Annotated in this window: 47 protein-coding genes and 1 pseudogene; 38 read left to right on the plus strand and 10 right to left on the minus strand. The window is 63.8% G+C overall.

Annotated features, from left to right (window positions below; all coding sequences use genetic code 11):
- Positions 1-499 precede the first annotated feature (499 nt).
- The 6 genes from ACX4ZE_RS18945 (at position 500) to recN (ending at position 6,252) form a co-directional block, all read left to right on the plus strand.
- Positions 500-1,318: a hypothetical protein gene (locus ACX4ZE_RS18945; RefSeq protein ID WP_480274795.1), complete on the plus strand. Its 819-nt coding sequence runs from the start codon at positions 500-502 to the stop codon at positions 1,316-1,318.
- Positions 1,319-1,507: 189 nt separating this feature from the next.
- The gene (locus ACX4ZE_RS18950) at positions 1,508-2,404 is read left to right on the plus strand and encodes an HAD-IIA family hydrolase (protein WP_480274796.1); all 897 of its coding nucleotides are present in this window, start codon (positions 1,508-1,510) and stop codon (positions 2,402-2,404) included.
- Between the two features lie 13 nt (positions 2,405-2,417).
- Complete coding sequence (locus tag ACX4ZE_RS18955) at positions 2,418-2,711, plus strand: hypothetical protein (RefSeq protein ID WP_480274797.1); 294 nt, start codon at positions 2,418-2,420, stop codon at positions 2,709-2,711.
- 1 nt (position 2,712) lies between these two features.
- A complete protein-coding gene (locus tag ACX4ZE_RS18960; protein WP_480274798.1) occupies positions 2,713-3,534 on the plus strand; it encodes a TlyA family RNA methyltransferase in 822 nt (273 codons plus the stop codon).
- Positions 3,531-4,490, plus strand: coding sequence for an NAD kinase (locus ACX4ZE_RS18965; RefSeq protein ID WP_480274799.1), 960 nt, complete (start codon positions 3,531-3,533; stop codon positions 4,488-4,490). Before ACX4ZE_RS18960 ends, ACX4ZE_RS18965 begins: the two co-directional genes overlap by 4 nt.
- Positions 4,468-6,252 (plus strand): DNA repair protein RecN, encoded by a 1,785-nt coding sequence (recN, locus tag ACX4ZE_RS18970; protein WP_480274800.1) that lies wholly within the window; start codon positions 4,468-4,470, stop codon positions 6,250-6,252. The genes ACX4ZE_RS18965 and recN overlap by 23 nt, the downstream gene beginning before the upstream one ends.
- 9 nt (positions 6,253-6,261) lie before the next feature.
- Here the strand turns inward: recN and ACX4ZE_RS18975 are convergent, their stop codons facing one another.
- Positions 6,262-6,681, minus strand: coding sequence for an SRPBCC family protein (locus tag ACX4ZE_RS18975; protein ID WP_480274801.1), 420 nt, complete (start codon positions 6,679-6,681; stop codon positions 6,262-6,264).
- A 135-nt stretch (positions 6,682-6,816) separates the two neighbouring features.
- On the minus strand, positions 6,817-7,227 hold the full coding sequence (locus ACX4ZE_RS18980; protein WP_480274802.1) for a DUF302 domain-containing protein: 411 nt from the start codon (positions 7,225-7,227) through the stop codon (positions 6,817-6,819).
- A 311-nt stretch (positions 7,228-7,538) separates the two neighbouring features.
- Between ACX4ZE_RS18980 and steA the strand changes: the two genes are divergently transcribed.
- The 14 genes from steA to ACX4ZE_RS19050 all read left to right on the plus strand — a co-directional run bounded on the left by steA (position 7,539) and on the right by ACX4ZE_RS19050 (position 21,688).
- Positions 7,539-8,732: a putative cytokinetic ring protein SteA gene (gene steA / locus ACX4ZE_RS18985; protein ID WP_480274803.1), complete on the plus strand. Its 1,194-nt coding sequence runs from the start codon at positions 7,539-7,541 to the stop codon at positions 8,730-8,732.
- Positions 8,729-9,673: a copper transporter gene (locus tag ACX4ZE_RS18990; protein WP_480274804.1), complete on the plus strand. Its 945-nt coding sequence runs from the start codon at positions 8,729-8,731 to the stop codon at positions 9,671-9,673. The genes steA and ACX4ZE_RS18990 overlap by 4 nt, the downstream gene beginning before the upstream one ends.
- A gap of 199 nt (positions 9,674-9,872) precedes the next feature.
- A complete protein-coding gene (locus tag ACX4ZE_RS18995) occupies positions 9,873-11,594 on the plus strand; it encodes a CTP synthase (RefSeq protein ID WP_480274805.1) in 1,722 nt (573 codons plus the stop codon).
- A gap of 84 nt (positions 11,595-11,678) precedes the next feature.
- The gene (locus ACX4ZE_RS19000; protein WP_480274806.1) at positions 11,679-12,338 is read left to right on the plus strand and encodes an NUDIX domain-containing protein; all 660 of its coding nucleotides are present in this window, start codon (positions 11,679-11,681) and stop codon (positions 12,336-12,338) included.
- Positions 12,339-12,344: 6 nt separating this feature from the next.
- On the plus strand, positions 12,345-13,295 hold the full coding sequence (locus ACX4ZE_RS19005) for a site-specific tyrosine recombinase XerD (protein WP_480274807.1): 951 nt from the start codon (positions 12,345-12,347) through the stop codon (positions 13,293-13,295).
- 663 nt (positions 13,296-13,958) lie between these two features.
- The gene (locus ACX4ZE_RS19010) at positions 13,959-14,819 is read left to right on the plus strand and encodes a ParA family protein (protein ID WP_480274839.1); all 861 of its coding nucleotides are present in this window, start codon (positions 13,959-13,961) and stop codon (positions 14,817-14,819) included.
- A gap of 392 nt (positions 14,820-15,211) precedes the next feature.
- Positions 15,212-16,018 (plus strand): segregation and condensation protein A, encoded by an 807-nt coding sequence (locus ACX4ZE_RS19015; RefSeq protein ID WP_480274840.1) that lies wholly within the window; start codon positions 15,212-15,214, stop codon positions 16,016-16,018.
- Positions 16,019-16,094: 76 nt separating this feature from the next.
- Positions 16,095-16,751: an SMC-Scp complex subunit ScpB gene (gene scpB, locus ACX4ZE_RS19020; protein ID WP_480274808.1), complete on the plus strand. Its 657-nt coding sequence runs from the start codon at positions 16,095-16,097 to the stop codon at positions 16,749-16,751.
- Between the two features lie 9 nt (positions 16,752-16,760).
- Positions 16,761-17,828 (plus strand): pseudouridine synthase, encoded by a 1,068-nt coding sequence (locus ACX4ZE_RS19025; protein WP_480274809.1) that lies wholly within the window; start codon positions 16,761-16,763, stop codon positions 17,826-17,828.
- A 65-nt stretch (positions 17,829-17,893) separates the two neighbouring features.
- Positions 17,894-18,571: a (d)CMP kinase gene (gene cmk / locus ACX4ZE_RS19030; protein ID WP_480274841.1), complete on the plus strand. Its 678-nt coding sequence runs from the start codon at positions 17,894-17,896 to the stop codon at positions 18,569-18,571.
- Positions 18,568-19,986 carry a ribosome biogenesis GTPase Der gene (gene der, locus ACX4ZE_RS19035; protein WP_480274810.1) on the plus strand — a complete coding sequence of 473 codons (1,419 nt, stop codon included), beginning with the start codon at positions 18,568-18,570 and terminating at the stop codon, positions 19,984-19,986. Before cmk ends, der begins: the two co-directional genes overlap by 4 nt.
- Before the next feature lie 42 nt (positions 19,987-20,028).
- Positions 20,029-20,865 (plus strand): acyl-[acyl-carrier-protein] thioesterase, encoded by an 837-nt coding sequence (locus ACX4ZE_RS19040; RefSeq protein ID WP_480274811.1) that lies wholly within the window; start codon positions 20,029-20,031, stop codon positions 20,863-20,865.
- Between the two features lie 188 nt (positions 20,866-21,053).
- The gene (locus ACX4ZE_RS19045; protein ID WP_480274812.1) at positions 21,054-21,206 is read left to right on the plus strand and encodes a hypothetical protein; all 153 of its coding nucleotides are present in this window, start codon (positions 21,054-21,056) and stop codon (positions 21,204-21,206) included.
- On the plus strand, positions 21,197-21,688 hold the full coding sequence (locus tag ACX4ZE_RS19050; protein WP_480274813.1) for a hypothetical protein: 492 nt from the start codon (positions 21,197-21,199) through the stop codon (positions 21,686-21,688). Before ACX4ZE_RS19045 ends, ACX4ZE_RS19050 begins: the two co-directional genes overlap by 10 nt.
- 55 nt (positions 21,689-21,743) lie before the next feature.
- On the opposite strand, the gene ACX4ZE_RS19055 is transcribed toward ACX4ZE_RS19050, so the two are convergent.
- On the minus strand, positions 21,744-22,394 hold the full coding sequence (locus ACX4ZE_RS19055) for a DUF6968 family protein (RefSeq protein WP_480274814.1): 651 nt from the start codon (positions 22,392-22,394) through the stop codon (positions 21,744-21,746).
- A 207-nt stretch (positions 22,395-22,601) separates the two neighbouring features.
- On the opposite strand from ACX4ZE_RS19055, the gene ACX4ZE_RS19060 reads away from it, so the two are divergent.
- A complete protein-coding gene (locus ACX4ZE_RS19060) occupies positions 22,602-23,114 on the plus strand; it encodes a hypothetical protein (RefSeq protein ID WP_480274815.1) in 513 nt (170 codons plus the stop codon).
- Positions 23,115-23,175: 61 nt separating this feature from the next.
- On the opposite strand, the gene ACX4ZE_RS19065 is transcribed toward ACX4ZE_RS19060, so the two are convergent.
- Entirely contained in the window at positions 23,176-23,940 is a 765-nt protein-coding gene (locus tag ACX4ZE_RS19065) for a DUF8020 domain-containing protein (protein WP_480274816.1), read from the minus strand.
- 641 nt (positions 23,941-24,581) lie between these two features.
- On the opposite strand from ACX4ZE_RS19065, the gene ACX4ZE_RS19070 reads away from it, so the two are divergent.
- A complete protein-coding gene (locus tag ACX4ZE_RS19070; protein ID WP_480274817.1) occupies positions 24,582-26,237 on the plus strand; it encodes a sigma-54-dependent Fis family transcriptional regulator in 1,656 nt (551 codons plus the stop codon).
- A 410-nt stretch (positions 26,238-26,647) separates the two neighbouring features.
- Positions 26,648-26,857 (plus strand): hypothetical protein, encoded by a 210-nt coding sequence (locus tag ACX4ZE_RS19075; RefSeq protein WP_480274818.1) that lies wholly within the window; start codon positions 26,648-26,650, stop codon positions 26,855-26,857.
- A gap of 142 nt (positions 26,858-26,999) precedes the next feature.
- Here ACX4ZE_RS19075 and fabG read toward each other — a convergent pair whose 3' ends face one another.
- Positions 27,000-27,752 (minus strand): 3-oxoacyl-ACP reductase FabG, encoded by a 753-nt coding sequence (gene fabG, locus ACX4ZE_RS19080; protein ID WP_480274819.1) that lies wholly within the window; start codon positions 27,750-27,752, stop codon positions 27,000-27,002.
- Between the two features lie 406 nt (positions 27,753-28,158).
- Here fabG and ACX4ZE_RS19085 point away from each other — a divergent pair, with 406 nt between their 5' ends.
- The 3 genes and pseudogenes from ACX4ZE_RS19085 to ACX4ZE_RS19095 all read left to right on the plus strand — a co-directional run.
- Positions 28,159-29,247, plus strand: coding sequence for an alpha/beta hydrolase (locus ACX4ZE_RS19085; protein ID WP_480274820.1), 1,089 nt, complete (start codon positions 28,159-28,161; stop codon positions 29,245-29,247).
- 259 nt (positions 29,248-29,506) lie between these two features.
- Complete coding sequence (gene msrA / locus ACX4ZE_RS19090) at positions 29,507-30,004, plus strand: peptide-methionine (S)-S-oxide reductase MsrA (protein WP_480274821.1); 498 nt, start codon at positions 29,507-29,509, stop codon at positions 30,002-30,004.
- A gap of 169 nt (positions 30,005-30,173) precedes the next feature.
- Positions 30,174-31,393, plus strand: a pseudogene (locus ACX4ZE_RS19095) (UPF0182 family protein); the annotation flags it as partial.
- Between the two features lie 114 nt (positions 31,394-31,507).
- Here the strand turns inward: ACX4ZE_RS19095 and ACX4ZE_RS19100 are convergent.
- Positions 31,508-32,320: an IclR family transcriptional regulator gene (locus ACX4ZE_RS19100; RefSeq protein WP_480274822.1), complete on the minus strand. Its 813-nt coding sequence runs from the start codon at positions 32,318-32,320 to the stop codon at positions 31,508-31,510.
- 89 nt (positions 32,321-32,409) lie between these two features.
- On the opposite strand from ACX4ZE_RS19100, the gene hutH reads away from it, so the two are divergent.
- The 5 genes from hutH (at position 32,410) to hutI (ending at position 39,615) form a co-directional block, all read left to right on the plus strand.
- Positions 32,410-34,035: a histidine ammonia-lyase gene (gene hutH, locus ACX4ZE_RS19105; protein ID WP_480274823.1), complete on the plus strand. Its 1,626-nt coding sequence runs from the start codon at positions 32,410-32,412 to the stop codon at positions 34,033-34,035.
- Positions 34,032-35,684: a urocanate hydratase gene (gene hutU, locus ACX4ZE_RS19110; protein ID WP_480274824.1), complete on the plus strand. Its 1,653-nt coding sequence runs from the start codon at positions 34,032-34,034 to the stop codon at positions 35,682-35,684. The genes hutH and hutU overlap by 4 nt, the downstream gene beginning before the upstream one ends.
- A complete protein-coding gene (locus ACX4ZE_RS19115) occupies positions 35,677-36,879 on the plus strand; it encodes an allantoate amidohydrolase (RefSeq protein WP_480274825.1) in 1,203 nt (400 codons plus the stop codon). The genes hutU and ACX4ZE_RS19115 overlap by 8 nt, the downstream gene beginning before the upstream one ends.
- Positions 36,880-36,944: 65 nt before the next feature.
- Positions 36,945-38,291, plus strand: coding sequence for a formimidoylglutamate deiminase (locus ACX4ZE_RS19120; protein ID WP_480274826.1), 1,347 nt, complete (start codon positions 36,945-36,947; stop codon positions 38,289-38,291).
- A gap of 124 nt (positions 38,292-38,415) precedes the next feature.
- Positions 38,416-39,615 (plus strand): imidazolonepropionase, encoded by a 1,200-nt coding sequence (gene hutI / locus ACX4ZE_RS19125; RefSeq protein ID WP_480274827.1) that lies wholly within the window; start codon positions 38,416-38,418, stop codon positions 39,613-39,615.
- A 41-nt stretch (positions 39,616-39,656) separates the two neighbouring features.
- Here hutI and ACX4ZE_RS19130 read toward each other — a convergent pair whose 3' ends face one another.
- On the minus strand, positions 39,657-40,301 hold the full coding sequence (locus ACX4ZE_RS19130; protein ID WP_480274828.1) for a response regulator: 645 nt from the start codon (positions 40,299-40,301) through the stop codon (positions 39,657-39,659).
- A 551-nt stretch (positions 40,302-40,852) separates the two neighbouring features.
- Here ACX4ZE_RS19130 and ACX4ZE_RS19135 point away from each other — a divergent pair.
- Complete coding sequence (locus tag ACX4ZE_RS19135; RefSeq protein WP_480274829.1) at positions 40,853-41,353, plus strand: hypothetical protein; 501 nt, start codon at positions 40,853-40,855, stop codon at positions 41,351-41,353.
- 17 nt (positions 41,354-41,370) lie between these two features.
- Here ACX4ZE_RS19135 and ACX4ZE_RS19140 read toward each other — a convergent pair whose 3' ends face one another.
- Together ACX4ZE_RS19140 and ACX4ZE_RS19145 are read right to left on the minus strand one after the other, a co-directional pair.
- Positions 41,371-41,982: an alpha/beta hydrolase family protein gene (locus tag ACX4ZE_RS19140; RefSeq protein ID WP_480274830.1), complete on the minus strand. Its 612-nt coding sequence runs from the start codon at positions 41,980-41,982 to the stop codon at positions 41,371-41,373.
- 342 nt (positions 41,983-42,324) lie between these two features.
- Positions 42,325-42,597: a hypothetical protein gene (locus tag ACX4ZE_RS19145; protein ID WP_480274831.1), complete on the minus strand. Its 273-nt coding sequence runs from the start codon at positions 42,595-42,597 to the stop codon at positions 42,325-42,327.
- 488 nt (positions 42,598-43,085) lie between these two features.
- Here ACX4ZE_RS19145 and ACX4ZE_RS19150 point away from each other — a divergent pair, with 488 nt between their 5' ends.
- The gene (locus ACX4ZE_RS19150; protein ID WP_480274832.1) at positions 43,086-43,691 is read left to right on the plus strand and encodes a TetR/AcrR family transcriptional regulator; all 606 of its coding nucleotides are present in this window, start codon (positions 43,086-43,088) and stop codon (positions 43,689-43,691) included.
- Entirely contained in the window at positions 43,688-44,125 is a 438-nt protein-coding gene (locus ACX4ZE_RS19155) for a PaaI family thioesterase (RefSeq protein WP_480274833.1), read from the plus strand. Before ACX4ZE_RS19150 ends, ACX4ZE_RS19155 begins: the two co-directional genes overlap by 4 nt.
- 371 nt (positions 44,126-44,496) lie before the next feature.
- On the opposite strand, the gene ACX4ZE_RS19160 is transcribed toward ACX4ZE_RS19155, so the two are convergent.
- A complete protein-coding gene (locus tag ACX4ZE_RS19160; protein WP_480274834.1) occupies positions 44,497-45,156 on the minus strand; it encodes a hypothetical protein in 660 nt (219 codons plus the stop codon).
- 18 nt (positions 45,157-45,174) lie between these two features.
- Between ACX4ZE_RS19160 and ACX4ZE_RS19165 the strand changes: the two genes are divergently transcribed.
- From ACX4ZE_RS19165 to ACX4ZE_RS19180, 4 genes are all read left to right on the plus strand, one after another.
- Complete coding sequence (locus tag ACX4ZE_RS19165) at positions 45,175-45,441, plus strand: hypothetical protein (RefSeq protein WP_480274835.1); 267 nt, start codon at positions 45,175-45,177, stop codon at positions 45,439-45,441.
- A gap of 316 nt (positions 45,442-45,757) precedes the next feature.
- On the plus strand, positions 45,758-48,580 hold the full coding sequence (locus ACX4ZE_RS19170; RefSeq protein WP_480274836.1) for an aminotransferase class I/II-fold pyridoxal phosphate-dependent enzyme: 2,823 nt from the start codon (positions 45,758-45,760) through the stop codon (positions 48,578-48,580).
- Positions 48,581-48,806: 226 nt separating this feature from the next.
- Positions 48,807-49,388: a hypothetical protein gene (locus ACX4ZE_RS19175; RefSeq protein ID WP_480274837.1), complete on the plus strand. Its 582-nt coding sequence runs from the start codon at positions 48,807-48,809 to the stop codon at positions 49,386-49,388.
- A gap of 301 nt (positions 49,389-49,689) precedes the next feature.
- Positions 49,690-50,574 (plus strand): PfkB family carbohydrate kinase, encoded by an 885-nt coding sequence (locus ACX4ZE_RS19180; RefSeq protein ID WP_480274838.1) that lies wholly within the window; start codon positions 49,690-49,692, stop codon positions 50,572-50,574.
- Positions 50,575-50,704: the final 130 nt, after the last annotated feature.

Here is a 50,704-nt window from a genome sequence, read left to right on the forward strand (position 1 = left end):
TCCACGCCCCAACGCCGGTGCATGATCGAACGTACAGATCTCTTGTGAAATCCAGAAAGGGAACACCGTGCCGGAACAGAACGACGATCGGAAACCCTTCCGGCGTGGCACTCCCGACTCTGAGTCTGGTCGGAGTGGTGGCAATCGAGATACGAGTCGTCGAGGTAGTGGGTTCGGCCGCAGACGCGATGCTCTAGCCGATTCCCAGGAGCGCGGAGGTTTCGTTCATCGTGGTGAATCAGATGACTACGAGCGACGTCGCAACTCCCCTGGGCGCGGAGGATTCAGACGTCAGGGGTCTCGGGACCGTAGCAGCAGCGTCGACCCTGGTAGCGGCGCGCGCAGTGATGCACCTCAGCGCGGTGGTTTCGAGCGCCGTGGTGATTCCACCGGTCGAGACGCGGGTGATCGTGGTGGTTTCCAACAGTATGAACGCTCCGCGGACCGGAGTGGTTTCAAGCGCCGCGCTGGTGGTGACGGAGCACGGCGCACCGCGGCGATGGGCGGCTCCTATGAGCGGGGTGAGCCGGGGGGGCGTGCCGAGCGGACATCGCGTGCGAACGCTCAGCATGATCGCCGTCGGGGTGGCGAAGGCGCACGAGCGAGTGGTGGGCGCTCGCTCGACCGGCGCCCCGCACGCCCGGAGGAGCCGGACCTGCCGGACGAGGTGCAGGCTACCGATCTGGACTCGACGGTACGCCGCGACCTGCTCAGCTTGGACAAAGGTAATGCGGAGACAGTCGCCCGCCACCTTGTGATGGCGGCGCGTCTCATCGATGATGAACCAAGATCAGCTCTCGCACACGTCAGGGCCGCCAGGCAGCGCGCCGGACGTATCGCCGTGGTTCGTGAAACCGCGGGGGTAGTCGCTTATCACGCCGGCGAATGGGCAGAGGCATTGTCGGAGCTACGGACCGCACGGCGGATGTCCGGCGGCTCCGGTTTGCTGGCCGTGATGGCCGACTGCGAACGAGGTCTCGGACGTCCCGAACGCGCGATCGAACTCGGACGCAGCGATGAGGCTCGTGCCTTGCACGGTGACGAGGCCACCGAACTGCGCATCGTCATCGCGGGTGCTCGGATGGACCTCGGCCAATACGACCAAGCAGTCGTAACTCTGCAGACTTCGGACCTCGACCCTTCCCATACCGGTTCGACCGCAGCCCGCCTCTTCTACGCCTATGCTGATGCCTTGGTCGCCGCTGGTCGTACTGATGAGGGCCTGAACTGGTTTTTCAACGCCGCGGCAGCAGACCTGGATGGCGAGACAGACGCTGAAGAGCGCGCCGCCGAACTCACTGGTGAAGCCGACAAGTAACCGGTAGTCGGACAACAGCGCCATCCATCCGGTGGATGCTGGGTGAGCTTGTCGTTGCCCTATTCATGGTGAATGGCTGTCTGGCGTAGTGTTCGGGTGTTCTCGGACTTGTCGAGTGGTTGCTCCGCCGAGTCCTTGTGGTAAGCACGTCGGCGTCGTGCCGGCCGGATAACACAGAGTGAGAGTGGTGTGAAGCGACTACGGGATCACTATCAGGCCTTGCTGTTGGATCTGGATGGCACGCTGTATCGCGGTCATGAGGTGATCGATGGGGCGCCGGAGGCGGTATCCGCGGTGGGGGAGGGGGAGATGGCTCAGCGGGTGGTGTATGTCACGAACAACGCCAGCCGCGGACCGGGTGCGGTTGCCACGCATCTGACCGAACTCGGCTTTGCCGCGTCTACCGATGACGTGGTGACCAGTGCGCAGGCGGCGGCCCGTCTGCTGGCCGAACGGCTCGATCCGGGAGCTCCGGTGCTGGTTGTCGGCACCGATGATCTGGCCGCTGCGGTGGATGCGGCCGGGCTACGGTCGATCCGTCGCTTCGACGGCATCACGCCTGCGGCAGTGGTGCAAGGGCATTCGCCCAGCACTGCCTGGCCGGATCTTGCTGAAGCGACCTACGCGCTACGCTCCGACGCATTGTGGATCGCGGCGAACACCGATAGGACGCTGCCGAACGAACGAGGTCTCGCGCCGGGCAATGGTGCGATGGTCGCCGCGCTGTGTGCCGCGTCCGACCGGAAGCCTATCGTGGCCGGTAAACCGTATGCGCCTCTGCTGGAGGATGCGCTGGTTCGGGCACATTCACGAAGCGCATTGGTGGTCGGTGATCGGCTCGACACGGATATCGAAGGCGCCTCCCGGGTAGGTCTCGACGCCTTGCTGGTGCTGACCGGAGTCAGCACCATCGACGAGCTGCGTGACGCTCCAGATGAGCAGATCCCCACCTATGTTTCCAGCTCGCTGGACGCGCTCAACCACGTGCCCGTTATTGCCGAATCGGATGACGACCTCGGTGAGGTGCTCCGGTGCAACCCGGGGCGAGCTGTGCGGGTACGCGCGTCCGGTTCGGAAATCCGATAGCGTTGATGTCACGATGACTACTCCTCTGTCCCGTCCGAACGGCCCTGGAACGCCTGTCGGCGCGCGGGAGTCCCGTCCGGGGATCTCGCTGACCGACCGGCATCTGCTGGGGACACAAGGGCATCCGGAGCTTGCTGATCCGGATCGCGTCCGCAACGAGGTGGATGCGCTGCTCGCCGAAATGGATCGTCTCCCGAGTGAGGCGACGCCCGCAGAGTCCGGTGTCGATATCACTCGGCGCGCGCGCATTCTGGAGCAGGCTCATGAGGTGCTTGTGCAGGCACTGGCCACGGTAGACAAGATCTGACGTGGCCAGGCGTGCGCGGGTGGATGCAGAACTGGTTCGCCGTGGATTGGCGAGATCGCGTGAGCACGCGGTCGAACTGATCGGTGCGGGCCGCGTCCTGATTGCTGGATCAGTGGCGGTGAAGGCGGCGACTGCCGTCGAGGCGGGCACACCGCTGGTGGTACGTACGAAACCCGATGAGGTGTCCTGGGCCTCCCGAGGGGCACACAAGTTATTGGGCGTGCTGGAGCATTTCGGGACCCGAGAGCTGTCCGTCGCGGGTAAGCGATGCCTGGACGCGGGAGCCTCGACCGGTGGGTTCACCGATGTGTTGTTGGTGCGCGGAGCACGGGAAGTGGTGGCAGCCGATGTCGGCTATGGTCAGCTGCTCTGGCGGCTGCGCAACGATGAACGAGTGCGAGTGTTCGATCGCACCAATGTGCGAACTCTGACGCCGGAAATGATCGGCGGTCCGGTCGATCTGGTGGTGGGAGATCTGTCCTTCATTTCGCTCGGATTGGTGCTGCCCGCACTGGCGGTATGCGCGGCGCCGGGTGCGGATCTGCTGCCGATGGTGAAACCGCAGTTCGAGGTCGGCAAGCAACGGGTAGGCTCCGGAGGAGTGGTGCGCGACCCAGCGTTGCGAGCCGAAGCGGTGTGCGCGGTCGCAGCAGTAGCCGCGAATTTGGGTATGAGCACTATCGGTGTAGTGGCGAGCCCGCTGCCGGGGCCTTCCGGCAATGTCGAGTATTTCCTGTGGCTGCGCAATACCGGGCGGTTCGAATACGACGGTGAGCGGGTAGCGGTATTGGTCGAGCGGGCGGTTGAGGAGGGTCCACAGTGAACGCGCCTGCGCAGCCTTCCGGCCGGGAGATCTTGCTGGTATCTCATCCGGGGCGGGCGGAGATCATCGAGACCGCACACCGGGTGGCGAAGATTTTCGCGGACGCGGGTATCGGCCTGCGTGTGCTCGCGGACGAGGCGGGCAGTACTCGATTCGTGGCCGAGCCGGGCGGCTATCCCGTGCGTGTGGTCGAGCACGGTCCACAGGCCGCGGTCGGTTGCGAAATGGTGCTCGTGCTCGGAGGTGACGGTACCTTTCTGCGCGCCGCCGAGCTGGCGCGTCCCGCAGCGGTACCTGTGCTCGGGATCAACCTCGGTCGTATCGGGTTCCTCACCGAGGCTGAGGCCGAAAACTTGGACGAGGCGCTTGCGCAGGTATTGCGGCACGACTACATGATCGAACATCGGATGACGATCGACTTCACGGTCAGGGCTGAGGACGAGGTAATAGCGCGCGGGTGGGCGTTGAACGAAGCGAGCATCGAAAATGCTTCGCGTACAGGGGTTTTGGAAGTAGTGCTCGAGGTCGATGGTCGACCGGTATCGGCATTCGGCTGCGACGGCATTCTGATTGCCACGCCTACGGGATCCACTGCCTATGCTTTCTCCGCGGGCGGACCGGTGGTGTGGCCGGAACTCGAAGCGCTGTTGGTGATTCCGAGCAATGCTCACGCTCTCTTCGCCAGGCCCCTGGTGACCAGCCCGAATTCGCGGATCGCGGTAGAAGCAGTGGCGACCGGACACGATGCGATAGTTTTCCTGGATGGCAGGCGTTCGATCGTACTGCCCAAAGGTGGCCGGGTGGACGCGGTGCGGGGCGCTGAGCCGGTGCGTTGGGTGCGGTTGGATTCCGCACCGTTCGCCGATCGGATGGTGCGCAAGTTCCAATTGCCCGTAACCGGCTGGCGTGGCCGACGGCGAATGGAGAGCACACGTGCTGACAGAGATCAGGATTGACGGCCTCGGCGTCATCTCCAAGGCAACCGCACAGTTCCACGCGGGGCTGACCTGTTTGACCGGCGAGACCGGTGCGGGCAAGACCATGGTGGTGACCAGCCTGCATTTGCTCAGCGGCGCGCGTGCGGACGCAGGCCGGGTCCGGCTCGGGTCCTCTCGCGCTGTGGTGGAGGGTCGGTTCACTGTCGAGGATGCCAACGACAGTGCTCGCGCTGAAGTCTCCCGGGTGCTGGAAGCCGCTGCGGCCGAACGAGACGACGACGGCAGTATCATCGCGATCCGCACGGTCGGCGGCGACGGACGCTCCCGTGCGCATCTCGGTGGCCGCGGCGTACCCGCTTCAGTGCTCGCCGATTTCACCGCCCCCGTGCTGACCGTGCACGGGCAGAACGACCAGTTGCGCCTGCAACGCCCAGACCAGCAGTTGTCCGCGTTGGATCGGTTCGCTTCCGACGCTGTGGATCCATTGCTGCGGAAGTACCAGAAGCGGCGCCGAGCGTGGCTCGATGCTCGGACGGAATTGCTCGAACGCACATCGCGTGGCCGGGAACTGGTTTTAGAGGCCGACCGGCTCAAACACTCGTTGAACGAAATCGGCGCCATCGCACCGGAACCAGGTGAGGATATCCGCATCGTTGAGGATGTGCGCAGGCTCAGTGATCTGGATTCGTTGCGTGTCGCGGCCGCCGCTGCGCATGATGCTCTGGCCGGACCGGTCGACGCCCCGGAAGACAGTTCCGGCGCGCTGGAAGCGCTCGGTGTCGCGCGCGCCCGCATCGAAGCAGCCGATGACCCCGCCTTGGCCGCCCTCATGCCGCGCCTGGCCGACGCCATCTCCGTCGTGATCGATGTGACTGCGGACTTGAGCGGTTATCTGTCGGACCTTCCTTCGGATCCGGGGGAGTTGGACGCATTGCTTACCCGACAAGCCGAATTGAAGACACTGACCCGTAAGTACGCGCCCGATATCGATGGCGTGTTGTCCTGGGCGCGGGAAGCGCGTTCCCGGCTCGGTTCGCTCGATGTCTCCGAGGAGGCGTTGGCCGAGTTGGCCACCGAGGTGGATGCCGCCGCCGAGCGGGTACGGGAGTCGGCGCAGAAGCTGAGTGCTGCGCGAACCAAGGCGGCGGGCAGGCTGGCGGCTGCGGTGAGTGCCGAGCTGGGTGGCTTGGCGATGGGCAAGGCCCGTCTCCAGGTCGAGGTGCGGCAGTCGCAGGCAGGCCCGCGGGACTCGGCGCCGCTCGTTGTCGGCGGGCAAGAATTGCACGCAGGCCCATCGGGTATCGACGAGGTCGAGTTTCGCCTGTCGGCGCATTCGGGTGCACAGTCACTACCGTTGGGCAAGAGCGCTTCCGGTGGTGAGCTGTCGCGGGTGATGCTGGCGCTCGAGGTAGTGCTCGCCGGTTCTGACCATGGAGCGACCATGGTGTTCGATGAGGTCGACGCGGGTGTCGGAGGTCGGGCCGCAGTCGAGATCGGGCGCAGGTTGGCTCGCCTGGCCCGTACTCACCAGGTCATCGTGGTAACCCATCTGCCGCAAGTCGCCGCGTTCGCCGATACGCATCTCGTGATCGACAAGTCCGATGATGGGAAGGGGGCGGTCGACAGCCGTGTCCGAGTGCTCACCAAGGATGAGCGGGTGATCGAGCTGGCCCGTATGCTGGCTGGTCTAGAGGACACCGAGACCGGCCGAGCGCATGCGGAGGAACTGCTGGCCACAGCGCGTGCGGAGAAGGTGGGTGCTGAGGCGGCGGTGCGCTGACCACGCCGATCAGCGCACCGCTTTCCGCACGCCTGTGAGGAACTGTCCGATCAGGTTCTTCAGGCCGAACTCCAGCACTTTGGCGGGCACGGGAAGCTTGGGGTCGGATTCCATGGTGTAGGAGACTTTGGTGCCGTTGTCGGCATCGGCGAAGGTGACGATGCCGACATGTCGTTTCACCGGCGCGCCCTTGACGACCTTGTATTCCATCCTTTCGCCCGGTATCAACGTGGTGATCTCCTCGGTGACGCCGATCGGGCCGATGCCGATCAGGTGTTGGGCGCCGACGCCTTCCCGTTCGGCTGTACCTGGCTTGGTCAGCTTGACCTGGAACGACACGTAGGGGCTTATGCTCTCGCGGTCGGCGAAAAGCCGGTACACGACTTCGCGCGGGGCAGGGATGACGGTGTCGACGGTGGTGCTGGCCATGGGGTCTCCTCTTCGCTTTCATTATGATGGGGCTTTTATTGTGACGGGCAGCGTAATAGGTACCGTGCTTTCTTGATGATCATGTAGATCGCAGCACAACCGCCGCAGGGGCTGCCACTCTGCCGCCAGCCGCTGTCATGTCAGCTCTTTGGCCAAGGTGGCGACAGCTGCTGATAGCTGTTCGGTTGCTCTCTTTGCTACCGACTGCAATGTAGGCTGATCGGAAACCTGTACCAACAGTTGTGGGTTCATCGCCTCGATATGGATCGTGGTGGGATTGTCCGTGTCTGCGCGGATAACCACGTTGCAGGGGAGCAGTACACCGATCTGCTTGTCCGCGGTGAGTGCCTCGTGGGCCAGTTCGGGATTGCAGGCACCGAGGACAAGGTAAGGCTCCATGGTAGCGCCCAGTTTCTGACGCAGGGTTTCTTGCATATCGATTTCGGTCAGCACGCCGAAGCCGTGTTCACGTAGTACTTCTCGAACGCGCTCGGCGACCATGTCGAAATCGGCGTGTGCCGCGGCGGTAGCGATAGCGATGGTCATGCCAGGTCCTCTCGGGGCGGAGTTGCCGGGGTCATGGTGGTTGTGGCTGAGTGGAGCGGGCCGCTTACGAAAGATAGCTGATTATTAGCTATCTAATGGACGGGAGTTGGGAATGTCGTGGGTGACGAATCGTGGGTGACGAATAATGAGCGCCTTCCGCTGCGGGCTGCGTCCGCTCGGTCCTCTCGCTTCCGTCGATTGTGACTATGTAGCCTGTCGGATAACACTTATGTCAGTGCATCGCAACGCGGGTGCGGAGGTAACGGCGCGCCTCCACCGATGGTTGAGAGTTTGCGGTCATCATCGGCGCCATGAAGATGCCGGCGCTGTTGTCGAGGAATACCGAAACATTGCCCGGTTTGACCGGCACAGCCAGGGTGGATCGCAATACCCGGCGGTTGCTCGGGCGGATCGGACCAGGCGACGTCGTAGTCCTCGATGAGATGGACCTCGACCGGATGACCGCTGATCGGCTGGTAGAAGCTCGGGTAGGCGCGGTGATCAACACTTCACCGTCCATTTCCGGCCGTTATCCGAATCTGGGACCGGAAGCACTTGTGGCCAATGGGATCCTCCTGCTGGATACGGTGAGCTCGGACGCATTCAGCAAGATCAAGGACGGCGTCAGGGTCCGGATCGACGAAGGTGTGGTCTATGCGGACAAGCGGATCAAAAAGGGGACAGAGGTCCTGGTCGAAGGCATAGAGCTCACCAGGTCGGCTATCGCGGACCGGATGAGCGAGGCGCGTAACGGTTTGGCCGATCATCTCGAAGCGTTCGCCGGCAACGCCATCGAGTACATCCGCGTAGAGAACGCACTGCTCATCGACGGCTTCGGGGTGCCGGAGCTTGAGTTGGCAATGCAGCAAAGGCATGTCGTCGTCGTCGCTGACGGCCCGGATCACGCCGAGGATCTGCAGCGGATCAAGCCGTTCATCAAGGAATACGCTCCGATCCTGATCGGCGTCGGTCGCGGCGCGGACACCCTGCGACAGCGGGGCTACCGACCCGACCTCATTGTCGGTGATCCGGAGGAGATCACTGCGGCGACTATGAAGTGCGGCGCGGAGGTGATCCTGCCTGCCGATACCGACGGTTATGCCAAGGGGCTGGAGCGCATACAGGATCTCGGTATCGGTGCGACGACCTTCCCCTCGTCGGGTTCGGCTGCCGACTTGGCCTTGCTGCTCGCCGACCATCATGGTGCGGCGCTGATCGTTACGATCGGTGCGCCTGCCTCACTCGATGACTTCTTCGACCGCGGTCGCCGCGGTAGTAATCCGGCGACCTTTCTCACCCGGCTCAAGGTCGGCACCAAGCTGGTGGACGGGAAAGCCGTGGCCACCCTGTACCGCAACCGGGTATCCGGGGTCGTTGTCGCGCTGGTGGTGTTCGCCGCGCTGGCTGCGCTGATCGTCGTACTGCTGACAGCCGACCGTGGCGGAGATGCCATGGATTGGATCGTGGGCCTCTGGGATCGTTTGGCGCTTTGGGTGCAGCGATGATGTCTACGCGCCAGCATGCCATTTCGATCGCCGCGATCTTCCTCGCGCTCGCGATTGGTGTGGTGCTCGGATCGCGGACGCCGGGGGTCGATCTGTTGTCCGGACCACGCGCGGACAAGACCGATCCACGCCAGCAGGTCGACGCGCTCACCGAACAGAACAGGCAGCTCGGAGGGCAGCTTATGGCCGCCGACCAGTTCGTTGCGGGGGCGGCGGGCCGTATTCTCGCCGGCACTCTCGCCGAGCGTAGCGTCATCGTGTTCACGACCTCCGACGCCGATCCAGCTGATGCCGAATCGGTGACCAAGTCGCTCGGCACCGCCGGTGCGGTCGTCACCGGCCGAATCGCGCTCACAGATGCGTTCGCCGATGTCGTCGAGGGCGATCGGATGCGCACTGCCGTCACGAATGTGATCCCGGCGGGGGCGCGACTACGTACCGGTGCGGTCGACCAGGGCAGCATGGCAGGCGATCTGCTCGGTCTGCTCCTTCTGCTCGATCCGGTCAATGGGCAAACCAGGAGCACACCGCAGGAACTCGGGTTGGCGCTGGAGACCCTGCGTGGCGGTGGCTTCCTCGCCTATGGTGACATCCCGGTGCTGCCGGCGCAGCTGGCCGTGGTGGTCACCGGAAACGCCGTAGGAGCGGGCGAGCGCGGTGAGGGCGCGAATATCGCCCGCTTCGCCGGGGCGCTGCGGGGGCGTAGCTCCGGCGTGGTGCTCGTAGGCCGGACCGGTGCCGCGGAGGAGGGCGGGCCGATCGCCGTCGTCCGCGCCGATACGGCCCTTGCCACCCAGGTCAGCACTGTCGACAACGTGGAACGCGATATCGGCCGAGTCACCGCTGTCTTGGCACTCGCCGAACAACTCGCCGGCGGTGCGGGCCGTTACGGTATCGGGGCCAAAGCCACCGCACTCACGCTGGCCGCGTTACCGGGCTGACCTTCGATGGGTTCGTTATCGCTTTCCGGCCACGGTGGTTGCGTCTTCCCGCCGAGTATCGTTGTCATGGCGTGATTCGGGGCACGATCGGGTTTCCGTTGCACCGATCCATGCCTGTTCTGATCCATCTCAATGTGATCGGCTGGCAAACATCCCGGCATTCGAATGGACGAGCGGATTCGTGTTACCGTGAAGACCCGTGGGTCAAACACGGATTCAGGCGCGAGCAGTCACGAAGCACATCTTCGTCAGCGGCGGCGTCGCCTCTTCATTGGGTAAAGGTCTCACCGCATCCAGCCTCGGTCAGCTATTGACGGCGCGTGGGTTGCGCGTCACGATGCAGAAACTCGACCCGTACCTGAACGTCGATCCCGGCACCATGAACCCCTTCCAGCACGGCGAGGTTTTTGTGACCGAGGACGGCGCGGAGACCGATCTGGACGTCGGCCACTATGAGAGGTTTCTCGACCGGGACTTGTCCCAGGACGCGAATGTGACTACGGGGCAGGTTTATTCGTCGGTGATCGCCAAGGAGCGCCGCGGCGAGTATCTCGGCGACACGGTGCAAGTGATTCCGCACATCACTGATGAGATCAAGGATCGAATCCTCGCGATGTGTGGTCCGGATCTACAGGGACAGACGCCTGATGTGGTGATCACCGAGATCGGTGGCACCGTCGGCGACATCGAATCCCAGCCGTTTCTCGAGGCTGCCCGACAGATCCGCCACGATGTCGGCCGGGACAACGTGTTCTTCCTGCACGTGTCGCTGGTGCCCTATCTCGCCCCTTCCGGCGAGTTGAAGACCAAGCCGACTCAGCATTCGGTGGCCGCGCTGCGCAACATCGGCATTCAGCCTGATGCGCTGATCCTGCGCTGTGATCGGGAGGTTCCCCAGACGCTGAAGAGCAAGATCGCTCTGATGTGCGATGTCGAGGTCGATGCTTGTATCTCTACTCCGGACGCTCCATCGATCTACGACATCCCCAGGGTGCTGCACCGAGAGGGCTTGGACGCCTATGTGGTGCGCAGGCTCGGCCTGCCGTTCCGTGATGTGGACTGGACTGTGTGGGGCGACTTGCTCGACCGGGTGCACTCGCCGCGCGAGACGGTCGAGGTCGCATTGGTAGGCAAGTACGTCGACTTGCCTGATGCGTACCTCTCGGTTACCGAGGCGTTGCGGGCGGGTGGATTCGCCTCGCGCGCGAGGATATGTATCCGCTGGGTCCCGTCCGATGAGTGCGAGACCTCTTCCGGCGCGCAGCACGCACTGCGCGATGTCGATGCCGTGCTGATTCCCGGCGGATTCGGTATCCGCGGTATCGAAGGCAAGGTCGGCGCGATCCATTACGCCCGTACCCGCGGCATCCCGCTGCTCGGCCTGTGTCTCGGCCTGCAGTGTGCAGTGATCGAGGCCGCGCGTTCAGTGGGCCTAGTGGAGGCCAACTCGGCCGAATTCGAACCTGATACCCCTCATCCGGTCGTCTCTACCATGGCCGACCAGGAGCAGGCGGTGGCCGGTGAAGCCGATCTCGGTGGCACGATGCGGCTCGGGGCTTACCCCGCGACACTGGCGAAGGACTCGATCGTGGCCCGAGCATATGGCAGCGAGCATGTCTCCGAGCGGCACCGGCACCGCTATGAGGTGAACAACGCCTATCGTGACAAGATCGCCGAGAGTGGTTTGCGCTTCAGCGGTACCTCGCCGGACGGACATCTGGTCGAGTTCGTCGAGCTGCCCACCGAGGTGCATCCGTTCTTTGTCGCCACCCAGGCTCACCCCGAGCTGAAGAGTCGTCCGACTCGCCCGCATCCGCTGTTCGCGGCATTGATTTCCGCGGCGCTGAGATATAAGGCGGCCGAACAGCTTCCGGTAGATATTTCCGGCGGAGAACTCACGGGTGCGGCGGAGCAGGTGTAGTGGCGTGAGCGGTCAGATCCGGAGACGGGAGCGTAGCGTGACCACGCAGGGCCCCGCGCATGCCAGAGAGGTAGAGGTAACAGCATGACCGACGGGGGCGCTGCCGAGCCGGGCAGCCACGAATTCGAGGTCGTATCCAGCGAAACCGTTTACAGCGGCGCCATCGTGGCGTTGCGGTTGGACCAAGTGTCGATGCCAGGTGGGCGAGTCGTCGAGCGCGAGGTGATCGAGCATCACGGTGCCGTCGCTGTCGCCGCGCTCGACGCCGACGACAACCTGGTGCTGATCAATCAGTATCGCCACCCGATCGGCAGACGCTTGCTCGAACTGCCTGCGGGTTTGCTCGACTTGCCCGGAGAGGACCCGCTCCTGGCGGCACAGCGAGAGCTGGCCGAAGAGACCGGACTGGCCGCACGGGAGTGGGCGGTACTGGTGGATGTGGTGCTGTCGCCCGGTTTCACCGACGAGGCGCTGCGAGTTTATCTGGCGCGAGACCTTTTCGAGACCGACCGGCCCGAGCCGGAATTGGAGGAGGCCGACCTCGAAGTGGTCCGGATGCCGGTCGCCGCGGCCGTCCGGGCGGCGCTGGCCGGGGAGCTGGTCAATGCCACTGCGGTCGCGGGTGTGCTCGCGGTAGCGGCCACGCGGGGGGACGACGTTACGCTGCGGCCACCGGACGAGCCGTGGCATGGACAACCTACCGCTCTCTTGCGTCGCAAGGCAGCGCGACAGCTCGAAGACTGACCGGCATTGCTCGCTCGTGAGCTCGACGCCTACCTCGACCATCTCGCGGTCGAGCGCGCTGTCGCGGTCAACACGCTCGGTGCTTACCGACGTGATCTCGGTCGCTACTTCGATTTCCTGACCGGGCGTGGTATCAGCTCGCTCGAGCAGATCAGCGAATCCGATGTGGCCGAGTTCACCGCGGTGCTGCGCACTGGGAGCGACCTGTATCCGCCACTGGCGGCGAGTTCGGCGGCCCGTGCCCTGATCGCGGTGCGCGGATGGCATCGTTTCGCTGCGGCGGAGGGGTGGGTGGGCGCCGATGTCGCGCATGCTGTCAAGCCGCCCACGCCGGGGCGCAGGTTGCCCAAGGCACTGCCCTATGACCAAGTGTTGAAGTTACTGGCGGCGGCAGGTGGTGAGCCCGTGAGTGACCAGGACATTGTAGTAGCAGGGAGCGGGGGACCGCGTGTGCTGCGCGACCGGGCGCTGCTGGAAATGCTGTACTCCACTGGTGCCAGGATTTCGGAAATGGTGGGGGCCGATCTCGATGATATCGATATCGAAGAACGGACCGTCATCCTGCGTGGTAAAAGCGGCGCGCAGCGCATGGTACCGATCGGTCGTCCCGCTCTCGCCGCCGTAGACGCATACTTGGTGCGGGGGCGCCCCGAACTCGCTGTACGGGGAAAGAGCAATGCCGGGGCCTTGTTCTTGAACGCCCGTGGCACCCGCCTGTCCAGGCAGAGCGGATGGCAAGTGTTGCAGACCGCCGCTACCCGCGCGGGCATCACGGCGGCGTCGCCGCACACACTGCGCCACTCTTTCGCCACCCATCTGCTCGATGGTGGCGCCGACATCCGTGTGGTGCAGGAATTGCTCGGTCATGCTTCGGTGACCACCACACAGGTCTACACTCTCGTCACGGTCAACACTCTGCGCGAGGTCTGGGCTACCGCCCATCCACGAGCTCGGTGACCCGGTCGTCTCAGCATCCTGTGCAGCCTTGGATCCTGTGCAGCCTTGGCCGGATCGTGCCGAATATCCGGTCGCACACCGGCGGCCTCGAGCACGGCAGCATTGCTGCGCATAGTGTAATGGGTATGGGCTGCGGTGGGCGATTGTGCTGGCTTGGTCATGGGCTCGCCGGGTATCGTGCTTGTTTCGAGCCTCGTGCAGGGGTGGCCAGAGCACCCTGTACCGTCAGCCTTGCGCACTTCCAGCGCGGCGTATTTCTGGCTGACGTGATGTGTATTTTGGCGAACGCGGTGGACTTTCGATAATTCGATCGGATGGTTCGGGAGGCAAACGGGGACGGCAGGGACGATATGTACGAACGGTTCGACGTTCATTTCGATATAGATTCGCGGTGGCGGCTGATCGGCGAGCTATGAACACACCGCGCTCAGGCGCGGTATCCGAGTGCCGTCAAGCGGTAGCGTTTATCGGAGGCCGAATCGTACGGAAGCGAGGTCGGGCTTTGTCTCGGCCCCGCCACGCTCGGCGAGGCAGCGGGCAGAAACGTATAAGGAGCAGCGGATCGTGACGACAGCCGGTGCGGCAGGGCCACCGTCGGGCGCTGGCGCGAAGCCGCTTACGGGTCGGTACTCGGAGGCTGCGGCGGAAGCACTATGGGGGAATGTGGAGCCGGTTCCGGAGGACGCGACGCTCGGCCCGACTGGACGGCCGTTGCGGCTGGTGCCGGACCCGCAGCCGCTCGAACGGCACGGCGACGCCCTGATCATCGCCATGTGTAATCAGAAGGGTGGGGTGGGCAAGACCACTTCTACTATCAACCTCGGTGCTGCGCTGGCCGAATACGGCCGTCGAGTACTGCTCGTCGATCTGGATCCGCAGGGGGCGCTGTCCGCAGGCCTCGGCGTAGCCCACCACAATCTCGAACTGACCGTACACAACCTGCTCATCGGCTCCAAGATCTCCATCGATGACGTACTGATGCCGACCCGTATCGAGAACTTGGATCTGTTGCCGAGCAACATCGACCTATCCGCCGCCGAGATCCAGCTCGTCAACGAGGTGGGCAGGGAACAGTCGCTCGGCCGAGCGCTGGCACCGGTGCGCAATCGCTACGATTACATTCTCATCGACTGTCAGCCTTCGCTCGGCTTGCTCACGGTCAATGCTCTGGCCTGCTCGGATGGGGTGATCATCCCGATGGAGTGCGAGTATTTCTCCTTACGCGGGCTTGCGCTGCTCAATGACACAGTAGAGAAGGTGCGGGACCGACTCAACCCGAGACTGAGCCTGTACGGAATAGTGGTCACCATGTTCGATGCTCGGTTGCTGCATTCCCGTCAGGTCATGGCACGAGTCGTCGAGGTGTTCGGTGACTTGGTCTACGACACCGCGATCGCACGTACCGTCCGTTTCCCTGACGCCAGTGTCGCGGGCGAGCCCATTACCACGTGGGCGCCGAAATCAGGTGGGGCCGAAGCATATCGGTCGATGGCGAGGGAAGTCATCCACCGCTCGGGCCGGTGATCGGCCGCGAAGACCCCGAGTCTGCGTCATCAGGCTCTCCGCCTGGCCAGGAAGGTTCTCCGCCCGATGTGGTGGAGCTACCGGAAGTTCGTCTGCGCGATGCCGCTATGCCGGACGCTCCCGCACGACCACAGTCCGAAGGATCGGCTCGCTCGACCGTTCCCACGCTCGGAGATGTGGCTGCCGCATATATCGCCGCAGGCAGAGGTGCGGCGCCACGGCGTACACCGACAGCGGACGAAGTGGTCGCGCCGCAGCCCGGGACACCCGTAGCCCGAGTTACCACAGGCCAGGACAGTTCACCGGCGGACGTACCGTATAATGCGGGCTCCGCGGCGCCGTGGCCGCGGGAACCCGAGCGGGAGGCCGAATCGCAGCAGCCCGGATTCCGGTTGCGCTTGAGCAACTTCGAGGGTCCTTTCGATCTCCTGCTCACTTTGATCAGCTCACGCAAGCTGGATGTCACCGAGGTGGCCTTGCACAAGGTCACCGACGAATTCATCGCCTACACCAGGGCGTTGACTGCGAGTATGTCGCGGCAGAACACGCTGCGTGCGGATAAGATTCTGGACCAGACCACCGAATTCCTGGTCGTGGCTGCCACGCTGCTGGATCTGAAGGCCGCGCGGCTGTTGCCGTCCGGAGAGATGGCCGTTGCCGAGGACCTCGAGTTACTCGAGGCGCGCGACCTGCTGTTCGCCCGATTGCTGCAGTACCGTGCGTTCAAACAAGTCGCTGAGCTACTCGGCGAGCTGGAGGTCGCCGCATTGCGACGTTATCCTCGTGCAGTCGGTCTGGAGGAGCGTTACGTCGATTTGCTGCCCGAGGTTACGCTGGGGGTCGAGGCAGCCGAGTTCGCCGAGATAGCTGCCGCCGCTTTCCGGCCTCGTCCAGTGCCGAAGGTCGGGCTCGACCACTTGCACACGCAGACGATTTCGGTGGCCGAGCAGGCGGCCTTGGTGCTGAAGCTGCTCGAGCAGCGCGGCGTGGGCGCGTGGACTTCCTTCGGTGAGTTGGTCGCCGACTGTGAGGTTGCTATCCAGATCGTCGCCCGCTTCCTGGCTCTGCTCGAGTTGTATCGCGGTAGGACGATCGAGTTCGACCAGCCCGACCCACTCGGGCCTTTGTCGGTCCGTATGGTCAGCGATGAGGCTACCGGCCAGGCGAACACGCTTACTATCGAGGAGGACTACGGGTGAACGACCGTCAGCGAGCCTGCCGCGGCTATCGTACGCAGCCGCGTGCAACCGAGCAGAGCTTCGGCGAGGCGTAGCGGTGAGCAAGGCAGTAGTGGAACCTCCCCGGCAGCCGCTGCGGGATGTCGAATTGCGTTCAGCACTGGAGGCCATGCTGCTCGTCGTCGATACTCCAGCCCAGGCCGACCAGCTCGCGGCTGTGCTCGGTGACACCGTGGCGCGCGTGGAGAGCATGCTGTGTGCGATGTCCGCCGAGCTGTCGGCCCGGTCCAGCGGTATAGACCTGCGTTTCGCAGGTGATGGTTGGCGCTTCTATACTCGCAGCGAGTACGCACCGTATGTGGAACGGATGCTGCTCGACGGCTCCCGATCGAAACTTACTCGGGCGGCTTTGGAAACGTTGGCGGTGGTGGCATACCGTCAGCCGGTGACCAGGACCAGGGTCGCAGCGGTGCGCGGCGTGAACGTCGACGGAGTGATGCGCACACTGCTGGCCAGGGGACTGATCGCTGAGGCAGGTGCCGATCCGGAGACAAACGGGACGCTGTACCGTACGACCGAATTGTTCCTGGAGCGGATCGGGCTCGCGTCGCTGAGCGACTTGCCGCCGTTGGCGCCCTTGCTTCCGGGCGTTGACCTGATCGATGAGATCAATGAGAGTCTGGAGACGGATCCCCGTTACACCAGGCTGAGGAAACCCGCCGAGACCGATATAGATCTCGGCGCCGAAGAGTGACAGGAAACGATGAATACGCCCGCTCGCCGAGATGGCACACCGGATCGTAGGAAACGCGCGGCCCTGGGCGGCGCAGGCCGCAACGCAGGCGCCCGTGACGGGCGTTCGGCCTTCCGGGGGACTACTGCCCGTGGTCCGGCGCAGGGGGGTATGAGCCGGGGCACGCAGCAGCGTGGAGCGGCCCAGGCCTCGAACCCGCAGCGGCATGCGGCCCAGGCGGGTAAAAAGAAATCCAAGCCACAGCGATCGATCACGCAACCCCCGTTGCTGAGCAACGCCAAGCCCGCGCGCCACCAGAACGTGGTGTCAGTCGGTTCCAGCGGACACACCAAACTTCCGTGGGGAGAGGGGGAACGGCTGCAGAAGGTTCTCGCCAAAGCAGGTGTTGCCTCGCGCCGCGTCGCAGAGGAGTTGATCGCACAGGGCCGTGTCGAGGTCGATGGCATAATCGTGCGGGAGCAGGGTCTGCGTATCAACCCGCAGCACGCGGTGGTGCGGGTCGATGGCACCAGGGTGGTGGTACGCGAGGAGCTGGTGCACGTCGCGCTCAACAAGCCCAAGGGCTGGCAGTCCACCATGTCCGACGATCTGGGCCGTCCCTGTGTTGGTGACATTGTGGCCGAGCGGATCGCTGCTGGTCAGCGTCTTTTCCATGTCGGAAGGCTCGACGCGGACACCGAGGGCTTGCTGCTGCTCACCAACGACGGTGATCTCGCACACCGGCTCATGCACCCGTCCTTCGAGGTGGCCAAGACCTACTTGGCCACAGTGCACGGGGAAGTCCACCGCGTGGTCGGTAAACAGCTGAAGGGGGGCATCGAACTGGAGGACGGTCCGGCGAAGGTCGATCATTTCCAGGTGCTCGAGCTCGGGGAAGGACGTTCTTTAGTGAAGGTGGTGTTGCACGAAGGGCGCAAACATATCGTGCGTCGCCTGCTGGACGCAGTGGGTCACCCGGTCATCAGGTTGGTGCGGACGAATATCGGACCGGTCGCTCTCGGCGACCAGAGATCTGGCACCTTGCGTGTGCTCGGGCGCGATGAAGTCGGCAAACTCTACGAGGCGGTGTCGTTGTGAGCGGTGTGGGGATTTCGGTGCAGACGCCGGAATGGTTGTCCGATACCAGCCCGCTGGTGGTCGCGATGGACGGCCCCTCGGGCACCGGAAAATCGAGTGTTTCCCGGCGCTTGGCCACTCGGCTCGGCGCACAGTACCTCGACACAGGCGCCATGTATCGGGCAGCGACGTTGCGCGTGTTGCGCGCGGGCATCGAGCTCACCGATACCGCAGCGATAGCCGCCGCGATCAAGGAACTGCCGCTGGCCATCGGTACCGAGCCCAGCCACGAAGTGATCGAACTCGACGGCGAGGACATCGCGGCGGAGATTCGCGGCGATGCCGTCACCAAGGCCGTCTCGGCTGTCTCGGCGGTGTCCGCGGTCCGTGATTCGCTCGTCGCGATGCAGCGCGATATCACGGCGGGCGCACGACGGATCGTAGTGGAAGGTCGTGATATCGGCACCGTGGTGCTGCCTGCGGCGGACGCCAAGATCTACCTGACCGCTTCCGCGGAGGCGCGCGCATACCGGCGTAACCAGCAGAACATCGCAGAGGGGCGGGGCGACGATTACGCAGGCGTGCTCGCCGACGTGCAGCGGCGCGACACCCTCGATTCCACCCGCAGAGTGTCCCCGTTGCGTCCCGCCGTGGACGCGGTGCGGGTCGACACCAGTGACTTGCGCATGGACGAGGTTATCGACGAGCTGTATCACGTTGTTGCGCAGCAGGTTTCGGTACTTCACAGAGGAGCGGGCCGATGAGTGGGGATGTGCTGGCCGGGGACGGCGTCTGGAGTGACGAGACCGACTGGGAGTTGGCCGAGCTCGAGGGTGCGTTCGAGGACCAAGCGCATGTCGCCGTGCCGACGGTCGCGGTTGTCGGTCGCCCGAATGTCGGCAAGTCGACGCTGGTGAACAGAATCCTCGGCCGCCGGGAGGCGGTTGTGGAGGATACCCCCGGTGTGACTCGCGATCGGGTGTCCTATGAGGCCGATTGGGCGGGGCGCCGTTTCCTGGTTCAAGACACCGGCGGGTGGGAGCCAGACGCGAAAGGTCTGCAGCAAGCGGTGGCCATGCAGGCCGAGCTGGCTATGCGTACCGCTGATGCGATCTTGCTGGTGGTCGATGCTGTCGTGGGTGCGACCGCTACAGACGAAGCGGCGGTGCGGAAACTGCGTCGTGCCGCGGTCCCGGTCATCCTGGTCGCCAATAAGGTCGATAACCAGCGGGTCGAAGCCGAAGCGGCGGCGCTGTGGTCGCTTGGCCTCGGTGAGCCGCGGATGGTTAGTGCCGCGCACGGTCGCGGCACTGGTGACTTGCTCGATGACATCCTGGAGGTGCTCCCGCAGACTCCGCGCGAGGGGACCGGTGGCAGCGGTCCCCGTCGCGTGGCTCTGGTCGGTAAGCCGAATGTCGGTAAGTCGAGCCTGCTGAACAAATTGTCCGGAGACGAGCGGTCGGTAGTGCACGATGTCGCGGGTACCACGGTCGATCCGGTCGACTCCCTGGTCGAGCTCGGCGGCAAAGCCTGGAAATTCATCGATACCGCCGGGTTGCGCCGCAAGGTCGCCAATGCCAGTGGCACCGAGTTCTACGCCTCGCTGCGTACGAAGTCCGCGCTGGAAGCCTCGGAGGTGGCGATCATGCTGATCGACGCCGCGCAGCCGGTCACCGAGCAGGATCTACGGGTGATCGGTATGGTTGCCGACTCGGGACGCGCGCTGGTGCTGGCGTTCAACAAGTGGGACCTGGTCGATGAGGACCGCCGTTTGCGGTTGGACCGTGAGATCGACCGCGACCTGATCCGGGTGCCGTGGGCGCAGCGTGTGAACATCTCCGCGCATACCGGTCGTGCGGTGCAGAAACTGGTCCCGGCCATGGAAACCGCCCTGGAGTCCTGGGACAAGCGCATCTCGACAGGCAGGCTGAATACTTGGCTGAAGGAAGTGGTCGCCGCGACCCCGCCACCGATGCGGGGCGGCAGATTGCCGCGGGTGCTGTTCGCTACCCAGGCAGCCACCCGGCCGCCGACCTTCGTGCTGTTCACCACTGGTTTCTTGGAGGCGGGCTATCGCCGCTTCCTGGAGCGCAGGTTGCGCGAGGAATTCGGCTTCGCAGGCTCACCGGTCCGCATCTCGGTACGTGTGCGGGAGAAGCGGGACCGTTCGAGGAAATAGCTTTTCTCGGCTCCGCCTCGACGGTGTGACGCGTACCTGGAGGTGCGTCTGGGCATCGGCATGGGTTTCATTTCGGTGTTCGACTGCGCACAGGCAGCAAACTCCTGGCATCATCTGATGATGGTGGTTCCCAGCGTATTGCCGGAAAGCCCGGTCACCGTGACGCCGTTCCGGGCGGAACGGCAAGTACGCCTCGCCGACACCGATGGCGCCCAGCGCCTGCGACTCGATGCTGTCGCTCGCTACCTGGAGGACATTGGCTACGACCATCTCGAGGCCCTCGAAGACGGCGACGCCCACCGCGGATGGGTGGTGCGCAGGACGGTGATCGATGTCCTTGAACCCATCGGTTTCGGCGAGCGGGTGACACTGCGACGCTGGCCTTCGGCAATGTCCACCCGTTGGTGCACCATGCGTGTCCAGGTCTGCGGCAGCAAAGGCGGGTTGGTGGAGACCGAGGGTTTCTTGATCCACTTCGATACCGAATCCGGCGTCCCGGCCCGGATGAGCGACCGGTTCATGGCGCCGATGCTGGCCTGTACGACTGAGCACAGGGTCCGCTGGAGGTCGGTGCTCACAGACCCGATACCATCCGCAGGCGAACCCAGTGTGCGGATCCGGTCGTTCCCGCTGCGGATCACGGACATAGATTTGCTCGATCACGTGAACAACGCGGTCTACCTCACCGCACTCGAAGAGATTCTCGCTGATCACGCCGAACTGAAGTCGAGTTCGCACCGCGTGGTGATCGAGTACGGGAAGCCGGTGCGGTCCGGTGAAGAGGTTCGGCTCATCACTCGCTATACCGATTCGAGCCTCGATATCTGGTTCGCTGTCGAGGAGGACTTTCGCGCCATCGCGCGCATCACCCCGCGCTGACACCGGACTCGTATTGTCCACAGCTACTGCGGAATCCGATCGAAGGATGCTGTTCCTGGTCGGGTTCCTGTCTTGCTGGATGTGGGTCGGCTCAGCGCCTGCTCGGCCGACTTCCTTTGCCCAGAGGTTGATTGCCGCGCAGTGGGGTAGACCGTCGATGACCAGGATCGGTTGTAGAAAGGGTAGAAATGATGTCTGAACCCGCCACGAGCATCCTCGCCCTGCGACAGCGGCATGGCGCGGGCGCGATGCTGGAGGGGATCGTGGTCGGCCAGTCGTTGCGCACCGAGCAGTTGCATCGGGTGTGGAAAGCCTCCCCTGTGCTGGACCGATGCGCGTGATCATCCGGACGCTCGGTGTACCTGCTGTCGAACCCGCCACGGTCGCGATTCGGATCCCTGCTGAGGCTCGATACCTGGAACTGATCGGAGGGTTGTCCGACACGGTGTGCTTGATCGCTGCTCTTCCGTTCGCTATGACCGCCGATATTCGGCTGGCGATCAATGAGGCCGTCCTCGTACTACTGGCCGATCCCGTACCCGGCTCGGTACTCAGCTGTGAATTCACTTACAGCACCCAGCATATGAGCTTGCGTGCCGACTCCGTCGCCGCGACCGAAGGCGATTTCGGTGGCGATCCATTGAGTTGGGAGTTGATCCGGCTGCTCACCCGTTCTTTATCGATCTCTCGTTCTCCCTTCGACTCGAGGGTCAGTGGGTATCCGACCAACATCCAATTCTGTTGGGAAAGAAAAATATTCGATGAAACATACATTCGCGACCGAGCGGAAAGGCATGGTGGGTCATACGGGCCGGGAGAATAGCTACGACAAATTCGATACCGAATGCCGGCCAGCTGTAAGGACTTGTATAGGAGCTTCAGGAAAGGCGGCTTACCGGCCAGTCCTGTGGTAGCTTCAGACATTCGCTGATCATGGTGATCGCGGTGTGCAGCGCTTGGATCTCGTCGATGCCGCTGGCTATCGTGGCGCCTCGCTCGCTGATGTGGAACCGGCACAGGTGGCTACGTCGGTCCGCCGACAGATAAGGCCTGCCGATGATGATCGACAGTGAGCTGTTGTGGTCGCGCAGTGTGCGCGCCGCGATGAGGGCTTGCGGTTCGTGCCCGGCCTCCCTGGCCGGGTGTGATGGCCGGATGGGGGTGGCGGGGAACTGCGGATCGGAGGGCTCGGTCACCTCGAACTGCGCGCCCTGATCGTTGGCCTCGCGCAGCGCTACGGCGATCTCCTGGAATGCGCGGTACAGCGCGGCGATGGAATCGACACCGTGCGTCCATCGTTCGCCGACGCCTTGGATCCGAAACCCACACACCACCCCGGTATCACCAGGCGCCATCTGTGGTTTGCCGATCTCGATCGAGACTTCCCGTGCCGCATCGGCGACGGTACGAGTGGCGATGACTTCCCTGATGCGGCGCCATCTCGTACTCGCGATCGCACCGCCGCGTCCGGACTCACGCGTTGCGGGCGTGGTCGTGTCACCAGTGACCCGCGCCGATATCGCTCCCATGGAAACGGGAGTACCCAACTCACTCGCTGATCTACCCTGCGGATGCGGTGACCTGGACCGCAGAGTTCGAGAAATGACCGCGGACACGCCACACCGACAATTCGGTTATTTCAACTATTGGGTGGTTGATGCGCGTCGAATTTGGCAGGCTATCGCCCAGATGTGATGGAGAGCCGGCAACGAGGGCAACGAGGAGGGGCGGACGAAGTGGTAACGATTGCACAGCTGCGAGCGGTTCTGTCGATTCTGCGTGTCGACCCGGACGAGGTCGGTGTGCGGTCGGGTGATCCTGGTCCGCGTGATCCGAACGCGGAGCGTGTGCTGTTGGCCGGCTTGCTACATCGAGTGGCAGGCAGTGAGCTGCGGAAGATCGTCGCTTCGACGATGGACGACGAAGCGGTCATTCGTGCGGCGGTGGTGAGCACCGTGCCGCTGAGTGGAGAAAATCCCACGGAACAAGTACATTTCGACGCGCATTGGCTGCACGATCGGATCGGTGCATTGGCAGCGCGCGCTACGGTGGATCCGGTGCCGGTACTGCTCGATGCGGCCGCGCACTCGGCGGACGCGGCCGAGGCGCTGCTGCTGCTCAGCCGGAACCCGCATGGTGACGACGAGGACAACCGATGGGAACGAGCGCTCGATGACTTGGGGCATGCCTATCACTTGATCAACGATGAGCGCGTGGGGCGCTCGAACACGACAACCATCCCGCTGTAGCGGGGAGCTCCGGCGGTGGTATCTATCCTCTCGGCGACGCCGGGGCGTTGCCGAGAGGATGTCATTCGGGTGTTCTCGGTGCGGATTGCGCGGGTTTGTCGGCGAAATGTGTGGTGTTCTCGGCCGCTTGCAGGGTGGTGAGGAGGTTTATACCACTAACGATCAAGGTGGGGCCGCCTGTCGCGATGGTCCCGAGGATACTGCCGACGCTCGCTCCGGTCAGTAGGCCGGCTACGCAACCGGCGGCGACAGTGGTGAGACAGCCGATCGTGGCACCGAGTGCGGTGCCGACGAAGCTGCCGATCGCGGTGGCGAGTCCGAACTGTCCGGCGAATTCGTTGCGAGCGCGCTGGTTTTCGGCCGGCGAAGCGATCGGTGTGGCTACCAGGGGTTCCGTGATCGTGAAGTGCTCGGGTCTGACAGGTTTCAGCTCCAGCACTGTGTGGTCTTGCTTCAGTTTCGGCTGTACCGTGATCTCGGCGCCCGCGACTCTGAAGTCCAATGGAAATGACATGACGAGGCGACCGTCTCGGTCTCGAACATCGAGCACATCGACCACCGAGGTGGTGTCGACTGGGGTGCCGCCGCGATCGACAAGCACACCGTTACGCGTAATCGGGCGTGTAGAGATATCGTCCACCGGATGGTCTCGGAGTCCCTTGGACAACTCGAAGGTCCCGCCTTCGAGTGAGGCCACCACCGCGTGATCGACGAGTTCGGCCGAATAGGTGATGGTGGATGCCTGCTCGGCACGGGCCAGGCCTGTGCCGATGATCAGCGAGCCGATGACTGGAACTGTTGTCGCGGCCATGCCGCCGAGTCGCATGATCTATCCAATCCTTCATCAGGCCCATAGCTCATCAGGCCCATAGCTGCGTTCAGCGCAGCAGAACCCGCACCCCAGCGTTGCTCGCGCGGCCGTAACGCGCATTCGGGGTAGCCTATCATCGCGCGGAAACAGGACAGGCGTACAGTCATTTCCATCGGCTCACGTTTGCCGTAGGTAGCGTGCGTGAACTACGTCACTTTCGTGTCGTTGGCAGCGTCACCAGTGGCATCGTGGCTGAGTAACTGATCGAGAAATCTCGATCAGCGGTCTGTGCGGACAGTGTTATCGACGGTGATCGTTCGCGCGACTTACATGATGGGCGGCTTCGACGGTGCGGTAATCGCCGCTCCAGGCGCGTACGCCGCGGCCTGCCCCCAGATGCGACCTTATTCGTGTGATCACTGCCGGTGGACCGGTCGATCCGCATAGGCACTGTGTTCCTCGCATAGACACTGTGTTCCTCCGGATCGGAGAGCGCGGCCGTGCAAACGATGTGATACAGATCATCGAGGTGACTATTCTTGACTTCGCGGACGAGGATTGCCGCGGCGACTGTCCATCGGTCTGACCGGATGTCGGAGAATGCGGCAGTCGGGAAGAAAGCGAAGAAATGGACTACAAGGAGTGAGGTAGCATCGGTGCCTGACTCCCAATGCGGTTTGTCGGTGGCGCGGCCGGAGATCGAGCTGTCATGGAAGCGGTCGAAACTCAGTGGTGTTGTGCCCGAGTTCAATGGTCTGGTCGATCTCCCTGTGACTGAATTCGACCCCAGCAGTCGCTTGCTCGAAGCCGCGGCACCTGTGCTGGATCGGATGGCCGACCGGCTTGCAGGAACTGCGTTCAGTTTGCTGCTCGTCGATAGTGACTGCCGTCTGGTGTATCGGTGGTTCGACGACCCACGATTCGAATCCACGTTGGATGAACTCGGTATCAGGGACGGAGTCACCCTGGCCGAGCAGGCGATCGGAACCAATGCGCTGGGCACGGCGATGGAGACCCGCAAAGGGATCATCATCAACGGTGCCGAGCACTATATCGAACCGTTCAAAGCATTCACGTGCTATGGGCACCCCATCCGGCATCCGGTGACACGGCGTCTGGAGGGTGTCCTCGATATCACCGGCACATCTCCGGGAGTGAATCCGCTGTTGGCGCCGTTCTTGGTGCGTGCGACGGAAGATATCGAGCAGCGGCTGCTCGATCAGGCGAAGGCCTCGGAGCAGGCCCTGCTCACGGCCTTCCAATCGGTTTCGCGGCAGCGCCGCGCGGTTGCCGCCGTCGGCGACGACATCATGCTGACCAATAAGTCGGCCCTCGACCTCCTCGGTCCAGCCGACTATGCAGTGATGCGTATGCTTACTGATGATTCGGACCGCGGCGCCCACTCTGTCGATCTCACCTTGACCTCCGGCCTAGTGGTGCACGCTCATCTGGCACGTATCGCTGGGGCAGGCGGCGGCACTCTGTTCCACTTCGAGCCAATCGAAACGGTCACCGCCCGTCCGGTGCGGCAGGCCGGGCGCCCCGCTAGCACGGCCTCACCTACCGGGCTGTTGCTGGTGACAGGCGCGCGTGGCACTGGGCGTAGCACCGAGGTGCGTAGGCTTGCGCATGGGGCTACTGTGGATTTCTTCCACAGTGCCGACGTCGCGGTGGATGGCGAGCAAGCGTGGGCGCAACGGTTGCGCGAGCGGCTCAGTAGAGCTGATGGCACTGTGTGTGTGGAGCACATGGATCTTTTGCCTCGACCACTGGTCGACGTGCTCACCGCCGCGATCTTCGCCGGTCGCGGTCCCCAGCTGATTCTTACCGCCCTGCCGCTGTCGGAGCTGAGCGGCGCACAGGCCGCACTGGCCGCTGTTTGCCTGCATCGGGTGGAATTGCCACCGTTGCGGGACCGGGGACCCGAGCTCGCGGAGATCGCGAAACGCATTGTGCGGGAATTGGATCCCGCTGCTGATATACGACTGCTGCCAAGCGTGATCGAAGTTCTGGCCGCCCAGCCGTGGCCCGGCAATCTGCACGAACTCAAGGCCGTTCTGGCGCATGTGGTGCGGCATCGGCATAAAGGCGATGTGACCGTCAGCGACCTTCCGGCTTCTTATCGGCTGGCTTCGCGCGTGCGACGGTTATCGGGCCGAGAGCGTGCCGAACGTGATGCCATCATCGAGGCCTTGCGTCGCAACGACGGAAACAAACTCAAGGCCGCGCGTGACCTCGGAGTCAGTCGCACCACCTTGTACGCGCGGCTCAAGGCATTGCGGATCACCGATAGCGGGCTGTTCATTTCCTGAACACTTCACCGCGGCCCTGCGTGTCTAGCGTTTGGGTAGTCCTCATCGCCACGCTCGAGCGGCGTGACGTTCAAGGGGGACACAGTTCAGGAGATATCGGGATGATCGCTATGGCAAGAACCGGCTGCGATCTACGGTGCGGAAGCCTCTCTCCGGCACCACGACACTTTGGCAAGGGCGCCCCTCGGTCGATATCGATTCTCCTGCTGAACCCGGAGGCGGGACACGCACCCGGCACAAGGGTGCCGCCTCCACCGTTTGATGGCAGAACACCTTATCCAGGAGAGCGAATGATGCAGATCTTTGGTTCCTGGTGCGCTCCAGGTGATAGAGCAATCGGAGATCCTCGGCGTGCCCACCCTTATGCTAGTCCACAGGGGCTGTGCCCTTCCTTTCCCCGGACCTCGCTGATGACCAGCATGCCGCCGAAAAGACAGGTCCGGCGTATTCATATCGAGTCCGGTGCGCTGAAATTGGACTACCAGGCATCGGCGGAACAGGTCGAGAATGTCGCCGAGGCGTTGGCTAATGGCTACCGCACATTGGGCCTGATCGTCACCATCGATGACGAGGTGAACGAGAATCTGCCGCCGCTGCCCTGCGCGATGCTGTGGGATTAGCGACGGACAGGGAGTAGCGATGGATGCGGGGTGGTGAGGGGCGTGCTTCGGGAGGGTATCCGATAGCTCCGCTGACCACTCCGCCGCTCATCGCACGCTGTCGCCGCAGCCGTGCGCGCACGAGGCCTCGTGGGCATCGCTATCAATCGGTCGGGCCGCCGGCCACGTAGATCACTTGCCCGGATACGAAGCCCGCGCCTTCGCTGACCAGGAACGAGGCGGTGTGCGCGATGTCTTCGGGGGCGCCGACGCGCTGCACCGGTATCTGTGTGGCGGCAGCTTTCTGGAACTCCTCGAACTGGACACCTACGCGAGCGGCAGTGGCCGCGGTCATATCGGTCACGATGAATCCGGGAGCGATGGCATTGGCTGTGACGCCGAATTTCCCCAGCTCGAATGCCAAAGTCTTGGTGAATCCTTGCATTCCTGCTTTGGCCGCCGAGTAGTTGGCCTGACCGCGATTGCCGAGCGCCGAGGTGCTCGACATATTGACCACGCGCCCCCATCTCTGCTCGACCATGTACTTCTGTACCGCGCGAGTGAGCAGAAAGGCGCCGCGCAAGTGCACGTTCAGCACTGCGTCCCAGTCGTCGACGCTCATCTTGAACAGCAGATTGTCGCGCAGGATGCCGGCATTGTTCACCACGATGGTCGGTGCGCCCAAGTCGCTTTCCAATTGTTGGATCGCAACGGCGACCGACTTCTCGTCCGAGACATCTGCCCCCAGCGCGACGGCCCGCCCGCCGATCCCGGTAATCGCCTCAACAGTATCGGCACAGGCCGCCGCGTCGAGATCGAGTACGCCGACACGCAGCCCGTCCGCGGCCAATCGCTTGGCGATCGCTGCGCCGATTCCCCGTGCAGCGCCGGACACTACTGCAACTCGTTCGCCCATGAGCGCATCCTTTCATCTCATCGGTCGGAAGGTGCTTCAGTCATACCGCACCCGGTTGATCGCCGCAGCCACGGTCGCACGGTGTATAGCTACCGCTCACAAGCTCTTGTCCCCAAGGGGTATCTGCTGTCGAACCGAGCGCCCTAGCTTTCGCTACGGACCGCGCTCAGCTCAGTTCCGGACAATTCACGCTGCGGTGCGCCGCGGAGGAATCCCGCTGCGAGAGTCACGGGAAGTTATGCAGGGCATGAGCCAGGAGAGGCGAATATCACAAATAAGTAACAGGTGACGCTCCGCTGCGGACAAGCGAGTGGACGACTCGCGCAGTAAGGCGGATCAGAAGTGTATCGGGATGAGGGGATCCGGATGCTGCGCGATCGAGAATTCTCAACGAAAGGTGTCACCGATGCGGTCCTCCCGCGCCCGATCCCGAATATCTCCCAGCAGCGTCCTGCGCGCGTTACTGGCCCCGATCCTCGCGGTCGTGGTGACATTCGGGACCGTGATCATCGGGCTTGTGCCGACGGCGTCGGCAGCGTTCGACCCTGCCGGATTCGATTTCTGGGTCGATTCGAGCATGGGGCCGATCAAATCGCGCGTATTCCGGGCGGACGACGGCAATACCGACCGCGTCGTGTACGCGCTTGACGGCATGCGCGCCAGGGAGGACCTGAACGGATGGGAGATCGAGACCGATGTCGCCAGGGAACTGACCAAGTGGAATATCAATGTGGTGATGCCCGTCGGTGGCCAGTCTAGTTTCTACACTGACTGGAACGCGCCGTCGAGCTTCTTCGGCATCCCTCCCGGCTCCACGTCTGGGTCTGCGTCCGGCTCGGCGTCGGGTTCCGCGTCCGGCTCGGCGTCGGGTTCCGGCGGTTTGCAGGTTTTGTCCGGAGGGCCAGGAAAGTCCTACACGTACCGCTGGGAGACGTTCCTGACCAAGGATCTGCGTAATGCGCTGCGGGACCGTCTCGGCTTCAACCCGAACCGGAACGGAATCTTCGGCTTGTCCATGGGTGGCAGCGCCGCGCTCACCCTGGCCGCCTACCACCCCCAGCAATTCAGCTTCGCGGGTTCGTTCTCCGGATACCTGAACATCTCCGCTCCGGGTATGCGTGAGGCGATCCGCGCCGCCATGATCGACGCGGGTGGTTACAACGTGGACTGCATGGCCCCACCGTGGGATCCCAAATGGCTGCGCATGGACCCATTCGTTTTCGCACCCAGGTTGATCAAGGACAACACCCGGCTCTGGGTATCCGCGGGCAGCGGCAGGCCTACGGCTGCCGACCGACCGAGCTTCAACACCTTGACCGGCATGGGCCTGGAGGCTCTGGCTCAGGTGAACACGCGCGCTTTCCAAGTTCGCATGGCGACACTCGGCGCGAAGAACATCACTTATGATTTCCCGGCTTTCGGCATCCACGCTTGGAACGCCTGGCAGAACGAAGTCATCCGGATGCTCCCCGATCTGTCGAAATCGATCGGCTGAGCGTCGCGGTGCCGTGCCGGCTCGGTCTGCCGTATCCGTGCTTGTGCGGGACGCGCAGGTGGCGGTAGCCAGGACACCTCATGCAGTACCGGTGGTGGGGCTTTTGGACTTTTCCAGCCGCATAGTGGGTTGTACTTGAAGTCGATACGCGGAGTTCGTATGGCAGCGGAGTTCGTATGGCAAAGGAAAGCGATCGAACACTTCTGGCAGGGCGAGTGTGCTCGGGCGCATACTGGGCTCTCTTCGCGAAGGAGGAAGTATGACCGATACGCGTAAGGCAATTCTGGCCGGCGGATGTTTCTGGGGTGTGCAGGACTTGATCCGTAAGCAGCCCGGGGTGCTCTCCACGCGGGTCGGCTATACCGGCGGGCGCAACGACCACCCCACCTATCGTGACCATCCGGGTCATGCGGAGGCCGTGGAGATCGTCTACGACCCGGCCCTGACGGACTACCGGGCATTGCTGGAGTTCTTCTTCCAGATCCACGATCCGACGACGAGAAACCGCCAGGGCAACGACATCGGTACCAGCTACCGTTCGGCGATCTTCTATCTCGATGATGAGCAGAAGCGCATCGGGCTGGACACTATCGCCGATATCGACGTCTCGGGTCAGTGGCCGGGCCAAGTGGTCACTGAGGTGACCCCGGCGAGCGATTTCTGGGAAGCCGAGCCCGAACATCAGGATTACCTGCAGCGCTATCCGGACGGCTATACCTGCCACTTCCCGCGGCCGGAGTGGAAGCTGCCGAGGTAACCGATCACCGCGTAGTGAGCCACGGGCCATCCCCGCCTGTTCGTACCTGCTTCGACGGTCGAGTTCGGCGCTGTCCTCGGCTGGTATGCCGACCGACCTACACGACAGCTCGACCCTATCGGCCGTCGAGCTCGAGCGAGCTTGATCGTCCGTCCCCTATCGCGCTGAAAAACACTTCTACAGCTTCCCCGATCAGCTGGACCTGGATCTTTACCGTATCAACGGAGAATTGCGCGACTACGTGGTCGCGATGCGCGAGTTGACCCCGAGCGCGCTGAGTGGAAAACAACGGCACTAGGTCAATCGGCACACCGTCTACACCCATGGCGACGGGTTCGTCGCCGCACCGGCCAACCGCGTCAATGCCGCGGTTTGCGAGGCGGCGGGCAACGCCGCCAGCAGTAATAGGGCTATCCGATATACGCGGTCGGCGATATCGCCTCGCAAGTATCTGGTCAGCAGGTGATCCCGGTAGATCAGTCCCGTGTCTACTACGGCGAAGTAATCGCCGAGGCCGACCCGGACTATGCCATTGTCGGAGGTGGTGTCGAACCCAGCGAGTACGACACCGGCACCACCGAATACACCTACACCTGGGTCGGCGGCGTCTCGATCGGGAACTGGTTCAACCGCTTGGCCTTCGCGGCAACCTACAGCGAACGCAACATCATCTTCTCCAAGGCGATCGGTCCCGGATCGAAGATCATCTTCAAACGGGATCCGCGCCGGCGTGTCGAACTCGTGGCACCGTGGTTGACGACCGACAACAACCTCTATCCTGCGGTCGTGACGGGCCGGATCATCTGGATCGTCGATGCGTACACTGCGATAGACGGCTATCCCTACGCCAAACGAAGTTCGTTCGAAGCTCTCGCGCCGGGCAGTGACAGCCGCATGCGCTCTCTTCGGGGGCTCTCCTACGTGCGGAATTCGATGCGGACTCTGCTCGAGCGGTCGAACAGGATCCAGTACGGCAATCTGCTTACCTTGCTGATCGCCGCGGGTGGTGTGCTCTATATCGAACCGTTGTTCACCGAACGGATTTCCACTACACCACACGGATCGACCTTCCCGCAGCTGGCGCGGGTGCTTGTCAGTTACCGAGAACCCAGCACCGGTGGGGTCCTCGTCGGTTACGCTCCGGCCCTCGCCGAAGCGCTCGGTCAGGTGTTCGGTACCGATGCCGGTCGGCTCGCTACACCACCCGGTGGTGGTCCTACGGTGCCGCTACCATCGGGCCGATCGTCGGCGCCGTCCACGCCGATAGAATCACTGCCGGTCCTGGATCAGGCGAAAGTCGCCGAACTCAATGCCCAGATCGATGCTCTCCGCGCCGCCCTGGTCCGGATCCAGCAACGAGTGAACGAGCGCAACAGTCCTGGCCGATGAAGTTTCCAGGGCCGGTCTCTGCGGCGTGGACGAAGATCTTTCCCGATATCGTCGAATCGCGTTCTCCTGTTCTGGCCGGTAGTGTGCTGGCGGGGATCACCGCCGTGAGGAAGCTCAACCGCGCTCGGTAGTCATGGCGTGAGCGCGGCGGCCACCGAGGGTGGCGGTGAGGGCAGAAGCGGTGGATCCGACCTGGGCGGCCAATTCCGGCCAGATTCCGCCGCACTCGGTCGATTCGTCCGGACAGTGATGGCGGATGGTGACTCCCACTGCGGCGAGCGGGCGGCCGCCGTGGTCGAACACTGCAGCCGCTACAGTTGCGAAACCGGTTGTAACATAACCATCTTCGACGCTCCAACCGCGTCCGGCCTCGAGTCGGAGCAGGCGGCGCAGTTGGGCGAGAGTGCGCGGGCCTCGCGGCGTGCGCATAGGGAAAGCGGCCGGGCCAGGGAACAGTGCCCCCACATGCGGGCGGGACAACTGCGCCAGCATGGCGCGTCCGGTTGCGGTCAGGTGGGCCGGTAGTCGCACACCGACGTCGGTGACCAGGGTCTGCGGCCGGGGCGGGCGCTGTTCGATCAGGTACAACGACTCGTTGCCGTGCAGGATGCCCAGATGCGCGGTGTACCCGACGGTGTCGACAAGATTGCGCAGCAGCGGAGCGGCAACTCGCTCCAGCGGATCGTGGCGCAGATAGGCCGATCCGAGTTCGAAGGCCGCGATGCCGAGACCATAGGTGCGTTCGGCGGGCAGATGTGCCACATACCCGGCCGCACGCAGCTCGTTGAGCAGGTGATAGGTCGTCGACCGCGGCAGTCCCAGCTCACGCGCGATCACTGCTGCGGGTATCGGGACGGGGCGACGGGCCAGTAGACCCAGCACCCGCAGGCCACGTCGCAATCCGGGAACGTCACTGCTGTCGCCCACGAGCACCACCGTAGCAAATGTCTGAGATACCAGACAGAATTCGCCATAAGGTACTCGATTCGAACTGTTGCACGGGTTGAAATGTGTCCATGACCGCAACCCGAACCGATCCGGTGCCGGTGGGGGCCGCGCCGCTGACCGCTCAGCATGTACTGGCCGTCGCCCGAGACGGCGCTCCGGTGCAGCTCGACGACAGCGCCCTGGCCCGGCTGGCTACCGTGCGTGCGCACATCGATGACCTGGCCCATCACCCGAAACCTGTCTATGGAGTGTCGACCGGATTCGGGGCGCTGGCGTTGCGACACATTCCGCCGGAGCGACGGATCGATCTGCAGCGTTCGCTGATCCGCTCGCACACGGCCGGGGCAGGCGCCGTGGTGGAGCCGGAAGTGGTCCGCGCGATGATGCTGTTGCGCTTGCGCACCCTGATGAGTGGGTATACCGGGGTGCGGCCGGAGACGGCGGAGACGCTGGCCGGGCTGCTCAACAGCGGGTTGATCCCGGTGGTGCCCGAGTACGGGTCGCTGGGCTGCTCGGGTGATCTGGCGCCGTTGGCCGCGGTGGCATTGGCTCTGATGGGCGAGGGCGAGGTCTTCGGCCCCGACGCGATCGCGGTGCCCGCCGGTCCGGCTCTGGCCGCGGCGGGCATTGAGCCGTTGGTGCCTGCCGAGAAGGAGGGCCTCGCGTTGACCAACGGTACCGATGGCATGCTCGGCATGCTGGTGCTTGCCGTGGACGAGCTGAACCGGCTACTCGATATCGCGGATTTGACCGCGGCGATGAGTGTGGAGGCGCTGCTGGGCACCGACCGGGTATTCGCCGCCGACTTACAAGCATTGCGGCCGCATCCGGGACAGGCGCGGTCGGCGGCGCGTATGTGTGCGGCGTTGGCCGGTTCGGCGATCATGGCCAGCCATCGCGGCCCGCAGTCGAGCCACGAGCTCGCAGGAGACGGCCCGCCTGACCACGGAGAGCCAAGGGAGACCGCGCAATCGGATACTGGCTGCCCACGAGTGCAGGACGCGTATTCGCTGCGCTGCGCTCCCCAGGTGCACGGCGCCGCGCGCGACACCGTGGCCCACGCCGAGGCCGTCGCGGCCCGCGAACTGGCCGCGGCTATCGATAACCCCGTGGTTCTCGCCGACGGGCGGGTGGAGTCCAACGGGAACTTCCACGGCGCGCCGGTCGGCTACGTGCTCGATTTCCTGGCCATTGTGGTCGCGGATGTCGCCAGTATCGCCGAACGCCGCACCGATCGGATGCTGGATGTGCACCGCTCGCATGGACTTCCGGCCTTTCTGGCCGATGATCCCGGCGTCGATTCCGGTTACATGATCGCCCAGTACACCCAGGCGGGGGTGGTGTCGGAGCTGAAGCGGCTCGCCGTGCCCGCCTCGGTGGATTCCATTCCTTCCAGCGCGATGCAGGAGGACCACGTTTCCATGGGCTGGTCGGCGGGGCGCAAGCTACGCCGGGCGGTGGATGGGCTCACCACCGTGCTGGCGATCGAATTACTCACCGCAGCGCGGGCGTTGGATCTGCGCGCACCGTTGGCTCCGGCGCCGGTGACCGGTGCGGTCCGGGATCTGGTGCGCAGCCGGGTGCCCGGTCCTGGGCCGGATCGGCACCTGGCGCCCGATATCGCCGCAGTGATCGAACTGATTCGTTGTGGCGCAGTGAATTCCGTACTCAACCTAGAGGTGTCCGGCTCATGACCGAAACCATTCGTGCGGCTCGCGGTACCACGTTGACCGCCCGCAACTGGCAGACCGAGGCAGCGCTACGCATGCTGCACAACAACCTCGATCCAGAGGTAGCCGAACGGCCGCAGGACCTGGTCGTCTACGGCGGCACCGGGAAGGCGGCGCGGGACTGGCCCAGCTTCGCCGCGATCACGCGCGGCCTCACCGAACTCGGCCCGGACGAGACACTGCTGGTGCAGTCCGGCAAGCCGGTGGGTGTGCTGCGTACCCACGAATGGGCACCGCGGGTGTTGATCGCCAACTCCAATCTCGTTCCGGACTGGGCGAACTGGCCGGAATTCCGGCGGTTGGATGCGGCAGGGTTGACGATGTACGGCCAGATGACCGCGGGTTCATGGATCTATATCGGTACACAAGGCATTCTGCAGGGCACCTACGAGACATTCGCGGCAGTGGCGACCAAGCGCTTCGGCGGCAGTCTGGCGGGAACCCTCACCGTCACAGCGGGTTTGGGCGGCATGGGCGGAGCGCAGCCGCTGGCGGTCACCATGAACGGCGGCGTGGCGCTGTGTATCGACTGCAATCCGACGCGCGCACAGCGGCGGGTGGATACCCGCTACCTGGATGAGATCGCCGCCGATCTGGACGATGCGCTGCGACGGGTGCTGACCGCGAAGCAACAGCGTCGGGCGCTGTCGGTAGGTCTGGTCGGTAATGCCGCCGAGGTGCTGCCCGAGCTGTTGCGTCGTGACGTGTCGGTGGATATCGTCACCGACCAGACCTCGGCGCACGACCCGCTGGCCTATCTGCCGATCGGCGTCGCACTGGCGGACTGGGACGATTACGCGAGCAAGAAACCGGACGAGTTCACTCGGCGTGCCCGCGAATCCATGGCGCAGCATCTCGACGCGATGCTGGGTTTCCTCGACCGTGGCGCGGAGGTGTTCGACTACGGCAATTCGATCCGCGGCGAGGCGAAGACCGGTGGTTGTGACCGGGCCTTCGACATTCAAGGTTTTGTGCCCGCTTATATCCGTCCGCTGTTCTGTGCGGGCAAGGGCCCGTTCCGGTGGGCAGCGCTGTCCGGTGATCCGGCCGATATCGCCGCTACCGACCGTGCGATCCTGGAACTGTTCCCGGACAACGAGTCGTTGGCCAGGTGGATTCGGCTCGCGGGGGAGCGAGTGGCGTTCCAAGGGCTGCCCGCCCGCATCTGCTGGCTCGGCTACGGCGAGCGACAGCGGGCGGGACTGCGGTTCAACGAGATGGTCGCCGCAGGCGAGCTGGCCGCGCCGGTGGTGATCGGCCGCGATCACCTGGACTGCGGGTCGGTCGCCTCGCCTTATCGGGAGACCGAGGCGATGGCCGACGGCTCGGACGCGATCGCGGACTGGCCGCTGCTCAACGCCTTGGTGAACACCGCGTCGGGCGCCAGCTGGGTGTCGATCCACCATGGCGGCGGGGTCGGTATGGGACGATCCATTCATGCTGGGCAGGTGACCGTCGCCGATGGCACCGAGCTCGCGGCGCAGAAGATTGATCGGGTACTGACCAATGATCCGGGTATGGGTGTGCTGCGGCATGTCGACGCCGGGTATCCCGAGGCGGAAGAGGTAGCCCGCGCACACGGGATGCGGATTCCGATGTGGGGCAATGAGTAACGCGAATCAGCTGCTGTCCGAGATCCATCGCGTCGGCGCCGATCCGGTGCGCGGGGGCTATTCCCGGCACCTGTTCGCGCCCGCCGAGCGCGAGTTGCGGGAATGGTTCACCGCCGCCGCGCTCGACCGGGGACTGCAGGTCGTCACCGACCGCAATGCCAATCTGTGGGCGTGGTTCGACGCTCCTGGCGCGGATGCGGTGGTGACCGGCAGCCATCTGGATTCGGTACCTGGCGGCGGAGCCTATGACGGACCTCTCGGGGTGGTCAGCGCCCTCGCCGCTTTCGAACTGCTGCGTGCGGAAGGTTTTTCCCCGAGGCGGCCATTGGCGATCGCGGTGTTCGCCGAGGAGGAAGGAGGCCGCTTCGGCGTGCCGTGCCTGGGGTCGCGGTTGCTGACCGGCACGCTTGCGCCGGAGCGGGCGCTGGCGCTGCGCGATACCGACGCCGCCATCCTCGCCGATGTGGCACGTACGGCGGGCCACGATCCGGCACGGTTCGGCCGGGATGCCGAGACAATGAGCCGGATCGGCGCTTTCGTCGAGCTACATGTGGAACAGGGCAAGGGCTTGATCCATAGGAATGCCCCGCTAGCGGTGGGCAGCGGCATCATCGCGCACGGGCGCTGGCGGTTCACTTTCACCGGCCAGGGCAACCATGCCGGGACCACGCTGCTGTGTGACCGCCGCGATCCGATGCTGCCTGCGGCGGAACTGGTCACGGCCGTACGTCGGTTGGCGGCTACTGTGCCGCAGGCGCGTGCCACCGTAGGCAGGATCGTCCCGGTTCCCGGTGGTACCAATGTCATCGCCGCCAGGGTCGACCTCTGGCTGGATGTCCGAGTGCCCGCCCCTGGCAGCACCCGCGAGCTGGTGGCCGAGATCACCGAACGAGCCGAGGTGGCAGCCGAGCAGGAGGGCTGCACGGTCGAGGTGCTGGAGGAATCCTACGAGGGCGCGGCCGATTTCGATCCCGCACTGCGGGACCGGCTGGCCGGTCTGCTCGGCGATGCTCCGATCCTGGCCACCGGCGCCGGTCACGATGCCGCCGTGCTCGCACCCTTCGTCCCGACCGCCATGCTGTTCGTCCGCAATCCGTCCGGCATCAGCCATGCCCCGGAGGAATACGCCGAACCCGGCGACATCGACTATGGCACGATCGCATTGGCTCGGGTACTGCGAGAGCTTGCCGGATGACGGCGGCGGATCGTCCAAGATCGCCCCGGTGTCGGCCACGTTCCAGGACGTCGCGCACTGCTGCGGTGGGGCATGGCAAGGGTGCGGCGGTTACCGTGCCGAGGCAGCTGCCCGGTATACGGACCTATTGGTGCAGGCAGGCCTGGTTGCCCGACGGTGTCGCCGATGCCGTTCGCATCGATATCGACGGGGATGTCGTCGTCGGTGTCACGGTCGGCGCGGCACAAAGCGGTACCGTGCTTTCCGGAATGGTGGTGCCGGGATTCGCCAACACCCACTCGCATGCCTTCCACCGTGCGCTGCGTGGGCGCGGCTATGCCGACCGAGGCAGCTTCTGGTCGTGGCGGGAGCAGATGTACGCGGTGGCGTCTCGGCTGCAGCCGGAGTCGTACTATCGACTGGCGCGGGCGGTGTACGCGGAGATGGTGCTGGCGGGCTATACCAGTGTCGCCGAGTTCCATTATCTGCATCATCCTGGGCCCGGGACCAGATACGCCGATCCCAACGCGTTCTCGCACGCGCTGACCGCAGCCGCGACCGATGCCGGGATTCGGCTGACGTTGCTCGATGTGTGTTACGTAGCAGGAGGTTTCGGCAGGCCCACCGCCGGAGTACAGGGACGGTTCGACGATGGTGACGCCGATGCTTGGGCAGCGCGGTGCGAGGCCTTCCGGCCGGCTGGTGCGCTTGTGCGTACCGGGGCGGCCATCCATTCGGTGCGTGCTGTGCCTGCGGACCAGATTCCGGTGGTGGTGCAGGCGGCAGCAGGCGAACCACTGCATGTCCATCTGTCCGAGCAGCCGAGGGAGAACACCGAGTGCTATGCCGTGCACGGCTGCACTCCCGCCGAATTACTGTCCACCGCAGGTGCTTTGACTCCGCATACGGTCGCCGTGCACGCCACCCACCTCACCGAGGGGGATATCGCGGCCCTGGCAGGCGGTTGGGTGAGCCTGTGCCCGAGTACCGAGGCCGACCTCGGTGACGGCATCGGGCCGGCCCGGCGGCTGCTCGACGCAGGCGTCCGGCTGTGCTTGGGCAGCGACGGCCAGTCTGTCGTCGATCCCTGGTTCGAGGCTCGCGCTATGGAGCTGCACGAACGTCTCGCCAGCGGTCGCCGTGGCCGGTTCGATGTCACCGAACTGCGGACCGCCGCCACCGCGCATGTCGCCGCCGGGTGGCCGGATCTCGGTATCATCGGTCCCGGTTTTGGCGCTGATCTGGTACACGTGCACACCGAATCACTTCGCACCGCAGGCAGTGATGGACCCGGAATACTTTATTCGGCAACCGCTTCCGACGTCATCGATGTGATGGTAGCCGGACAATGGGTGGTGCGTGACGGCGTCCATCGCACTGTCCCTGAGGTAGCGCGTACGCTTGCTCGCGAGATCGGGGCGCTATGGGACTGAGCGGTTCATCGCCGATTCCCGCCGGAGCCGAACGCGCCCTGAGCCGTGGCCGGTGTAGTCCGGACACGGAGTATGCATTCGACGCGGAGTACGTAACCACCAAGGAAGCCGGAGGCTCCTTTCGATGACCGCATCCGTCACCACCCTGATCACCGGTATCGGTGAACTCATCACCAACACCGCCGAATTCGGTGTAATACATGACGCGGCGATAGTGCTCGAAGGTGAACGGGTGGCATGGATCGGTCCCGGCGCAGACGCACCTGACGCTGACCGTCGCTTCGATGTCGACGGCCGGGCTGTGCTGCCCGGTTGGGTGGACAGTCACACCCATCTGGTGTTTGCCGGGGACCGCACCGCCGAATTCGAAGCACGGATGGCGGGAACGCCCTACTCGGCAGGCGGGATCCAGACCACTGTCGCGGCCACACGCTCGGCTTCGGATGCCGACTTGGCCGCGAATCTGCGCCGGCTGCGCCGTGAGGCATTGCGGCAGGGCACCACCTGTCTGGAGACCAAGACCGGCTACGGTCTGACTATTGCCGATGAACAGCGGTGTGCCGCACTGGCCACGACGGTGGCCGACGAAGTCACCTACCTCGGCGCGCATGTGGTGCCACCGGAATTGTCGGCCGCGGAATATGTGGATCTGGTGTGCGGCCCGATGTTGGACGCTGTCGCCGATCAGGTCGACTGGATCGACGTGTTCTGCGAAACCGGCGCCTTCGACGCCGAACAGTCGGCGCGGGTGCTCACGGCCGGACGGGAGCGTGGCCTCGGATTGCGGGTACACGGTAATCAGCTGGGGCCGGGGCCGGGCGTGCAGTTGGCGGTGCGGCACGGCGCCGCCAGTGTCGACCACTGTACCCACCTGACCGAAGCCGATATCGATGCCTTGGCTGGATCGGCTACGGTGGCTACTCTACTGCCCGCCTGCGATCTGTCCACCCGTCAGCCGCTTGCCCCGGCCCGGCGACTACTGGACGCGGGTGCCCGCATCGCGCTGGCCACCAATGCGAACCCGGGTAGTTCGTACACCACCTCGATGGCGTTCTGCGTCGCCACGGCTGTGCTGCAGATGAGACTCTCAGTGGCCGAGGCGATCTGGGCGGCCACCGCCGGTGGTGCCCTCGCTCTCGGCCGGGACCTGGCTGCCCCTGGCGCGGTCGGTGTGATCAGGTCCGGTGCCCGCGCGGACCTGCACGTGCTCGACGCCCCGTCGGCCGTGCACCTGGCCTACCGGCCTGGCGTTCCGTCGACCTGGGCGGTATGGCATGCGGGCAGGCACGTGGTGGCCCCTGATCGGAGCAGACCCGGTGGATAAGCCTCGCCCCTGGATGCCGACAGTGCGGATACCGGCAGTCGCTAGGGGCCCAGCCAGGTCAGCCCGGCAAGCACTCGGCGATGGTCGTCGTCCGTCGGTGGCAGCTGCAGTTCGGCGAAGGTCGAGGAGATGTGTTTCTCCACCGCGCCTTCGGTAACCATCAGTTGTTTGCTGATGGCCCCGTTGGTGCGGCCCTCGGCCATCTGCGCGAGCACCTCTCGCTCCCTTGGGGTCAACTGGTCCAGCGGGTCGCGCCGTCGGGGTGCGAGCAGTCCCGCCACCACCTCGGGATCGAGCGCGGTACCGCCGTCGACCACTCGGTGCAGTGCGTCCGCGAACTCCTCCAATGCGCAGATGCGGTCCTTGAGCAGATAGCCCACACCGCCGCAGCCCGTATCGGACAAAAGATCGGCGGCATAGGATCTCTCGACGTACTGCGACAGCACCAGCACCGCCGTGCCAGGAACGTGACGACGCGCCGCCAAAGCCGCGCGCAATCCTTCATCGGTGAACGACGGAGGCATACGCACGTCGACGATCGCCACCTCGGGCCGGTGTTCTACCACCGCGCGCACTAGAGCCTCGCCATCCCCGACGGCGTCGACCACGGTGGCGCCTGTCTCGTTCAGCAGCCGAACCAAACCTTCTCGCAGGAGCAGGGAATCCTCGGCAAGCACCACGCGCATGGCGGCGATGCTGCTGGTCCACCGGGATCTCCGCGATCAACACTGTCGGCCCGCCTGCCGGGCTGTGCACATCGAGCCGCCCGTCAACTCCGACGAGCCGGTCGGTGAGGCCTGCCAACCCATGTCCCGTTCCAGGGTGGGCGCCGCCGACTCCGTCGTCGGTCATCTGGAGCCGCAGTGTACCGGCCTTTCGAGTCACCCGCACCGTGCACCGAGTAGCGCCCGAATGCTTTGCGACAACGGACAGCGGCATCGCCAACATGCCAAAGGCCAGTTCGCGCCAGCGCTGCGGATCGCTGAGCACGGTTCCGGCGGCGTACAGGACCGGCGAGCGGAGTGGAATGGTGGTTCGGTCGAGTTTCGCTGCCGCCATATCACTCCGCTCGATCGCGGACCGGATTGGCTGTAGTCGGAGAACAGCAGATCGTGCTGAGTGGAGGCCAAGCCCATGTTCTCGTAGGCCTGTTTCCTCTTGCCATTGCGTTGTGCAGTGATAGATTCTTGCTGTGCTCGGCTAGGTCTCGTACTCACTGCGAACTCAGGGAGATGCCGTGTTCGGAGCCGGAAATATCGTCGCAGCAAGGGTGGGTGGGGTAACTCTCGGCATCGTCGCTTGCCTATTCGGGGTGAGTATCGCGCACGCCGATGACGGAGTCGGTCCGATAAAGATCGGTGACACAGTATATTTCGCCATGGGCAGTTGGAACTGCTCGATCAGTGCGAACGGCACCGTGGGGTGCGATCTCGCGGCTCCGGCTCCGTCTATGAATGTGCTGTATGCCGGAATGCAGGTGCCGTTGCCGAATGTGCCTGCCATCATTATCGATTCCGCTATGTTTCCGGCACACCCGCAGTGGAACTCCAACGGTAGTCATACATTGTCGGGAGGGAATCCGCCGCTGCCGCGCATCGCACCCGCGCGTTACCACGATCCACAGTATTCGGTGACATATGCCGGAGCGAATTGTCAGATCACCTACCAGCATGTGGCTGTATGCACATCAATGGGGCATGGGTTCAGCCAATGGGGACCAGTGCCACACGGTTACTGATCCCCATCGATCATCGGTCACCGATACCAGACTCCCGAATCCCAATCCCCATAGTTCCACACATTGAAATCGTAGCGATTGTGCGCACCGCCGAACAGGTAGCCCCACCATCCAGCTGAAGTATCGCAGATCTGGTCGTCGTGGTTGCACACCGTCAATACTGGGAAGTTGCCGAACCAGTCGTCGACACCGGCCAGTGGATAACCGACGATCCAATTCCCAGGAACCGATGACAGACCACCCCAACCAGGCCCTGGAGCTCGCTTGGGATCTGAAAGGAGAATGGCATTGGCATTGCCGACGTTCTGATTGGCGGTGACCCAGGCGTGTAGGATGCCCGCGCCCTCACTGTGTCCGATCAACCTGATATGGTCGCCCGGACATCTGTTGCGATGCAGCCAGAACAGCCGGTCGATCTCTCGGAATCCCGACATCGGGTCGAGCGAATTGTAGCCTACAGGTTGATTCACGTAGGGGATGAATATCGACGAGGTGTTGTCGCCGAGTCCGCCGATGCCGATGGCCCAGTTGCCGGTGCAGCCAACGGCATGGGCTTTCGGTGCGTTCACCTGTGTGAGGGGAAGGAATGCCAACAGTAATGCGGCGAAGAGCGCCGTTGCTCTACGCATGATCTTACTTCTTCGTTTATCGTGCCTCCGGGGCCAGCCCGGCTTGTATCAGGGTGTACCCAGAAATCACTGGCGCCCTTGCCTTCCGGAGAAATAGTTATATCGTTCATCGATATTTTAGCCATAACGCAATGTTGGAGAACATGTTCCGCTCGAGGGATCGGTTCTTCGGTCATCGTGGCAAGCGTTGAGCCCCCGTTGTCCGAGTTGCGATGATCGAACGGCTTAGGAGTGTAAATTGTTGTCGTAGTAGATATTTGGGAAGAAATATTCACAAGGTAGTCGCTGTTCAGGCTTCTGGAAAACTGGATCTGTGCACAGGGTCTTCTCATGCGAAGCGTGTCAGGAACTTCCACGGCTGCCGCAGGGGTGGGTCGGTCCGGGCCTTTCGTAGGGCCGATGTACTGCTGACATGAGAAATTCAGCGAGCGTGATCGGCAGTGCGCTGTCTGGGCTACCTGCTGAGCCTGGGGAGGTGCCGTCGTCGTTGAAGAATCCGATGATCACATCGAGGTCGAGTAATTTGTATCGGCTGAGTGTTGAGGCGGCGACGCCGCTACGTTCGGCGACTTGTGCCCGGTTGAGGTAGTGCGTCGGGCGTAGGCCATTCGACACGGTTGAGCATCCTGAGGCTATAGGCCGAGAAGGCGGTCAGGATACAGGTGACCACCACGGAGATGATGATCTCCGATCCGGATCGGCCGGTGATTATCGCCAGCAGAGTCAGGATGATCAGGGCGGCTGTGGTCACGATATTGAGCAGCTTGGGGACAGTTTTGAGGATTGCGGTTCCTTCGTGGAGGAAAAATCTGTGCTACATGGACTTACGAGATATATCAGAGAAGCGGAACCCATCCTGTATGGACTCGTCGGGGTTTCGGTGTCGTGGGTTGTCAGCGGTTTCCATTGGATGTGCTAGCACATGGCGGAGGTTCGAGCGGCAATTTTGGGGACGCTGAGCGCCTCGACGAGACTGCTGAGTGTGTCGGGGTGCGCTGGTTGTTCGGCGCATCGGCCGGTGTGTCGCAGAGCGTTCAGAGAACTGACAACGAAAGCCGTTGCGATCCATTGTGTTCTCGTATCGACAGAACTATGTTCTGTATATGCAGATTCATGATCGGTTGCTGTTGGCGGCCGAGCGACAGTTCGCCGAGCATGGGGCGCTGGATGCGAAGCTGGCACAGATCCGCGACGCTGCTGGTGCCAGTGTCGGGGCGCTCTACCACCACTTTCCGGACAAGGCAGGCTTGTATCGACAGGTGTGGGCCAACGCGCTCGCTGACTACCAGCAGCACTTCTGGGCGGTGATCGGCGACAGCACCAGCGCGCACGAAGGCATCGTCGCCGGTGTGCGCGAACACCTGCGCTGGGTGGGCGACAACCCCCACCGGGCAATGGTGCTGAGTTCGGCGCGTCCACCAGGACTGCGCGAAAGCCAGAGCAATCGCCGCTTTATGACCGATGTCGCGCGCTGGTGGCGCACCCATGTCGGCTACGGGGCAGTGCGTGATCTTCCGCTCGACTTGGCCTACGCGCTATGGCTCGGACCGGCGCAGGAGTACACCCGCCAGTGGCTGGTCGGCGAGATACGGGGCACTCCAACCGAAGTCGCGCGGGAGCTCGCCGAAGCCGCCTGGCTCGTGCTCGCCGCCGATCCCATCCGGGTAACCGACACTCACGCTGAGTCCGAAAGAGAGGTGCGGAATTGACCGCCGCGACCCAAGACATCACAGAAGCCCGGCGAGTACTCGCCACGCAACCATTCGCCGACCTGGTCGGCACCGAGATCACCGCGTTCGGCGACGGTGCCACCACACTGGTCATTCCTATTCGCCCGGAACTCCGTCAGCAATTCGGCTTTGTGCACGGCGGTGTGCTCTCCTATGCGGCTGATGCCGCGCTCACCTTCGCCGCAGGAACGGTCCTCGGCCGGAATGTCCTCACCGGTGGTTTCACCATTACCTATCTGCGGCCGGCCGCAGGTATTCGATTGCGTGCGGAAGCGACTGTCACCGACTCGACACGACGACAAGCCGTCGTGCGCTGCGAGATCTACACCGAAACCCCGGACCGCGAATCGGTGTTGTGCGCGGTGGCGCAAGGAACCGCGCGGAGCATAGAACGGGACCTCGCGAGTGCGTGATATCGGAAGCGGCCGAATCGCGCGCCGATGAACTCGGTCGACAGCGACAAACCCGGCATGTTCCGCAGTAAGCGCGACAGCCTCGGTGGACTTCGCTGGACAGCGTTCCGGCTGGGTAGACAGGCTGCCGCCGTGGTAGCGGCGTGGCTGTGCCACACCGATACCACGGTGAACGACGACCTTCGGACCCACTCCTCATCGCGCGGACGTTCATGGTCAGCGCCTACTGGAGCGCCGGCTACTGACCGTGTGACCCCAGAAGCCCATCACCGCGGCGAATCCCGCTAGCAGTACCGCAACGGCGGAATCGGAAAATGTGGATGGGATGGCACGGCTCTCGGCGTTCTAAGCGTCCGGTCTGCGTCCAACGGTCAAGAATTCGTGGTCGTCGGTGTGCGTACTGCTATTTCGCCACCCAGTTCATAGTTCTCGGATAGTCGTAGCCGGTCTCCGCTCCAGAATCGGCCCGGGTCGTACCAGCCTGGACTACGGTGCTGAGGCAGCAGCCCCATCGCTTGGTATGTCGCGGCTACGATTTCGGCGCAGTAGGCGTTCTTCAGTTCTCGGGCGGCTTGCTGCCTCGGTGTACGGCGTAGCAGGCGGCCGGCTCGGCCGCGTAGCCAGCGCGCCGCCAGTCCGGCGGTGGAGGGGAACGGGGTGCCGTCGAGCCGAGCGATGGTGCGCAGCACGCTGTCCTCCATCTGCCGGGTGGCAGGAGGGTCCAACTGGCGCAACCACGCCTGTTGTCCGTAGCGGTGTGTCCACACCAGCACGGCATCGCGCAGGTTGTGCAACTGGACGCCGCGGTGTGTGGTTCCCGACCACATGTCGGGCAGGCTTCGACCGAGCTCCGCGTGCCAGATCAGGGCGGGCAGATCGTCGATCACGACGGACATCCCGACATGGTTCACCGGACTGTTCGTCGTCATACGGATAGCCCGGTCGGCTGGGGAACGACCACGAAAAAGCCAGATATCGCCTGTTCTGGTGACCTCGACCGCACGGTCGAGGCTGATGTCTGTCCCCATCATGGTCGTAGCCTATGCGGTATGAGGTGGTGGAAGGTATTGGGATTAGCGGGTGTGGCTGGTGTGATCGCCACCGGTGCCGTAGTGGCGCGCGCCGAGCGTCGCCGCCGTGCCTACACCCCGGACCAGGTTCGTGAACAACTTCACGTGCGATTCGCTCAGGCGACATCAGCCCCGAGTGTTGGTGAAGCCGCCGCTCCGGAATCCCGGGTCCGTAGGGGTATCGGTGGGCCTATCCGACGATTGCTCCGGCGCCGGGTACAGCTGGAGGCGCGTGCGAGTCGATGAGCTCGGATGGACGGGTGCGGCAGTGCTATCGATGACTGTGCTCCGATGGACGGTGCGTCGGCGTCACCCTACTGTTTACCTGGTGCGATGGGCTGCGGTCGATGCGTCCATCCGTGGTCCTGCTCCAGGAGAACCACCACCCACTGTGGGAGGCGCGGGCAACGTGTGACCGGCTGGATTTCTTCCGTCACAACTTCCTGACTAGGAATTTGCTCGACGACGAGACACAATATTCGCAGGGATGAATATTCCAGAGTGACCTGTCGTATTCGGCAGATCCACCGCGCCTGCACTGATTGGGGGCGGACCCGACGATATGCGGCGAGACGGCGAGCGCCCGAAACGGCTTTCTGTTTCCGCGCTGGCGGCGGTAGCAAACCCGTCGTACTCGCGAATCGATACGTGGAATCTGCTCGACGACGCGTGCCGTCAGCTCGCCGATGTCAACCGTGCCGGGCTGGACACCACTCACGAAGCCGCTCGGGTGCGGCGTCTGCTCGATCGTCTCGGCGCTTATGAGCGGTACTGGCTGTACCCGGGCGCGGCGAGGCTGGCGGCGTTCCGCGGATATATCGCCGATCTCGCCACAGTGCGGCTCACCGAGGAGGTGTCGCTGGCTGTGCGCCTGCTCTCCGAGTACGGCGACGGCACGGCGCTATTCGATACTTCCGCGCCGTTGGCCGATCAGGAACTCGTGGCACGGGCCAGACATCAGCAGTTCTACACTGTCCTGCTCGGTGACGATTCGCCGCCCGATGCTCCCGAGAGCCTGGCGGAGAGCCTGCGGGCGCTTCGCGACCCGTCGGACAATGTGCTGTTCGAGTTGCTTGTCGTGGCGAGCATCGAGGACGCCATCACCGCTGTCGCGTTGAACGGCGAGATCCAAGCGGCGATCATCCGGCACGATCTGCCGCTGCGTTCCCGCGACCGGGTGCCGTTGATGACCGCGTTGCTCGGTGCCAACAACGGCGTGGTCGTGGCTGACCGCACCCGCGACTGGGTCGAATGCGGTGAGTGGATCAGACAGCTGCGGCCGCATATCGACCGGTATCTGCTCACAGATGAGTCGATCGCCGCGGAAACCGAGGACGAGCTGGACGTCTACGATCGCACGTTCTATCGGCTCAACGATGTCACCGACCTGTACAGCACGGTGCTCAACGGTATCCGCAGCCGGTTCGCCACCCCGTTCTTCGATGCCCTGCGTACCTATGCGGCCGCGCCGGTCGGCCAATTCCACGCGCTGCCCGTCGCACGCGGCGCCAGCATCTTCAACTCCAAATCGCTACAGGACATGGGGGAGTTCTACGGTCGGAACATCTTCATGGCCGAAACGTCGTCCACCTCCGGCGGGCTGGACTCGCTGCTGGACCCACACGGCACGATCAAAGCGGCCATGGACAAAGCCGCCGAGACATGGTGTGCCGATCAGACGTATTTCGTCACCAATGGAACATCCACCGCGAACAAGATTGTCGTGCAGGCCCTGACCAGGCCGGGCGACATCGTGCTGATCGACCGCAACTGCCATAAGTCGCATCACTACGGACTGGTGCTCGCCGGAGCGTACCCGATGTACCTGGACGCTTACCCGCTCGAGCCGTTCGCCATCTACGGAGCCGTATCCCTGCGCACGATCAAGAAGGCGCTGTTGGACCTAGAGGCGGCCGGACAGCTGGACCGAGTGCGCATGCTGCTGCTCACCAACTGCACCTTCGACGGCATCGTCTACAACCCCCGGCGCGTGATGGAGGAGGTCTTGGCGATCAAGCCGGACATCTGCTTCCTGTGGGACGAGGCGTGGTATGCGTTCGCCACCGCGGTACCGTGGGCGCGGCAGCGGACCGCGATGGTTGCCGCCGAACAACTCGAAGCGACATTGTCGTCGCCGGGATATGCCGAGAAGTACCGGACGTGGCGTGCGTCGATGCGGGAAATCGACCGTGCCGAGTGGAGTAACCACAGGCTGCTTCCCGACCCGGATCGCGCGCGGGTACGCGTGTATGCGACACATTCCACCCACAAATCGCTGTCGGCGCTGCGACAGGCGTCGATGATCCATGTCCGCGACCAGGATTTCAAAGCTCTCGTCCGTGAGGCATTCGGTGAGGCGTTTCTGACCCACACCTCGACCTCGCCGAATCAACAACTCCTGGCGTCCCTGGACCTGGCCCGTCGGCAGGTCGATATCGAGGGTTTCCAGCTGGTCCGGCACGTCTACGATATGGCGCTGGTTTTCCGGCACCGTGTCCGAAAAGATCGGCTGATCGGCAAATGGTTCCGCATCCTCGACGAGGACGATCTGGTGCCCGGCGAGTTCCGGTCCGCTGCGGTCCGCTCGTACCGGCAGGTCAGGCAGGGGGGCCTGGCAGAGTGGAATGAGGCGTGGCGGTCTGATCAGTTCGTGCTCGACCCGACCCGAGTCACCCTGTTCATCGGCAGAACCGGCATGAACGGATACGAGTTCCGCGAGCAGATCCTGATGGACCGGTTCGGCATCCAGATCAACAAGACCTCGATCAACAGTGTGCTGTTGATTTTCACGATCGGTGTCACCTGGTCGAGCGTGCACTACCTGCTCGACGTATTACGCCGGGTAGCAACCGATTTCGAGCGCAGCCAGAGCGCGGCAGGTAAGGCGGATCGCGCTCTGCGACAGCGGCGGGTCGACGAGATCACTAAAGACCTGCCCGCGCTGCCCGACTTCAGCGAGTTCGACTCTACGTTCCGTCCCGACGGCGCCAGCGCGTTCGGCGATATGCGCTCGGCCTTCTACGCCGGGTACGAGGAGTCCGACCGCGAACACGTTCTGCTCGGCGACGCCGGACGCCGGATCGCCAAGGGCAAGACACTGGTGTCCACGACCTTTGTCGTGCCTTATCCGCCTGGTTTCCCTGTGCTGGTTCCTGGGCAGGTGGTCTCGACGGAGATCCTGTACTTCCTGGCCGAGCTCGACGTCAAGGAGATCCACGGATACAACCCCGACCTCGGGTTGTCGGTTTTCACCGAGGCCGCGCTCACACGGCTGGCCGCAGTTAGGCGCGCGGATGCCGCGATGACCGGCGGTGGGCTGGAGGCAGCTCAGGTCCGGGCCACCGAGATCGCGGATCGGCTCGCGCGCCGAAGTCCTACAGGCTAGGCATCTTTCGGGTCATCGCTGCCGCAACCTTGTTGTTCTCCGTGCTTATCGAAGGCTTCCGTTTGTCATGGTCTGCTCGGACTTCTGCGAGGTTGGTCGGCTCAGCCGCGGGCTCGCGATTCTATCGTCTACGAATGGCGCTGCTCGGACACAGCGGTTCAGACGTTGAATGCCAGGCTCCGGAAGCAGCAGCATGCGTTGACGGCGAACTGAACGGTGTTACCTTATGGTCGGAGGAGGGCTCGGTGTGTTGCCGGGTGCGGGTATGAATTATGAAGAGCGTTACGGCTTCGACTGGAGGACGACGCTTAGTCTGTTGTTCAGCCCAGTGCTATTTCTCTGCCCGATGCTCGTACCGCCGGGAATTCCCCGCGTTGTTGCGATCTTCGCCGTGCTGCTTCTGGGTCTCGGTAGTCTCGCCACGCTGGTGAACTCCCTGTCGCGCAAGGTGGCATTGCGCGTTGATCAGTCCGGTGTCCTACTCGGCGGGCCTGCCCTTGGTTATCGATCGCCCACGTTGTATCTCCCTTGGACCGACATCGAAGCTGTGGTGTTATGGCGGCAGTCGCCGGGATCACTTCCCTGGATCGGTATCTCGCGTCGCCCGGGCGCCTCGCCACTGCCCAGCATGTCCGCTAGCGGCGTCCCCCGGAATTTGATGTCTGTGGCCGCAATAGTTGCCAATGCACCCGATAAGTGCCTCCTGGAGTGCAGCAAGCCGATCGGTGGTTGGAAGCTCGACACCGCTCGGTTGTCAGTAGTCTTGCGGGCTGTCGCTCCGCAGGTGCAGTTGATCGACTACCGCTGAGAACCCTCGACTCAGGAAATAACGTCACCCTTGGCTAACTGTGATGAGTCCAGCCCTGCATCACATCGACAAGGTTCCACTACAAGACGAACTGCGTAACTGTCGATTCCAGCAACCATAGCGTTGCCGCAGACGAAAGACATCCACGCTTCAGGAACACCGATTGTCACGGACGCATGTGAACAGTAACTGCGTGATGTCGATCCGCAGTGATGTTTTGTGGAGCACGGCTGCACGATTTGCTGGAATACTTTGTCGTACCCTGATACCTGCCGATCGACCGACCCCGAAGGAGACGCCGGTGGCCGCTGCTCTGTTCGTGGGGCTGTCCACTCTCGACATCGCCTACGCTGTCGATTGTTATCCAGTCGAAGATTCCAAAACCCAAGCCCTGGAACAGTTTCTCGGCGCCGGCGGGCCTGCCGCCAACGCCGCGGTCGCCTGTGCGATCGTATCGGGTCTGTCTGCGACATTGGTCACCGCGCTCGGCCGTCACCAGCTCGCCCATCTCGTGCATCACGACTTGACCAGCCACCATGTCACCGTTGTCGACGCGACACCCGACCGGACCGACACACCTCCGATTTCGTCGATCGTGGTCGCGCTAGAGGCAGGTTCACGCACGATCGTCGGTCTCGACGCAGCGCGGATCCAGGCGATATGTACTGCCGAGCTCGCCAGGCACGTCGATCAGGCCGCTGTTGTGCTCGTCGACGGGCACCATCCCGAGGTGGCGGTGGGTATCGCCCGCCGCGCCACCGAGCTCGGGGTGCCGGTCGTCCTCGACGCAGGCCGATGGAAGCCGATTCACGAGCAGCTCCTGCCGTTGATCGATATCGCGATCTGTTCGGCGGCGTTCGCTCCGCCCGGTTTCGCGGGCGATGCCCCGGCGCTCCTGGACTACCTTCGAGCGGCCGGGCCGCAGCAGGTGGCCGTGACGCGAGGGCCGGATCCGATCCTGTTCGCCGAGGAAGGTCGGCACGGCACTATCGACATCACGCCGGTGACCCACGCGGCCGACACTCTCGGCGCAGGTGACATTCTGCACGGCGCCTTCTGCGCTTACTACGGCGCAGGCCGTGACTTCGTCGACGCGCTCACCCGCGCAGCCGCGGTGTCGACGTTGTCGTGCCGCACATTCGGTACCCGTAACTGGGCATCTGAGCTCACCGAACTCCACAGATGAGATAGTTCCCGGCGGCTTCGCGCAGCACCATGTCTGCGCGGCCGCGAGTGCTCGCGATCAGGCGGGCATTGGGCAGGTCGTTGTCGGTGATCGTGGTGCGCGTCTGCTCGGCGGATTTGCCGCCGCGGCG

This window comes from Nocardia sp. TBRC8007, from assembly GCF_056629435.1.

What these genes read in the sequence shown, in the direction of transcription:
- ACX4ZE_RS18975 (WP_480274801.1), bottom strand. Translation starts at nt 6,681, where the DNA reads ATGGCCAGCACCACCGTCGACACCGTCATCCCTGCCCCGCGCGAAGTC.
- ACX4ZE_RS19175 (WP_480274837.1), top strand. Translation starts at nt 48,807, where the DNA reads ATGGTCGGAGGAGGGCTCGGTGTGTTGCCGGGTGCGGGTATGAATTAT.
- ACX4ZE_RS19065 (WP_480274816.1), bottom strand. Translation starts at nt 23,940, where the DNA reads ATGCGACTCGGCGGCATGGCCGCGACAACAGTTCCAGTCATCGGCTCG.
- ACX4ZE_RS19130 (WP_480274828.1), bottom strand. Translation starts at nt 40,301, where the DNA reads ATGCGCGTGGTGCTTGCCGAGGATTCCCTGCTCCTGCGAGAAGGTTTG.
- hutU (WP_480274824.1), top strand. Translation starts at nt 34,032, where the DNA reads ATGACCGAAACCATTCGTGCGGCTCGCGGTACCACGTTGACCGCCCGC.
- hutI (WP_480274827.1), top strand. Translation starts at nt 38,416, where the DNA reads ATGACCGCATCCGTCACCACCCTGATCACCGGTATCGGTGAACTCATC.
- ACX4ZE_RS19000 (WP_480274806.1), top strand. Translation starts at nt 11,679, where the DNA reads ATGACCGACGGGGGCGCTGCCGAGCCGGGCAGCCACGAATTCGAGGTC.
- der (WP_480274810.1), top strand. Translation starts at nt 18,568, where the DNA reads ATGAGTGGGGATGTGCTGGCCGGGGACGGCGTCTGGAGTGACGAGACC.
- msrA (WP_480274821.1), top strand. Translation starts at nt 29,507, where the DNA reads ATGACCGATACGCGTAAGGCAATTCTGGCCGGCGGATGTTTCTGGGGT.
- ACX4ZE_RS19160 (WP_480274834.1), bottom strand. Translation starts at nt 45,156, where the DNA reads ATGATGGGGACAGACATCAGCCTCGACCGTGCGGTCGAGGTCACCAGA.
- ACX4ZE_RS19075 (WP_480274818.1), top strand. Translation starts at nt 26,648, where the DNA reads ATGACCAGCATGCCGCCGAAAAGACAGGTCCGGCGTATTCATATCGAG.
- ACX4ZE_RS19025 (WP_480274809.1), top strand. Translation starts at nt 16,761, where the DNA reads ATGAATACGCCCGCTCGCCGAGATGGCACACCGGATCGTAGGAAACGC.
- ACX4ZE_RS18990 (WP_480274804.1), top strand. Translation starts at nt 8,729, where the DNA reads ATGATGTCTACGCGCCAGCATGCCATTTCGATCGCCGCGATCTTCCTC.
- ACX4ZE_RS19165 (WP_480274835.1), top strand. Translation starts at nt 45,175, where the DNA reads ATGAGGTGGTGGAAGGTATTGGGATTAGCGGGTGTGGCTGGTGTGATC.
- ACX4ZE_RS19085 (WP_480274820.1), top strand. Translation starts at nt 28,159, where the DNA reads ATGCGGTCCTCCCGCGCCCGATCCCGAATATCTCCCAGCAGCGTCCTG.
- ACX4ZE_RS19045 (WP_480274812.1), top strand. Translation starts at nt 21,054, where the DNA reads ATGATGTCTGAACCCGCCACGAGCATCCTCGCCCTGCGACAGCGGCAT.
- cmk (WP_480274841.1), top strand. Translation starts at nt 17,894, where the DNA reads ATGGACGGCCCCTCGGGCACCGGAAAATCGAGTGTTTCCCGGCGCTTG.
- ACX4ZE_RS19055 (WP_480274814.1), bottom strand. Translation starts at nt 22,394, where the DNA reads ATGGGAGCGATATCGGCGCGGGTCACTGGTGACACGACCACGCCCGCA.
- ACX4ZE_RS19115 (WP_480274825.1), top strand. Translation starts at nt 35,677, where the DNA reads ATGAGTAACGCGAATCAGCTGCTGTCCGAGATCCATCGCGTCGGCGCC.
- ACX4ZE_RS18945 (WP_480274795.1), top strand. Translation starts at nt 500, where the DNA reads ATGGGCGGCTCCTATGAGCGGGGTGAGCCGGGGGGGCGTGCCGAGCGG.
- ACX4ZE_RS18955 (WP_480274797.1), top strand. Translation starts at nt 2,418, where the DNA reads ATGACTACTCCTCTGTCCCGTCCGAACGGCCCTGGAACGCCTGTCGGC.
- fabG (WP_480274819.1), bottom strand. Translation starts at nt 27,752, where the DNA reads ATGGGCGAACGAGTTGCAGTAGTGTCCGGCGCTGCACGGGGAATCGGC.
- ACX4ZE_RS19050 (WP_480274813.1), top strand. Translation starts at nt 21,197, where the DNA reads ATGCGCGTGATCATCCGGACGCTCGGTGTACCTGCTGTCGAACCCGCC.
- ACX4ZE_RS19140 (WP_480274830.1), bottom strand. Translation starts at nt 41,982, where the DNA reads ATGCGTAGAGCAACGGCGCTCTTCGCCGCATTACTGTTGGCATTCCTT.
- ACX4ZE_RS19170 (WP_480274836.1), top strand. Translation starts at nt 45,758, where the DNA reads ATGCGGCGAGACGGCGAGCGCCCGAAACGGCTTTCTGTTTCCGCGCTG.
- ACX4ZE_RS18980 (WP_480274802.1), bottom strand. Translation starts at nt 7,227, where the DNA reads ATGACCATCGCTATCGCTACCGCCGCGGCACACGCCGATTTCGACATG.
- hutH (WP_480274823.1), top strand. Translation starts at nt 32,410, where the DNA reads ATGACCGCAACCCGAACCGATCCGGTGCCGGTGGGGGCCGCGCCGCTG.
- steA (WP_480274803.1), top strand. Translation starts at nt 7,539, where the DNA reads ATGAAGATGCCGGCGCTGTTGTCGAGGAATACCGAAACATTGCCCGGT.
- ACX4ZE_RS19150 (WP_480274832.1), top strand. Translation starts at nt 43,086, where the DNA reads ATGCAGATTCATGATCGGTTGCTGTTGGCGGCCGAGCGACAGTTCGCC.